The sequence below is a fragment of the Okeania sp. SIO2F4 genome (assembly GCF_010672385.1).
Taxonomy (GTDB): domain Bacteria; phylum Cyanobacteriota; class Cyanobacteriia; order Cyanobacteriales; family Microcoleaceae; genus Trichodesmium.
Genome location: NZ_JAAHGT010000021.1, coordinates 1 through 57,671, shown reverse-complemented (window position 1 = coordinate 57,671; position 57,671 = coordinate 1). Strand labels below are relative to the sequence as shown.

The 57,671-nt window shown below is 36.4% G+C and carries 41 protein-coding genes (1 of these 41 running past the window's edge); 24 read left to right on the top strand and 17 right to left on the bottom strand.

The genetic code is table 11. The annotated features are described in order from the left end of the window. On the top strand, window positions 1-36 hold the 3' end of the coding sequence (locus F6K22_RS02215) for a restriction endonuclease subunit R (RefSeq protein ID WP_293092785.1). 606 nt of this gene lie to the left of the window's left edge; 36 of the gene's 642 nt are visible here — the last part of the coding sequence; its start codon lies beyond the left edge, outside the window; its stop codon occupies window positions 34-36. A 157-nt stretch (window positions 37-193) separates the two neighbouring features. Here F6K22_RS02215 and F6K22_RS02210 read toward each other — a convergent pair whose 3' ends face one another. The 11 genes from F6K22_RS02210 to F6K22_RS02160 form a co-directional block, all read right to left on the bottom strand. After that, window positions 194-1,054: a formylglycine-generating enzyme family protein gene (locus F6K22_RS02210; protein ID WP_293092783.1), complete on the bottom strand. Its 861-nt coding sequence runs from the start codon at window positions 1,052-1,054 to the stop codon at window positions 194-196. A 107-nt stretch (window positions 1,055-1,161) separates the two neighbouring features. Continuing rightward, window positions 1,162-4,695: an SUMF1/EgtB/PvdO family nonheme iron enzyme gene (locus tag F6K22_RS02205; protein WP_293092781.1), complete on the bottom strand. Its 3,534-nt coding sequence runs from the start codon at window positions 4,693-4,695 to the stop codon at window positions 1,162-1,164. Between the two features lie 368 nt (window positions 4,696-5,063). Beyond that, window positions 5,064-6,131: a VWA containing CoxE family protein gene (locus tag F6K22_RS02200; protein ID WP_293092779.1), complete on the bottom strand. Its 1,068-nt coding sequence runs from the start codon at window positions 6,129-6,131 to the stop codon at window positions 5,064-5,066. Window positions 6,132-6,188: 57 nt separating this feature from the next. Next, window positions 6,189-7,169, bottom strand: a complete 981-nt coding sequence (locus F6K22_RS02195; RefSeq protein WP_293092777.1) for an AAA family ATPase — start codon at window positions 7,167-7,169, stop codon at window positions 6,189-6,191. 18 nt (window positions 7,170-7,187) lie between these two features. Further along, window positions 7,188-7,634: a hypothetical protein gene (locus F6K22_RS02190; protein ID WP_293092775.1), complete on the bottom strand. Its 447-nt coding sequence runs from the start codon at window positions 7,632-7,634 to the stop codon at window positions 7,188-7,190. A gap of 41 nt (window positions 7,635-7,675) precedes the next feature. Further along, window positions 7,676-8,257 (bottom strand): hypothetical protein, encoded by a 582-nt coding sequence (locus F6K22_RS02185; protein ID WP_293092773.1) that lies wholly within the window; start codon window positions 8,255-8,257, stop codon window positions 7,676-7,678. 45 nt (window positions 8,258-8,302) lie between these two features. After that, entirely contained in the window at window positions 8,303-9,694 is a 1,392-nt protein-coding gene (locus F6K22_RS02180; protein WP_293092771.1) for a CHAT domain-containing protein, read from the bottom strand. A gap of 60 nt (window positions 9,695-9,754) precedes the next feature. After that, entirely contained in the window at window positions 9,755-9,880 is a 126-nt protein-coding gene (locus F6K22_RS02175; RefSeq protein WP_293092769.1) for a hypothetical protein, read from the bottom strand. A 132-nt stretch (window positions 9,881-10,012) separates the two neighbouring features. Continuing rightward, window positions 10,013-10,684 carry a hypothetical protein gene (locus tag F6K22_RS02170; RefSeq protein ID WP_293092767.1) on the bottom strand — a complete coding sequence of 224 codons (672 nt, stop codon included), beginning with the start codon at window positions 10,682-10,684 and terminating at the stop codon, window positions 10,013-10,015. 265 nt (window positions 10,685-10,949) lie between these two features. Next, window positions 10,950-11,339, bottom strand: a complete 390-nt coding sequence (locus F6K22_RS02165) for a ribbon-helix-helix domain-containing protein (RefSeq protein WP_293092765.1) — start codon at window positions 11,337-11,339, stop codon at window positions 10,950-10,952. A 92-nt stretch (window positions 11,340-11,431) separates the two neighbouring features. Further along, window positions 11,432-11,674 carry a hypothetical protein gene (locus F6K22_RS02160; protein WP_293092763.1) on the bottom strand — a complete coding sequence of 81 codons (243 nt, stop codon included), beginning with the start codon at window positions 11,672-11,674 and terminating at the stop codon, window positions 11,432-11,434. A gap of 377 nt (window positions 11,675-12,051) precedes the next feature. On the opposite strand from F6K22_RS02160, the gene F6K22_RS02155 reads away from it, so the two are divergent. The 4 genes from F6K22_RS02155 (at window position 12,052) to F6K22_RS02140 (ending at window position 13,756) form a co-directional block, all read left to right on the top strand. After that, the gene (locus F6K22_RS02155) at window positions 12,052-12,351 is read left to right on the top strand and encodes a hypothetical protein (protein ID WP_293092761.1); all 300 of its coding nucleotides are present in this window, start codon (window positions 12,052-12,054) and stop codon (window positions 12,349-12,351) included. A gap of 127 nt (window positions 12,352-12,478) precedes the next feature. Next, window positions 12,479-12,706, top strand: coding sequence for a hypothetical protein (locus F6K22_RS02150; RefSeq protein ID WP_293092759.1), 228 nt, complete (start codon window positions 12,479-12,481; stop codon window positions 12,704-12,706). 256 nt (window positions 12,707-12,962) lie between these two features. Beyond that, window positions 12,963-13,238: a hypothetical protein gene (locus F6K22_RS02145; protein WP_293092757.1), complete on the top strand. Its 276-nt coding sequence runs from the start codon at window positions 12,963-12,965 to the stop codon at window positions 13,236-13,238. Between the two features lie 92 nt (window positions 13,239-13,330). Further along, window positions 13,331-13,756: a helix-turn-helix domain-containing protein gene (locus F6K22_RS02140; protein ID WP_293092755.1), complete on the top strand. Its 426-nt coding sequence runs from the start codon at window positions 13,331-13,333 to the stop codon at window positions 13,754-13,756. 1,005 nt (window positions 13,757-14,761) lie between these two features. Here the strand turns inward: F6K22_RS02140 and F6K22_RS02135 are convergent. Further along, window positions 14,762-15,004: a hypothetical protein gene (locus F6K22_RS02135; protein WP_293092753.1), complete on the bottom strand. Its 243-nt coding sequence runs from the start codon at window positions 15,002-15,004 to the stop codon at window positions 14,762-14,764. A gap of 269 nt (window positions 15,005-15,273) precedes the next feature. Here F6K22_RS02135 and F6K22_RS02130 point away from each other — a divergent pair, with 269 nt between their 5' ends. The 7 genes from F6K22_RS02130 to F6K22_RS02100 all read left to right on the top strand — a co-directional run bounded on the left by F6K22_RS02130 (window position 15,274) and on the right by F6K22_RS02100 (window position 29,455). Further along, a complete protein-coding gene (locus F6K22_RS02130) occupies window positions 15,274-15,984 on the top strand; it encodes an SWIM zinc finger family protein (protein ID WP_293092751.1) in 711 nt (236 codons plus the stop codon). Between the two features lie 109 nt (window positions 15,985-16,093). Further along, entirely contained in the window at window positions 16,094-21,985 is a 5,892-nt protein-coding gene (locus F6K22_RS02125) for a DNA N-6-adenine-methyltransferase (RefSeq protein ID WP_293092749.1), read from the top strand. 42 nt (window positions 21,986-22,027) lie between these two features. Then, window positions 22,028-22,264: a four helix bundle protein gene (locus F6K22_RS02120; protein WP_293092747.1), complete on the top strand. Its 237-nt coding sequence runs from the start codon at window positions 22,028-22,030 to the stop codon at window positions 22,262-22,264. After that, complete coding sequence (locus F6K22_RS02115) at window positions 22,210-22,347, top strand: four helix bundle protein (protein ID WP_293092745.1); 138 nt, start codon at window positions 22,210-22,212, stop codon at window positions 22,345-22,347. Before F6K22_RS02120 ends, F6K22_RS02115 begins: the two co-directional genes overlap by 55 nt. 66 nt (window positions 22,348-22,413) lie before the next feature. After that, on the top strand, window positions 22,414-23,496 hold the full coding sequence (locus tag F6K22_RS02110; RefSeq protein WP_293092743.1) for a hypothetical protein: 1,083 nt from the start codon (window positions 22,414-22,416) through the stop codon (window positions 23,494-23,496). Window positions 23,497-23,560: 64 nt separating this feature from the next. Then, a complete protein-coding gene (locus F6K22_RS02105; RefSeq protein ID WP_293092741.1) occupies window positions 23,561-25,309 on the top strand; it encodes a DEAD/DEAH box helicase in 1,749 nt (582 codons plus the stop codon). Between the two features lie 156 nt (window positions 25,310-25,465). After that, the gene (locus tag F6K22_RS02100) at window positions 25,466-29,455 is read left to right on the top strand and encodes a bifunctional DNA primase/polymerase (protein WP_293092739.1); all 3,990 of its coding nucleotides are present in this window, start codon (window positions 25,466-25,468) and stop codon (window positions 29,453-29,455) included. A 269-nt stretch (window positions 29,456-29,724) separates the two neighbouring features. On the opposite strand, the gene F6K22_RS02095 is transcribed toward F6K22_RS02100, so the two are convergent. Beyond that, a complete protein-coding gene (locus tag F6K22_RS02095; protein WP_293092737.1) occupies window positions 29,725-30,177 on the bottom strand; it encodes a hypothetical protein in 453 nt (150 codons plus the stop codon). Window positions 30,178-30,316: 139 nt separating this feature from the next. Then, complete coding sequence (locus tag F6K22_RS02090) at window positions 30,317-30,592, bottom strand: hypothetical protein (protein WP_293092735.1); 276 nt, start codon at window positions 30,590-30,592, stop codon at window positions 30,317-30,319. Between the two features lie 555 nt (window positions 30,593-31,147). Here F6K22_RS02090 and F6K22_RS02085 point away from each other — a divergent pair. From F6K22_RS02085 to F6K22_RS02030, 12 genes are all read left to right on the top strand, one after another. Beyond that, entirely contained in the window at window positions 31,148-31,384 is a 237-nt protein-coding gene (locus tag F6K22_RS02085) for a hypothetical protein (RefSeq protein ID WP_293092733.1), read from the top strand. A 16-nt stretch (window positions 31,385-31,400) separates the two neighbouring features. Beyond that, a complete protein-coding gene (locus tag F6K22_RS02080; protein WP_293092731.1) occupies window positions 31,401-32,024 on the top strand; it encodes a hypothetical protein in 624 nt (207 codons plus the stop codon). A gap of 15 nt (window positions 32,025-32,039) precedes the next feature. Continuing rightward, a complete protein-coding gene (locus F6K22_RS02075) occupies window positions 32,040-32,330 on the top strand; it encodes a hypothetical protein (RefSeq protein ID WP_293092729.1) in 291 nt (96 codons plus the stop codon). A gap of 452 nt (window positions 32,331-32,782) precedes the next feature. Further along, window positions 32,783-33,889, top strand: coding sequence for an RNA-guided endonuclease InsQ/TnpB family protein (locus F6K22_RS02070; RefSeq protein ID WP_293092728.1), 1,107 nt, complete (start codon window positions 32,783-32,785; stop codon window positions 33,887-33,889). Between the two features lie 118 nt (window positions 33,890-34,007). Then, entirely contained in the window at window positions 34,008-36,524 is a 2,517-nt protein-coding gene (locus F6K22_RS02065) for a WD40 repeat domain-containing protein (protein ID WP_293092726.1), read from the top strand. Between the two features lie 29 nt (window positions 36,525-36,553). Then, a complete protein-coding gene (locus tag F6K22_RS02060) occupies window positions 36,554-39,883 on the top strand; it encodes a COG1470 family protein (protein ID WP_293092724.1) in 3,330 nt (1,109 codons plus the stop codon). Between the two features lie 976 nt (window positions 39,884-40,859). Next, window positions 40,860-42,809, top strand: a complete 1,950-nt coding sequence (locus F6K22_RS02055; RefSeq protein ID WP_293092722.1) for a tetratricopeptide repeat protein — start codon at window positions 40,860-40,862, stop codon at window positions 42,807-42,809. 142 nt (window positions 42,810-42,951) lie between these two features. After that, the gene (locus F6K22_RS02050; RefSeq protein WP_293092720.1) at window positions 42,952-45,438 is read left to right on the top strand and encodes a protein kinase family protein; all 2,487 of its coding nucleotides are present in this window, start codon (window positions 42,952-42,954) and stop codon (window positions 45,436-45,438) included. A 23-nt stretch (window positions 45,439-45,461) separates the two neighbouring features. Continuing rightward, entirely contained in the window at window positions 45,462-45,614 is a 153-nt protein-coding gene (locus tag F6K22_RS02045; protein ID WP_293092718.1) for a hypothetical protein, read from the top strand. Further along, window positions 45,614-46,333, top strand: a complete 720-nt coding sequence (locus F6K22_RS02040) for a phage tail protein (protein ID WP_293092716.1) — start codon at window positions 45,614-45,616, stop codon at window positions 46,331-46,333. Before F6K22_RS02045 ends, F6K22_RS02040 begins: the two co-directional genes overlap by 1 nt. Before the next feature lie 90 nt (window positions 46,334-46,423). Beyond that, window positions 46,424-50,899 carry a hypothetical protein gene (locus F6K22_RS02035; RefSeq protein ID WP_293092714.1) on the top strand — a complete coding sequence of 1,492 codons (4,476 nt, stop codon included), beginning with the start codon at window positions 46,424-46,426 and terminating at the stop codon, window positions 50,897-50,899. 134 nt (window positions 50,900-51,033) lie between these two features. Beyond that, window positions 51,034-51,648: a CIS tube protein gene (locus tag F6K22_RS02030; protein ID WP_293092712.1), complete on the top strand. Its 615-nt coding sequence runs from the start codon at window positions 51,034-51,036 to the stop codon at window positions 51,646-51,648. Window positions 51,649-51,743: 95 nt separating this feature from the next. Here the strand turns inward: F6K22_RS02030 and F6K22_RS02025 are convergent, their stop codons facing one another. The 3 genes from F6K22_RS02025 to F6K22_RS02015 all read right to left on the bottom strand — a co-directional run bounded on the left by F6K22_RS02025 (window position 51,744) and on the right by F6K22_RS02015 (window position 57,255). Next, window positions 51,744-52,874: a type III secretion system chaperone family protein gene (locus tag F6K22_RS02025; protein WP_293092710.1), complete on the bottom strand. Its 1,131-nt coding sequence runs from the start codon at window positions 52,872-52,874 to the stop codon at window positions 51,744-51,746. Between the two features lie 85 nt (window positions 52,875-52,959). Next, complete coding sequence (locus F6K22_RS02020; protein WP_293092708.1) at window positions 52,960-53,559, bottom strand: SMI1/KNR4 family protein; 600 nt, start codon at window positions 53,557-53,559, stop codon at window positions 52,960-52,962. Window positions 53,560-53,676: 117 nt separating this feature from the next. Beyond that, entirely contained in the window at window positions 53,677-57,255 is a 3,579-nt protein-coding gene (locus F6K22_RS02015) for an eCIS core domain-containing protein (RefSeq protein ID WP_293092706.1), read from the bottom strand. Between the last annotated feature and the right edge of the window lie 416 nt (window positions 57,256-57,671).

Below are 57,671 nucleotides of genomic sequence, written 5' to 3'. Positions count from 1 at the left end.
TTAAGTCAAATAGCTAATCAACAATCTATTAGCTAAAGTTATACTCACATTAAATTGTTTTTCTAACCAAGTACAAGCTTTAACTTCTAACCGCAAACTTCTTAGTTCTTTCTTGAATTGAAATTTGTTGATTATTCAAATTATTTCCCAACTCTCAAATTTACAACTTCAAAAAAACTTCTGACTTCTGACTTCATTCACTCCCGCCTGAACACACAAGACGAAAACCAAAATTGAGGTAGTGGATGTCGCGCCTATCGTCGTCGTAGCGAAACGCGGAACGGCAGAGATTAGGAAAGTCGGTCCAGGAACCGCCACGCAGCGGTGAACGATTATCATTACCATTTAGCCAAGGTGTGCCATCACTAGGAGCATTTTCATAATTATCATGCCATTCATCTGCACACCATTCCCAAACGTTTCCGTGCATATCACTGAGTCCAAAAGAGTTGACAACATCAAAATAGCCTACAGGTGTAGTTTGCTCACGATATTCTCCTTTTGGTCCTTCTCCATAAGAGCCAGACCATTCTCCGTCGTCCATCCCTCGATAATTGGCTAAATCTGTTGTAATAGTTTCTCCAAAATGAAAGGGAGTTGTGGTTCCAGCACGACAAGCATATTCCCATTCAGCCTCACTTGGTAGTCTATAATTCTTTCCCGTTAGTTTTGAGAGTCGTTGACAAAATTCTACGGCTTCGTACCAATTCACATTCTCCACTGGTCTTTGCCATCTATCTATATCCTGGTATGATTCTTTAAAATTAGATGGATCTTGGTCTAAATCCTCTTTTTCTTTCAAGTCTGTTTGGGAAGCGATCGCTCTCCATTGCTCTTGAGTAACTGGGTAACGCCCCATTAGAAACGCCGAGATAGTTACATTATGCTGGGGTCTTTCTCTGCTCGTACTCCCCTCTTCAGATTCTGGTGCCCCCATCGTAAAGGTTCCACCAGGGATTAATACCATTTCTAGAGGAACCTTTCTATCTTTATCAAGATATTCCTTGTATCCTCGGAACTTTTTGCTTTGACGTTTAATTGGAAGAGTTTTCATTAATTGTTAATTATTAGTTCTTTCTTGAATTGAAATTTGTTGATTACTCAAATTATTTCCCCTATCCCAAAAACTTCAAACTTCATAAAAACTTCTGACTTCTGACTTCATTCACTCCCGCCACCACACACAATACGAAAACCAACAGTGATGATGTGGTTGCCGCGCCTAAGGTTGAAGTAGCGACACGCGGAACGGCAGTCATGAGGATAGCTGACCCAGGAGCCGCCACGCAGCACGGTATACTTTTCTTTTTCATCATTATCATTACTCCTAGGCTCTGGTTCATTTTGATTAAAAATATTTGATACTGTATTTCTCATCCTTTTGAAAAAGTTTTCAGACCTTGGTTCCTGGAGAGGTCTATTATTCATATTTTCCCTTTTATTACTATCAAGCCAAGCTATCCCATCAGTAGGAGCATTTTTATAATTATTATGCCAGTCATCCGCACACCATTCCCATACATTTCCGTGCATATCATATAATCTAAAGGCATTGGGAGGGAATTGACCTACAAGGATAGTTTCTTTTCTATATTGTCTTTTTGGTTCATCAGCATAAATTCTTGACGCATCGTAATTAGCTAAGTCTCCTGTGATAGTTTCTCCAAAGTGAAAGGGTGTAGTCGTTCCAGCACGACACGCATATTCCCATTCGGCCTCGCTTGGTAGTCTATAATTCTTTCGAGTTAGTTTCGAGAGTCTTTCACAAAATTCTACTGCCTCATACCAATTTACATTCTCCACTGGTCTCTTCCATCTATCTATACCTTGATATAGTTCTTTAAAATCAGATGGGTCTGGGTTTAAATCTAGGTCTACTTTTAAGTCTGTTCGAGAGGCGATCGCTCTCCACTGTCCTTGAGTAATGGGATATTTGCCCATAAAGAAGGGAGGAACAGTTACATCATGTTGGGGACGTTCTCTGTCTCTACTATCTTTTTCGCTTTCAGGAGACCCCATTGTAAAAGTACCACCAGGAATAGCTACCATTTCTAGGTTAATGCCATCTGCAAGAATTTCAGTGAAATATTGGGCAAGCTTAGTATTTTGCCTAATAGTTTCTCCCTGTCGATTAACTGTTGGTGTTGTGTGCTGAAAAACCTGCAAATCTGAAGGAAAGGGAACCCATTCTGCCAGGTTGCTAGGAGAAATAAATGTTTGTGGGGTTTGCGTCTGTTGATTATTTTGTTGGTTAAGTTCAGGAACGCGATCAATCAAAAACTTCTCAAGTTGATTTATACTTAAGTTTCCTTGGGTTGACAATAAGGCTTCATATAAAGCATAACTAAAGCTTCCCTGCTGAAGTTGCTCAATTTCATAAGCTGCGGTATTAGGTTCGCAAGCATAGAAAACTATAAGTCCCTGATAATTTTTAATTGGTAAAAGATAACTAGAGGTGGAAGAAGCATCTCCTGATAATCTATCCATATCCAGATACAAGATTACCTTTCCCGCACCTGAAGAAAAAAGTTGTTCTACAAGAGAATTAACAGAAATGGCTGTTTCTGTGATTTCCTCAGTTTTACTATCTACTAACATCAGATAGTCTACACCTTGCCTTAACCGACTGTGGCCACTAAAGAAAAACCACAAATTATCCTCTGTTGATAGAAATGGCTGCTCAAATTTCTCTGCCAAAAATTCCTTGACTTTTACCGAAGTTACATCTGAAAATAAGTCAACTTTACTGAAGTTTTGGAACTCACATCGAGCCTTTATTTCGTCTACATCTGTAACCGCGTATCGGAGGGTTGGTAGATGGTTATATTGGTTAATGCCAATGAGGATACCGTAATTCTTTCCTGGTTGAGAGGATGTATTTTCAAGAGCTTGAGCAAATATTTCTTCGAGATAGTTAACGAACTTTTGATAATCATTATTAAGCAACAATTCTTTCTTATAATAAAAACCATTTGCACCACTTTTAACAAATTCATCAACTAAATTCAGAGGTAAAAACCTTTTAATATTAGAGGAGAAACCAACAATAGGTAAGCTCGGATAAATATCAGAATTAGCCTTCAAAATCCTGATAATTTCAAACCCATTAACTGGTCTGTCTTGATAGCTACTATTAGGTAACCAATAATTAATTAAAATCAAGTCAATTTCACCTGATTCTGCTAATTGAATAACTTCATTGACACTATCTGTTCCTCTGACGGTAATGCCATATTGGGATGATAATTTTTTTGATACTTCTTGGATTACTTCTTGTTCGTCTTCAACTAATAAAATAGTTTTTAATTTAACAATATTACCAACTTTAGCTGTAAATTCAAACGACTCTAAATTGTCTAAGTTAAGAAAATCTAGTATTGAGATGTTAATACTTTCTGGTACACTTAATTCAAGTCCTGCTACCTGATATGAGTCTGCGATTTGTTCTAGTTTAACTTTTTCAGGTTCTCTAAGTAACTCACTACAAAGTTGAGCATAATCTAAAAAATCCTGAAACTGGCCTGATGAAGCTATTTGTTGTTTAAAGTCTTCAGTAATTTTGAGTAAACGAGCCAATTCTGCTCGATCTACACATTCACATATAGCTGTACCTATTTCTCGGACAGTTTGCTCTGTGTCTAAATATAACATTGCTCCCCATTTCTGAGTTTCTAACTCTTTCATTCCCAGAAAAGGATTAGTTTTAGCTAAATGCTGAACATAACTCAGTAATAAACGGGCAATCTCTTTAATTCTTTTCTGACCAAATCTTTTGTCTTGTGCTAGTTTTTGTAGTAAATAAGCTCTCACTCCTTCATCCATTACATAGAGTTCATAACCAACTGGACGACATAGATTAGATAACAATAAATCAGCTTCAGCAATCCAAGGAACTTTTTCACTTTTGAGAAACTCAATTCTAAGATAGTTAACTAATTCTGGAGTTAATACTAGAGGTAAAGCTACATGACAAGCTAACAATTCATAGGAAGACTCAAAGCGACTGACAAATCGCTCTACTTTATTCTGGGCTATAATTTCATCTGTTATTTCAGTCATTTCTATATCTGGATATTTGTTACTCGTAGGAGATGTTAACTTCGGCCCTCCCTCATCACCTTGAGCTTTGACATAAATCCCCTCACCTGCTAAAGCTTCCACAAGACCAATATCTTCTAGTTGACGATATACCTTAGCTATAGTATTGCGATGTAAACCAGTTTGGTTGGCAAGCTGTCTCGTACTGGGTAATCGATGACCAGGAGGAAATTGACGAGAGGCTATGGCAGCTCGAATTTGATTAAATAATTGGTTTGAGGCAGGAATATCGCTATCTGCTTTAATTTGAAATCGCTCTACTTTATTCTGAGCTATAATTTCATCTGTTATTTCAGTCATTTCTATATCTGGATATCTGTTACTCATAGGAGATGTTAACTTCGACCCCTCATCACCTTGAGCTTTGACATAAATCCCCTTACCTGCTAGAGCTTCCACAAGACCAATATCTTCTAGTTGACGATATACCTTAGCTATAGTATTGCGATGCAAACCAGTTTGCATCGCAAGTTGTCTCGTACTGGGTAATCGATAGCCAGGAGGAAACTGACGGGAGGCTATGGCAGCTCGAATTTGATTAAATAATTGGTTTGAGGCAGGAATATCGCTATCTGCTTTAATTTGAAATTGAACCATTATTAAACCTCCAGGATTTATCTCAACACCAGCAAAAAAACTGTTGCCCAGAAAGATATTTATATATTAATTATTTAGGTTATTTCCAGGATTAATACTCACAAAATATTAATATATAACACTTATAAATTGTGACCACTCTGGAATTTTAAAATAGTTTCTTACATCAGTTATAACTAACACTTTTATAGACAAAAAAAATCGCCACTCAAAGTTATAACGTTTCCAAAATTACTGAGGTACAGTTGTTTTTCTTCTTTTTTATTGGAACCAGAATTACTACTTTATCTTCTATATTATCTTAACGTAAAATACTTATCAAGTATACATTATATCTTTTTTTACTATTTTTTTCTAAAGTCTCGATATTATCTTTGCAACGTCATAATAGCTTGTCTTAAACCCTCTTCATTCATAGAAAACATTGGTACTAAATGAGAAATAATACTAGCTGTAGTATTATTCCAACGTAGTTGAGGAACAGGATTGAGCCATGCTATTAGATTAGTCTGTTGTTGAATTTCCCAAATTACTTCAGTTGTTGCTGAAACTCTTTCTCGGTGACGATATCCCCTAGCAGCACCCCCATCACTAACGATTAAAACTCTAGTTTCACTATCACATTGATTTAAAACAGTTTCTAAGGCAATTTTATCGGTTAAGAAACGATCTTGATAAATGTATTCTGCTGGCAAATTATGAAAATAAGCAACATCTACTCTTTCTATAGAGCTTTCATATTGAGCTGTTTCTACTAAGTCTCGACTGAAATGATGAAAGGGAGTCATCGAACCTTCCTGATCTACTAAAATTAGTAAATGAGCATGATTTTTTTCTCGCCGACGGTAAACAGGTTGTAAGAAAAATCCTTGTTTTGTAGCTTTTTCTACGGTCATTTTGATATCCAAAACATCCTTAACTCCGTCAGCAATGGGGCGACGTAAATATCGCCAACTATAAACCATAGAACGGCGAGAAATGGGATAATAAGTATAAAATTCGGCATCATCTTGATATTCTTGTATTAGTTGAGGGTTAGTAACGGGTAATGGCGATAACTTCTCAGTCGCTGGTTTAGTTATTTCTATTGAAGAGGGTTCAATTGGTGTAGTAGGAAAAGTAGGAGTTGATGAATCTGAGTCAAATTGGTCATAATTCCCAGTTTTTTGAATTTTTGGAGGTTGATTTGGTGTTGTTTCTTCAGTTTTTTCCGGTTCAATGACAATAGTATCAAATATTACAGCTAAATGCTGTTGTTGCTCCCAAGAGTTACACCATAGCAAGCGTAAGAGTTTTTTAAAGTCTTCTTTACTTTTAGTTCCCCAACCTCCTTTTATTGCATCTTTTACTGAAAAATATTCCCTAATACTCAAATTAAAACCGCCTTCACGCAAACGGTAAAAAAGAGTAGTTAAATAAGAATTAGGTTCAAACATGAGTGATTGGAAAATTTTATTATAAAATCAAGAAAGTTAGTTCAAACTTGAGAAAATTTATGAATCACTAAGTTGAGGAAAAGTTGTATTTTTTTGCCAATCTTGACGAATTTTAAATATTAACTCTCGATAAGGAATTAATTTTTCTTCTTCTAACTCATTAATAGGATAAGGAGGCTTAGGATTTTGCTTTGTTTGACAACTGCAAAGTGCATCTAACCAATCTAAAAATTCGCTTGTCCCTGGAATTTTAAACAATCCTTTGTTGGCTCGAATTTTAATAAATAGTTTAGCTGCTTGTTGTACTAATTCATTATGTGGAGTATTGATTTTTTCTGGAACTTCTGACTCTTGTTTATATCGATAGTGAATATCAACAATTTTTTGAAGTTGCTCAGGTTGCTCCGGAAATTTCAGATAATAATAAATACAACGACGTAGAAATGGAGCTGGTAAATTTCCTTTCTCTTTATTACTGGTAATAATTACAATAGGTTGACAATTAGTTTCAGCAGTAATTGTTTCTCCAGTTTCTCTAATTTTAAACTCCCAAGGTTCATCTAAAACTGTTAGTAAATCATTAGGAAAATCTATATCAGCTTTATCTATTTCATCAATTAAAACTACTGCCGGACAATCTTTTGAACGAAAAGCATTACCAATTGCTCCAAAACTTCGATAATCTTCAGGATTACTGGGATTTCTGGTATTATTATTTTCTGTTTCTAATTTTTGAGTTTGAACATCGTGAAGTCTAAGAATAGCATCATATTCATATAAACCTTCTTGTGCTTTCGTAGTTGAGCGAATATCCCAACGATAGAATGGTAATCCTAATTCATAAGCAACTGCAACTGGTAATCGAGTTTTACCACAACCTGCTTCTCCTTCTAATAATAGGGGGCGACGCAGAAAAATAGCTAAATTTACTGCATCAATTAACTCATCAGGTGCAATATAAGGTTCAACTTTTGTAGGTGAATCAGGATGAGGTTTAGAAGGACGTTTTTTAGGGTTGTTTTCAAAATGGTAAGTCATGCTTGAATCCATAATTGTTTAACAGGTACGGGTTGGATATATTAAAGTTTGCCATTTTTCTTGTTCTAAAGCTCTACAGATACTTGTAGGCGATCCTTTATTGGTTGCATTATAAATTTTTTTAGCGATGCTGTTTACTTCCGGTGTTTTTAAACTAGAATTAGCACATCTCAAATATCTCGCAATATCTGTCTGTGTCCATTTTTCTAAAGGTATTTTGACTAATTTATCCCTAGAAAAGACCCTCAGAGAACGATTATAATAGCAGGATAATTCCTCTTTTGAAAATCTGGAATTAAGTAATATATCAGAAATTATTACAGCTACAACTTTAATTCCTTTATAATCCTTAGCTACTTCATTTACTTTTTCTCTCAAAGGCTTCCAAAAAAAATTAATAAACTTGGGAATGAATGAGTCGATGTCACTTGGGTCAAGAATATCACAGTTGATTTCTATAAACAAAAACGAATTATTTTGTAAAGAATCACTTATTTTATTAATAACTAATTAGTAATTTCTTCTTTTGTGACGTTTAAAAATTCACCTATTCCTTTGATTAATCCTTCAAAATTACCAGAAGTATATGTTGAATGACAGAGACGAAAATGTTGCCTGTAACTATTAGAAGCTAAATCATTCCTCAGTCTTCTTAAAAATAAATTTCCCTCCTTATCATTATTTTCTTCAATGAGGAATAAAGCAACATCTCCTTCTCCATTTAACTTAGCCATAATTTTTTTAAAAGCATTTAAAGCTTTATCAAAATCGATATAAGGCAAACACTCATCAAATTTTAACTGTTGCTGATTGTTAGGATTGTCTAAATGATCGTTTGGACTCAAGCTTTTGTCATCTAACTGAATTTGATTGATTTTTTTTTCGATGTTATCTATCTCATCATATAGAACCTCAACTTCCTTCGAGTAATTTTTCATTTTGACTCTTAGCTGCTCTCTTTTATCACTATCCCCCTCTCCTTTAAGTTGTTGATGACAATTATTGCGGAGATTTTCCAAAACTGCTATTTGTTCTTCTAATTCTTTTTTTTCCTTTTTCCAACTTTCCAATTTTTGACTATCTGACATCTTAGTAATTAAATTATTAATACATACATATAATTAAAGATTTAACTAAATTTGATTGATTTTTTTTTCGATGTTATCTATCTCATCATATAGAACCTCAATTTCCTTCAAGTAATTTTTCATTTTGACTCTTAGCTGCTCTCTTTTATCACTATCCCCCTCTCCTTTAAGTTGTTGATGACAATTATTGCGGAGATTTTCCAAAACTGCTATTTGCTCTTCCAATTCTTCTTTTTGTCTTCGTAACGAATTTAGTCTAGAATTGCTAGAATTATTGGCTATGAGATCATTATTGGCAACTGGAGAAACTGAATTTACTTCTGAAGTAAATAAATAGCCATCTAAAGCATTAATATATACCACAGGAATCGCAAAATCTCTTCGCTTATACCCATTTTCAATACCTAGTTTAAACCGAGCTTTCTGCAATGCCATCTCAACAGAATTACCTTCAATTATTTTTGAATAAAACTCTTTAACAAAAGTAATTGCTGTTTGATTAGAAACCTTATATTGCATTGCTACAACTATTGAAATTCCTTGCTGCATTAAGCGAGAAGCAACACCACTAAAAGCATTAGTTTCAGATTGCTTTCCTGTTTCACAAGCTTGTAAAATGACAATTTTAGGTGTGTGACCACTAAACAATTGACCAAACATCCTAGCATCTTTCCAATCAGCTTGACCAAACTCATTAACAAAAGCAACCTGCCCTACATCTTCTCCTTCTTTCTCAACTAATTGACCATGACCAATAAAATGAAAAATATCCGGTTTATCTGCTTCTAATTTTTCTACAATACTATAAAAATTCAGAGAATCCATAACAGGCATAAATTTTACTTGCTCTTGTTGACTATCTACAAGTTTTAAGTATTGCTGTACTTCCTGATACTCTACATTACTTAATTGAGAATCACCTGTTGGTTTAGAGACAACTAAAGCAATTTTTAACTGTTCACCTTGATTAATTTTAATAGATAGTTTTGCTGATTCTTCTAATTGATATCGACAGCGGTAAAAGCTTAATTTACGGTCAGTTGCGAAATAAATTTCACCCTGATTATATTTCTGAGGTAAACACATTAACTCCCAAGGATAGGCTACCACTTCTGGCATTGCTTCCTCATTTATTTCCAAAATAACTGCTAATATTTGTTGTTGTTTTTTAACAATTTCTTGATAGTATGCTAAAAAATCTTCTCTTAATTGACCGTCAAACAAAGCCTCAAATAAAGCTTCTCCCACTTTAGTGATTTTTCCAGCTTCTAAGTTAGCAGGAGCTTTAATAATTTCTCTAATCTTATCATTGATTTTAGTGAGATTTAACTTTCCCGTTGTCTGTTCTGGGTCGGTTGATTGAGGAGTTAATTTTCTCACTCTAACCATATTATCATTGGGGACAATAATCTGATAAAAATATTCATTCATTGTCATTAGACTTAAATCTGAAATTGACAGAAATTAATAATAATAAAATATAAAGAACTAAAACATCTACGGTTTAGGCAAGATAATTTGCTTTTCACCAATCCATTCTTCTTTTATCCCAACTGCATAACTCTTAGCTGCTTTCTCTTGACTCCCAAACACATTTTTTAAACGACTTGATAAAGCTGTCATTACATGATTTAATTCGCCATTAAGCCAATCAATCTTTGGTTCAATCCATGCATTACCAATTAAATCAATATACTCCCATGTCTTAGGAACTTTAAAAATAATGTCAAATTCAACTGTAGATTTATCCTGAATTTATGGTTCTTCAATTCGCCAGTAACACTGAGAGTTATCTTCTCCTTGAGCCAAAAGATTAAACTTACCAAATTTATAATTTAAGCTATCTAAAATAATAAATGCTTTAAGTTCATCTTTAGTCTCTATATTAGCTTTTAAGTTGTCATAATCAGGAAGATTAGCTATTTTTGTTAACTCAGAAACATCAACTCCAACTCCCACTTCTAAATTGGCATCTAGTCCTAAATTCAAGTTGACTCCTGTCTTTAATACCGTTTGCCATTTACTATCTGGGATAATACGATGCACTATTGGCTCGTCTTTTCCTTGAGGACCAAAATCAAGCTGACATTCTAATTTTGAAATCAAAACACTTGGTTGAGGTCTTATATCAATGCTCACAACCATAGAATAGAAATCAAACTGCTTCATTAACTGCTTAATTTCGTAATTTAATTCCACTCCTTTTGCTTCAAAACCTTTTTCAGTAAGAGGAATTAATTTACTACGAGGATTGCCAAATGTAACAGTAGTTTCCTTCAATCTTTGAATTGCAGTTGCTCCTCTTTTTAACTCTTGAGCTTCTCCTCCCGCTAATTCACTTTCCTTACTTTTTACTTCTTCAAATAAATCATTAAGCAAATCTTCTGCTTTCTCAAAGTTAGGCAAATTAAATTTATGATTTGTCATTGATTTTTTTTGAAATAATATTTACCTTAGTTTGAGCGATCGCGATTTTTGATTAAGGCGATCGCTTCCTTGACAAAATTCAACCTATGCCACAGGCAACCTCACATCACTAGGAGTAGCTATTGGTTCAGCAAACAGATTCCGGTTGAAACATTACCATTTGCCGTTAACCTCAAATCTCTCAAAACAAAATAAGCTTCCAATTTAGCCCAAGTTTGAGGATTCAAAGCAACTCGTCATCCCAGGTAAAACTACTTTCTTGCCATTAAACTCCATCGCTACAATACTCTTGAGTTAAGTTAGTAGTTGATTTTGTAGCTAAATTCCGGATATCAGTTTCACTGATATCTAAACACATTGCCACTCTTAACAAGTCAATTTCAGAGCAACTCCCACCTCGACGAATGTTGTCAAGATTTTTTGTAGGTATTTGAGTTTGCTCTCTGAGCAAATTGTAGTGTGTGTCTACCAAATCAGCTAAATCTTTGTAATCGTGAACTGGCAAAATACCTAAATCCATCAATTTCTCTCTGCAAGCTTGTTCAATCCAATCGCTCATGGCTACATCCTCATTAGCTGCAACCCGTTTTATCATCTGTTTTGCCCATTGAGACAACACAATGGAGGTCTTAACTTTTCTGTCATCATTGGCCATCCTGCTTAATATTTCTTTTTATCTACATTCTCTAATTCATCACAGTCTTCAAGTTTAACTATGAGGTAATCGCTTGAAATATTTTCTAACATCTATTTTGTCTCTGTCTGCTCTGTCTGGAAAAATTTTTCCAATGCTTCTACATCTAATTTGTCCCAGTCTAGTATTTTTCCCGTTGCTTCCCAGTAAGCAATATCTTTCTTTATCAGAATAGCCATGCGTTTCGACATGGAGGTATCTGCTTCAGCTACAAGCTGCTTGAATTTTTTTCTAAATTTGACGTCCTCTTCTGATAAAAAAATCCTGATAGAGGTTGAGTTAGGCCCTATAGGCATTTTGAACTACTTATATATATTGCTTATATTGCCATACTTGCATACCTACAATATTTATGTCACTTGAATTACTAGCACTACTAACATTTTTGAGCTACTTGAACTACTTGAGCTACTTTGTGATATAATGAACCTATAAGCAAAAGAGGGAACGTAGGAGAAAGCCAGAGCGCTCAAGCACCGTATCTAGTACCTCAACAAACTTACAACAAATCAAAAACAACCGAGACCTACCAAGGCCACAGCTTAACAACTGTATCTTGTCAATTACAAAAAAATCGAGATTCGTGCATTTTGATAATGCCACTCTTAAAGCATCTCAATAGTAACTAAAAGTTACCATATATAGAAAGTCCTGGTAAAACAACCTCTAGACAATGCCTTCAACAAAATGCCATTTAGAAATTAATTCATATATCAAAACTGGCATGAGTCCTGAAGATTATTGTCGAATATGGGTCCCTGTACTTTACAAAACCTTACCTGAACAACGAGGCTACAAAGCTCGTTGTATCGAAGAGCTAGCAAAAGTCACAGGTTTTACCGAACAATCTATAAAAAACTGGGGAGCTGATTTTAAAGGGCATCCAGATTATGTGAAGGTCATACTTAAACAGGCCAACATCATCAATGAATTTCGTCAGTTATTCAAAAAACACTTTGGTGATGATACTTGACTTAATAGTAACATTTAGTTACTATCTAAGCTAGATAAAGTAGAGTTTCTTAGAGGGGCAACTTTAAGATAGCGATACAGCTACCGCACTTGCTCCGCCAACGCCAGAGAATCAAAAAATCAACCCTATGAATGAAACAGAGTCAAAACACAAAACCTGGACAGATACTTCCTACAGCCTGTCGTCTAACGACTTGTTATACATATCAAATGCAACTCATAGCGAGGCTGTGGCCTTAAAATGTCCGGGGTACAGCCGAGATGGAAAGGGTTTTGCGATTGAGTTTCAAATGCAACATTTAGATATTCTGAAAAATTTGGTTGCAGAATTAGAGAACCTCAAAGCTGCAAAATAACTTGTAAAAGTAGTTTTTGAAAGCTAATTTTATCAAGTCGAGTTTTGTAGTGTTGGCGGAGCCTAGCGGCAGCTACATCGGCCAATTCCAAGCAAAATGCACTCTCGTTGCATCAGACGATAATTGTATTTATCACCTACTATTTTTCTCAGTGTGAAATTGTATTGTTATGCAGAGGTAACGACAATTCAAGGCCATTATATATTGGTAGTGATTAGATACTTAGATGAAAGTTACCGCATACCTTAACAAATGGATGCTCACACTGTACGGCTTGAAGCCAGAAGACTGGGGATACAGACAAAAAGCTATCGCAGAAATCAGCCGTGCTACTGGACTTTCCCCTAACTCTATTAAAGGGTGGGGCAAAAATTTTGATACTGATAGCACCTATGTTTTGAAGCTATTAGATTATGCTGATATGGCAAATGAACTAGCTTTATTCGTAAACAAATATAACAATCTCTTGCCAAAAATAGATGTTATAGATACTATTGATGCTGTAGACAATAACCCAGAACACGAAGAGTGAACAAGAGCGTGTAGCTCTGCCTTAAAAAAAATAAAGCTACTAGGAAGGTAACAACTTCCCAATAGCATACAAATTTTTTAAATTTTCAGACTATGAATATAACACATTTCGAGGAGACAAATCCAGTATCCCTCCTGATGCAATACCAATGGTTAACCCAAGCCAAGCTAGCAAAAGCTTTAGGAGTGGGGAGAAGCGCTCTCTCTGACTGGATGTGCGGGCGACGAAACCCATGTCGGACTATCCGCAGACTGGCCTGGGAATTGCAACAGCAAATCAACGTATGGCCTAACCGATATTTCTTTTTTTCTTTCTCCACAGAAAAAATTAATCCCATTCAACTCCTAAAAAAATACCCAGGCTTCTCTAGAGAAGCATTAGCTGAAGCTCTAGGAGTTTCGTTGGTGAGTGTGAATAATTGGGCTTGTGGCAAAAGGAACCCGTCACCTTCAGCCCAACGTTTAGCTTGGGAGTTAGACAAAAAATGGTCGGCTATAGTCCACGTTTCTTGTGCGTAGCGAAGCGGAACGGATGTTCTATCACCTAATCGAGGACTAAGAACCAGAAAAACAAATTGCTTAACTTAAATACTTTTTGAAAAAGTAATACTAATGAGAGAGGATTATTGGTTATTTTCGGTTAATTTGTATAGACAAATACTTAGTTGAAGTTAGTTATTTTCAGTCAATTTGTATAGATAACAATTTGATGCTCATATTGATCGGCAAGACAAAATTTTCAGCAAATTTCCCCAGAGGGAGGATGTAAAAACCTGAAATTCCGGCAATTCTGGTAAATGCGAAATAGAGCAAAAAAAGTTGATTTTTTGATTGAGGTTGACACTCAAAAAATAATTGATTAACATTGTTTACTATGCTTAATATCAAATAATTCTTGTTTAAAGAAGCGGTCAGCAATCAACAATCGTTTTTGCTCATTGTTTCAAGCTTTGTACAGGGATTTGAACCAGAACTGCAAAAAGCTGATAGCTAGTTAACTTTCAAATTTAATACGTAGCCTCAATGCCATTAATTCTCTTTTGTTAACTACCTATCATAGATATAGAGCTAAATGCAGGAGTAAACGAGAGTAGAACAAAGTATTTTCTTGACAGTTTTAAAAAATAATCTAGTTGGGTTGACACTGAAGTTAAAAGCAGGTTCAAGAGTGCTTTAACTCAATTTCAACTTGATATTGTGGGAGTGTTTTTTTCTCTAGAAAAAAAACATTGCTGAAGACTCCCATTTTTAATTTTTGACTTAGTGGGTAGTTGGTTTACAGCAAGTGCATTTGTGAAAAGAAATGCAAATCTTTATCCTTATTGAGGAGAACATTGAACAATGATTAACTTTCAAAAGCAGAAGAGTAAGGAATAAACAATCAATAACTTTTGAGGCCAGAATATCAATTCATATAAATACTCCACCATTTTAAGCATTAGTATCAGCTCTCATACTTTTACGTTTATATGTGGTAGTTTTTCAGCCTGACATCAAAAAAAATATAACAGCCTACAGAACTTCTTAAGCTGATAAGTTTTGAACTTGAAAAGACTTCAGTGCCTCCAAAATTACCTCACTCTTACTGCACCCACGCCTAGCTACCTCTGATTCTACCCATTCATAGAGTGATATGGGAAGCCTAACAGCTATTGCTGGCCCTCTAGGTTCCTTGTAAGGGCTAACAAACTTACCTCCCTCCCTCTCTGCTTTGCACATTACAGTTTCGTAAGGGACTGATTTCTTGCTTTTATTAATCTTTGCCATCTCTACTTATCTAACCCTTATAAATATTCATACTAACTTAGCAACCATGTTAACATTTCATAAAAAAATCTTATACTTTTAGCCAAAAGATAAGAATAATTAAAATAGTTCATTGCTTGCAATACCATGTTAACATGAGTATTATTGTGTTTGTAGAGGTTAATTTTACTCCTACGAACTCAAATGATTGGACACCACCGAGGCCCTGAGAAAGCTTGTGATGTCCTTCAGATATCGTCAACACAAGAAAAAACGAAGGATTTTTTCTCATGCTAACAACAATAATAGACCGACTTGGCCATGATGTCAAGTCGGCACGAGAGACATTTTACGAAAATGTTCTCGGCATCGTCCACATCAAATGCTCAGAAATCCCCGGCTGGCATCAAGAAGTCCAACTCTACTGCCAAGTAGCCCACTACCTAGAGCAAGTATTCAACCAAGCGATCGCTCAAATAGAAAGACTAGAGCGAAGCAAAGGATTAAAAGTCAGGCCAGTCAACACCAACTACGACTTCAAAGCCATAGTCAGTAATCCCAAAAAAAATACAGACTATGTGGTAACTCTAGAATATGGAGAATGGACCTGCACCTGTCCCGACCACAAATATCACAATTATTACGACAATAGCCGGATGCTCTGCAAGCATATCTTAGCAGCAAAGACTGTCTATGAGCGCTCGTTACCTGCTGAAGACAGAACAGTTGCCAACAACCGGAAATTATTTGAGATAGTTAATACGGCGATCGCTAGCACTAGCCTAAAAATAAGTGAAGTTAACCTTAATGATTTCCGAATAGAGCTATCGCAAAACGGAGAAAAAGTAGCAGAAATCTGGCGACACGGTAACATCGGAAAATTTGCCCTGCGTCGCCCGTTTCAACCTGTAGATTACTTTGCAGACATAGAGAACGCCTTAAAAGTAGTGCTGCACGTTCACAACTTTCAAGTCGCTAAATCTTTCCACCTAGTTCAATAACACCTGCTGGAGTTCAGTAACTCAGAAAAAACTGAACTCCTTCAGGGAAATTGATTATTGCTTCAAGCATTTTGATTTTTTTTCAACAACACTTCAAGGAAGAAAAGACATGATGAACACATCTGCTATCAAACAACAAGAAAAAGACCTCATCAGCATTCTCACAAGCCAGTTAGAGAAAGAGAAAAAAGACAGCATCAGCATTCTCACAACTCTGTTAGAACAAAAGAAATCTCAACTAAAAGAACTACAGTCAATACCAACCAAAATCTCCAGAGCATTAGATACCCTACTACCAATACTTGCTGAGTATCCAGAGTACAAAAAGGCGATAGCCTCTCAACTAGGACTAGCATTACCCCCACCATCAAAATCAAGAGTAATTGAAATTACTGACGGACAAAAAAAACACAACCACCAAACCATAGAAAAACCACAACCCGAAAACAACCCAACTCCCACAATAACAATCAAAGAAATCATCACTGAACTAACCTCAACCTTCCCAAAAGGTTGGAAATACAACGAAACAGACTCCACTTGGGAAATGGCACTAACAGAGACAGAAGTCACCAGAATCACACAATTAACTAACAACTTTACAGGAACAATTGAATTAAAAGAAAAATTATATCAATGGAGTTTACAGGAAACAGATGGAGACCTTGGAATAATAATTCTAACCTTACAAGAAGAAAACAACAACGACACTACTTCCGACAACAACGCCGAAACCGACTCTACACATATAGAAAAATCTGGAGACGTACCGACACCCCCTACCTCAGACATGGTTGAAATTTCCGATACTGCTCCCTCTACCTTAAACATAAGTAAGATTTCCAGTGCAGGTAATAACAACAACCCTACTATAACCTGGTACGACTCATCCAGTGGCGAAGTAATTCTAGATAACGAACACAGATATTTTAAAGTGTTCTATGATGTCAAAGAAGATGATTATGAAATCAGACTCAAAAAATCAGAAACCGCCAAAAAATGGAGTAAAAACACTAATTCCACCACTCAAAAATTCATAGATGCAGTGTGGAAAAATACTAAAAATAATCCATCAAACAAAGAAAATGGTGGTCTCAAGCAAGAACTCCATAATGCTGCAACTGAAATAGGAGGTAAATTCTGTCAATACCCCAGTGACAATATTACCAGTTTTGGTTTCTTCTATATCAAAGACCAAAAAATAGCAGAAGTAGGTTATCAAAACAATAGTTGGTGGTTTATCGCCCCTGGCAAAAATCAAGTCTACTGTTCCGGTGATGCTGCCACCTTTACCCAAGTATTGAAAGGTTTAGCAACAGAAGAATCACCATATTCTAACGAAGAAGAAATAGACAAAATAGCAACTACCTTTGACACTAGGATAGAAAATGCTAGTGAGTCTAACCCTACTCAAACCACCTCCAAATCATCCGACTGTTGGTACACACCACCACAAATAGTTGAATTAATAGAAGAAGTCCTCGGAACAATTGACTTAGATCCCTGTGCCGACGACAAAAAACACATACCAGCAAAATACCACAAAACCATAACAGAAGACGGACTCAGTTGTGTATGGCACGGGAAAGTATTCCTCAACCCACCCTATAGCTGTCCTGGTAAATGGATAGAGAAACTAATTTCAGAAATTGATAGTAGTAACGTCACAGAAGCGATCGCCTTACTAACAGCATCAACAGACACCAAATGGTTTGAGCCACTGTGGAGTCAACCCATCTGTTTCTGGAAAGGGCGCATTAAATTCCTAGACAGCAACTACAAACCAAAATCACCAGCAAGACAGTCACATTGTCTAGTTTATTGGGGAGAAAACGTAGATAAATTTAGCCAAGTCTTCAATAAATATGGAGAAGTAACGCACAAAAAAAAGACTCAAGAAACATTAACATTCTTCAAGAAAATTGAACAATACTTACCCCCAACATGGATACTTGAAGAACATTTATTTAACCAAGTAATTATTAAAGAAAAAAACCACCAAAACAATCATGTCGAATTATGTAATTCTACAATTGGAGACATTTATATTAGACATAACCAAGAATTACTCTATACCATACACTACCAAGACATTGAGACAGCCATAGATTTAATTTACTGTTGGTTTGAACAACGAAAAAGTGTAACAAAACCATCCATAAATCCTCCTAATCCTAACAAAAATAGCAGTAATAAAATTGAATCAGGCGTAGAATCTGAACCAGTAGAAGTAGAAAAAACATTAACACTCACAGAAAAAATTACCCCCTTACTATTAGAAAATTGGGTAATAGAAACCGTAGGTGATAGTCAAGTATTAATCTACTCTTCAGACAATAACAACAGTGATTGGGTTAAAATCACTGAACTGCATAATTACAGTAACACTCCCTTCATAATCAGTCACGGAACCGAATTTTCCAATAATGCCAAAGACATAAAATCTGCCCTAGAAAGAGCAAAATGGTGGTTTGAATCAACTAATACAACTGATTATTTTGAAATATTTATCGAAATTATTAATAGTTACAAAACTGACTTAACCATAGTCAGAAATGACTCATCTACAGCATATATTCAAAGAGGTAAAGAACTATTTGGCACAGTTTTTTATAAAGATAACGAAATATTAGAACTACCAGAAAGAGAAAAACAACTACTCAAAGAAGCATACAGTATCAATATAGATGAATTGATACAAGATATCAACAATAAAGAAATAATAGATGAAGGATTAATTAATAACTACCTCTTGGGGATAGGCAGTTTAGATGAAGAATTCGACCATCTAGACACTCTTCATAACGCACTTCATTCTCTCTCTAATAAATTTAAAAATAAATTTCGATTAGTCATCATCCGTCAAGGAAGAATTTTTAAAATATACAACGGCATAGAATGGCTAGAAAACTACTTAGGCTCCGTTACAGTCAATAATCCAGATTCAGAACCCGAAATCATATTAGATGAAAATTTGGTTGATAAATTCTTGAATCAATACTCAATCCTCCTCAATCAATTAACCACTGATATTGTCAAAGGTGAAACCGAAATTGAAACAGACAACTACATTATTACAAACCAAACTATCAAAGAATTACTGACCAAAGAAAACTGGGATAACTGGAATGAAGAAGACTTTAAAACTGCAAATAATCTACTCAATGAATTAGTAGACTTTAGTCCAGCCTGGAATCAATTGCTAGAAACTCTACGCCAACAACGTAAAGAATTAATTGAACAAACAATAGAAAATGATGAAGATAATCCAGATAATAATGGAGGTTCTAAAACACCACCATCTACTCCCAATAACCCCAACAATAATAGTGGAATTGAGGCTGAGTTAAACACAAAACATTTAGACACCTTAGAAACAGCAATAAACTCTTACAAAACTGACTTGCAACTAGATAAAAATTGCTCTCAAATAGCTTTTTACCAAGGTCATTTTCAACTTGGTTTTGTGACAATAAATCAAGGTAAATTATCAGCAGAATCAAAATTAGTTTCTCACCTAATAACATCCTACGGAATAGACATCAAAGGATTAATAAAATCTATACATTATAACTCAAAACATCCAAGCTGTGATGTAGATCCATTCGCATATATTGGCAGCAATAATAACGCTCTCAAACCACGAGGATGTGTTGTTGCACCCATTTGGGAAAAAGGACGTGAACGCCGAGGCATTTTGCAGTCAGTCTCAGGAGAAATAGCGACTATTCAATGGCTAGACTCTGGAGTACTTGGGGATAACGGTATCGAACACATAAACATCAACTTACTAAGGTATGTTTCAGCTCAACCCTTAACCAAGTTAGGGAGTAGTCAAGTATCAGCAATCAGTTCAGACAACTTAGACAGTGATGAACCAACCGCTGAAAGTATGACATCACTTGACTTTAGTAGTTTGATAGTAGCTGCAAGCACTCAAAGGTTATCCACAGTCGCAAATACTCAGTTAAACACAGAGGAACTAGCAGATACAGAGAGGATAATTGATACAGTAAACAATGCTAATGACACTACTGATAACCAAACTGAAAGCAATGGTGATGAACCTACTGTTGAAAGTAGAACTGTACTAAAAGTTGACCAAATCCCATCACAGGAGCAGGAAACAGGAACAACTCTAAGTATCAATGAACAAAACCTAACCATCAATGGCAAAGCAATAAGTTTTGGCAAAACCCTAACTGAACTACTTTCAGGCAACAAAACAGTCACACGACGGTTTTGGAAAGATAACTACGCCCAACGCTTCATTGATGACTGGAATGCCAGACCAGGAAAATTTCTTTATCCTGCACTGACAAAAGGTTATCACGTTGGTGGTAAGCGAGTTGGTTACATCCGCCTCACCCATAAACCTTACCAAGAGAAATTGGTAGATATGCCATCTTCAGAATTAGCAGCAGAAGGTTTTCCCGAACTATCAAAACAACAATTTATTGGGAAATTTTTTGAGGGCGATAACCAACAAATAGTATGGGTAATTCGGTTTGAATTTATTCCTGATAAGGAATACCAAAAATCATCATTATCACAACATAAAAAGACTCAAACCAGCTTAGAAGAACAGCTAATTAACAAAGTAAAAAAACAATTATCCATGATAGATAAATTTCAATTTGAACGAAGTTTAGGCATACCTAAAATAACCCTGCATATATCTTTAAAAGATGAAATTTTAGGTCGTATATTTACAGACCCCCATAAAGGTTTAGTGAGCGATATTAGCTTAGAAAAATTACTCATGGAACGATACGAGTTAGATATAAAAGCACTTATTCTAGATGTAGTCAATGGTAAACAACTTCAGATAGAAAATTATCGTAAACAGCCTGAAAATAATACCACTACTAAAGGTGACACAGAAATAATTGAAAATATTGCTTCATACTTTTTTGATGAGTACGATGACCAAACATGGCTTAATTTAATTAAAACTGAAATTGAGTTATTAGAAGACTTTAAGGCAAGCCACGATGAGGTAGATTTAACTGTAACTCATTACGGAACAAATGTAGGAAGCATACATCACAACCAAGACGATGAACTAGAAATAGAACAGAAATTAATTGGCGAATTAGCTAAATATGACTGCGACTTAGAAGCATTTTTAGTAGCAGAGAATATTCCTTATCAACTCTATCACCCTAAACCAGTTGTAACAAATACTCAAACTTCAGAACACACAAAAAAGTCTATTCCTGGCAAGAGCAATGGAAAACTGCCAGACTCAAATCAATTAAACAACGACGCAGACACAAAGAGCACTGAACATTCCCCAGTAGACTTGTTAGACAAACTGGCTGCTGTATTTAATGCTTTTGACAACATCCGTACTAAACGCTCTGGAACCACACTTTGGTTTTACCGTGGAGATAAAAACCTCTACCCATGTTTGATGCAAACTAGAGATGGCAAAACTTTCACACTGTTCCCTACTGTCAAGTTGAAGTCAAACATGAAAGAACTATTTGGTATCGACGTAGATCAACTCTGTTCTGACTTGGAAGCTGGTCAAGGCGTTGATATCAATGATTATGTTGACCATAGCGTTTGGGAGCAGACAATTAAAGACAGCCACAAAAACAATGACACTATCACTTGGCAAGACATATTGAATAATGCTGCTATCAATGATACTACTGATAGTCAAACTTCTGATGAGTTTAAGGCATCCACAACTACAGAAGAGTCAAACACTGATAGTTACGAACATTCCGAAGGACTACATTGGGTCAAAGATAGCTCTATTTATAACCGGAGTGAGACTTATATAGTCTGGAACGGAACACAAAAATGTGGAAAAATCCATATTTGCAATAAAAGCAAGAACAAAGCTGGTTTTGGTAAATGGTACGTCAGTACCAACGTTTTCGGACCATACTACGACACCATTGAAAAAGCAGCAACAGCGTGTTGGGAAGACTTTATTTCCCAACACGCTGAACAGACAGAAACAGAAGAGGAGTTAATACCCTTCTGAAACAATTAATAATTAATAATTAATAATTAGGAATTTAAAATCATGGAAAAAAATAATGTAATTAAAAACAAATCCTTCACTTTTGCATTACAAATAGTTAAGTTATCACAATATCAAAACCAGGATAAAAAAGAGTATGTTTTATCAAAACAAATACTTCGGAGTGGTACAGCAATTGGTGCTTTAATCCGTGATCTGAATATGCGGAAAGCCTTGCTGACTTTGTGCATAAACTGCGTATCGCTATCAAAGAAGCTAACGAAACGCAATATTGGCTAGAGCTATTACATGAAGCCGATTACATTAATAAAAAAGGTTTTGAATCAATTAATCAAGACTGTATTGAAATCATAAAAATCTAGACTGCAATAATTAAATCAACAACCAACAATTAATTATTAATTGTTAATTATTAACAGGAGTGCAAAATGAATCCACATTTTATTAATACTACCAACGTAGACAACAATTCTAACAACACAAAAGACACACAATCACAGCAATGTATGAGTGATAGCGTCACCAAATCTTATAACACCTTTTTCGATGACGAGCATCTACCGGAAGGCCACATAACAACCCATCCCTTTAGCCTTACTCTAGAGGAACTTTCAGACTTGCTTAAAGGGGGCCAGGAAAATCATCAAAACTCTCAAGTCATTCAACCAAAACCTCATAAGGACTATAGCGGTTCGACTGATTACTCAGACGAAAAAAATCAGTCCAAACCAGCAGAAGACATTGAATGCCTCAATCAATCAAAAATCCCTGGCTTTATTCAAGAAGGCCAACAAAACCAGATCAAATCTGAAACTCCACAAACCATACTCAATCAGGAGTCCAGGGTTTCTACAGACTACTCAGTAGAAAAATTTCCACACAAATCAGCAGAAGACAGTAGAAAAAACAACAAATCCACATCTGTTGGCCAATTATCTGATAGTCCAATTAATTGTGAAAAAGCTCAACCTATAGAAACCAAACCCCATCAAGAGTATAGGGTTTCTACTGAGTACTCAGTAGAAAAATTTTCAAACAAACCAGTAGAAGACAGTAGAAAAAACAACAAATCCACATCTGTTGGCCAATTATCTGATAGTCCAATTAATTGTGAAAAAACTCAACCTCCACAAACTATACTCAATCAGGAGTCTAGGGTTTCTACAGACTACTCAATAGAAAAATTTTCAAACAAACCAGTTGGAGGGAGTGGCTGGCTTCATAAATACACAAAATTGACCGAAACAAAGACTGGACTTGTTGAATATCCCCGTGTCAAAGAAAGCCAACGTTCGGCTAACGATCATAAACATTGGTATTGGAACTACTGCTGGCATAAGAAGGGGAAAAACGGTAAACCTTTGTACAAAAAGGGTAAAGCAGTAGTTTCCTCAGTCGGATGTCCTCAGAAAAAAGTCTGTGTAGTAGAACGTGCGATCGCCGCTAAACTTCCACACCGCCAAATATTAGAAATAATCAAAGGGGAAAACTCCACACGACCCCCTACATAGTGTTTTCGTCGCGCCCCAACCCTAATCACTGCAAACAATACAATTTTTTTACCACTTAAAACTTATGACTTGTGCAAAAATAGCATCCAAAACAAAGAGAAAACTGCTGCAACAACCATTGCCACAGCAGCAGAGCGAAAGAGTAGAAAAAGATAAACAATTATCTTTACCCCTCATTATAGAACCTGCTAACATCCCTAACCTCAGAGACTACCAAATTCAAGTCATCTCTGAGCTGTACAAACGCATCAACAAAAACCACCGCCGGATACTAATTGTCGCCCCCACAGGAGCTGGTAAAACAGTCATTGCTGGTGACTTCATCTATAGAGAATATTCAAGTGGCAAAACCATATTATTCATAGTTCATAGAGACGTTTTAATCAAACAAACCATCAAAAAATTCAATGACTTCGGTATCGAATGCGGAGTCATCGCCGGAGGTTACTCTGAAAACCGTAACGCTCCAGTTCAAATTGCCAGCGCACAAACTCTCAGTCGTCGGAAAATCAACTGGTTTACTCCAGACATCATATTTATAGACGAAGCACATCAAACTGCCTGGAACAAAGTTATACAGAAGCAACTTGAAGAATGCAGAATGCAGAATGCAGAATGCAGAAGGAATGGAGATATTTTACCCTCACCTTTCATACCCACAATAGCTCAAACACCTAGCCCACTAGAGGAAGGCCAACAGCAGAAGGCAGACAGTCCTATATTCATCGGTCTCACCGCCACCCCCTGGAGACTATCAAAAAGGGAAGCAATGTCTGATTTATTCGACACCCTCATAGCAGCTCCCACTCCAGGAGAACTAATTCTCAAAGGATACTTAGCACCCCCAGTCTACTACAGCGTTGACGGTATTGACCTCAAAGGAGTACGAACAGTAGCAGGAGACTTTAACAACTCTGACTTAGGTATACGCTGTAACACCCCCGAAGTTATCAACACTATAGTCAAAGAATGGAAACGACTAGCTAATAACCGTTTAACTATCGCATTTGCCGTAAACATAGCTCATGCAAAAGCTATTGCCACTGCATTTAACCAAGCAGGAGTCCAAGCTGCAAGTGTAGATGGCACAATGCCTACACTCGCAAGGGAGATTATCTACTCCCAACTACAGTCAGGACAAATCAAAGTAGTTGCCAGTTGTGAAGCATTGGGAGAAGGGTTTGACATTCCTGCCATTTCATGCGTACTCCTCTGTCGCCCCTCCAAGTCTAAAGCTAAGGCATGGCAACAAATAGGACGTGGTTTAAGAATTTCCCCAGGCAAATACGACTGCTTAATTTTAGACCAAGCAGGGATAGTAAGAAGATTTGGTTTTGTTGAAGATTTAAAATCATTTACCCTGGGCAAGTCAGACAAAACACCCCTTGGTCAAGCTCCTACTAAAATTTGTCCAAAGTGTAGTGCAATTAATCGCAATTTTGACGCATTGTGTGGTTGTTGCGGTTACGAGTATCCAGTCACACCTAAACTTTTACCTACCAAAGAATTTAAACTCCTACGTTGCACAGCAGATAAAGTTAAGCAATATCAACATTACCACGAACTTCTCAAAGAAGCTTATCATCGCGGTTTAAAGCCTGTTTGGGCAGATAATCAATACTACAGTCAATACAAACAATGGCCTCCCTACAAATGGATGCGCGATGCCATATTTGGTCAGAAACCTACCCTAGCAGACAAGATTGCATATCGACAATATTTAATTCGTCTGATGGTAGCCGACAGACAGGCTATAGGATGGGTTAACCACCACATGAGAATGATTTTTGGCGAGGAATATTCAATGGAATAGCTCTCAAGTAACCCCAAAAAAAGTAAACCTACGGAGCCAAAACCCCGTAGATACAAAATTTTCAACACCATGATTATAGCACTATTAACAACTGATTGCCAACCCCAACCCTCAAATATTCTGACCACCCTAGCAACAACAAAGGAGGTGGTATAAATGGATTGGAAAATATTTAACCGCCACCCACGCTCCGCCGAAATAGCCAAAGGATTAAAAACCATCCCCGACCACTTGGCCTTAACACCAGTGCGCGACAAACGTCCCTACCGCTCAAACTGGCAACATGAACAACCAGTTAGTAGAGAAGCGATCGCCACTTATATCACCAAAGGCCAACAGTTAATCAGTCAAAAAACCGGAAAACCATACACAGCTTATGATTCTGGCTTTGGAGTGAGATGTGGAGAAATATCCGGCGGTTTATTAGCAATAGATGTAGATGGACCCTCAGCAGAACCCATCCTGAAAGCTATTTGTCCCGAACTACCTAAGACTGTAAGTTGGTCATCCGGTAAAACTGGAAGATATCAAATAGCATTTCAAATACCACCAGAGTATAGGGAAAATTTAAAATCTTTCACCCGTTCCGTAATTAGAAATTGGGGAGATTTAAAAGCAAGCCCAGACGAGCTTTTAGAACTTCGTTATAACTATTGCCAGTCTGTTTTACCTCCTAGTTATCACCCCACAACTGGTAAATATGTTTGGGTAAATTCTCCAGAAGATACAGAAATAGCATACGCCCCGCCGGAAATATTAGATTTACTCTTAGAGTTGGCAGACAAGGAGGCCAAAGCTGCTAGAGAAGCTGAAGCGAAAAAAGCCGAGAGGGCACAGTATTTAGAGGAAAGGAGAGCAGATAGACAAGCTTACCCATCCCTATCAACTGCTGAGAGTCTAGCAGATATTTTAGAACTGGATATTTTACCAAAGTTAGATACTGAAGATATCTATAATTGGAACGGCCACAACTTCAAACGGCATGGTAAGAAAATAGTAGGTTTCTGTCCTCAGCACGGCGGTACATCTGGTACATCATTCCAGGTTAACCCGGCTGATAACTCTTGGTATTGTCATGGTTGTCAAGAAGGTGGCCACGCGGTACAATATCGTCATTTTGTTAATGGCGGTCACGGTACACCTAAAGGAAAAGACTTTATAGCGCTCGTCAAAGAGTTAGCTGCTGATGCTGGTGTGAATTTACCAGAGTGGCAACAGCAGTATGAGCAATATAAGTCAAAGTTAATATCTGAAAAAGAGTACAACCAATTACACAAATTCCCACGACAGCTAAAAAATACAGTCATCAGTCTAGCCAAAACTCTTGAGAAAAAAGTGGCCCGTCCTGCGTATAAGTATTTGCGTAAACACGGGGTACTGCCTGAAAAATATGAACTACACCCATTAGAAAAACAACGTATTGCTAAACTTAAAGAAACTGAAACACAGAGGTTAGCAGAAACTACTACAACAATAGTTAAATTGGAACCGCCTCTAATATTGGGTAAAAAACAAATCGTATTAGGAGATGATGTTAATTCCTGGAATTTACCATCCAACTTTGAAGATTGGATATTTCAAGGTAGACCTGCTTATGTAGTTCCTCCAGGAAAGAGAAATATTTTTGAAGCTGTTATGGTCAAACGTGGTATCAAAAATTTGTTAGACCTTAGTGGTACTGGCACTGGTAAAAGCCATGATACAGGTAATTTACCACCTTATTTGGGAATCAATCCCCATGCACAAAAATCAGAAGACGACCCTACTCTCTACTACATCTGTGACGACCCTCGTAACCCTACTACAGAAAGTATTGAAAGTAATTCAGTTGTTTTACCCGCCCGTCACAGTGGTTTAGTTGAAGATACTGCCAAGCAAACACCTTTGGGATATCCCCATATCCGCCGACCTAAAGGTAAGGAGGAGCCTACTATAGAAGCATCCTGTATTAGAGAAGAAATATTTAGATATTTCCCCGAATTTAAAAACATGACTCTATTTGGGGGTCTTGTTGCTGCAGGATGCCAAGGTTGTCCAAACTTGTTAAACTCAGAAGGTAAATTAGCTTGCCCCCTACTTATTGGGCGATGGAAAACCAAGGAAAACGAATCATTTATCCGCTCTCATCCTCAACAGCTATCTACCCTATCTCAAAAAGATATTGCGGTAATAGACGAAGCGGGTTCAATTCTTAAATCTACAAAGGATATATTTGTAGGTAGTAAATCATTAAATGAAGCTTTCTATGAATTAGGAACTAAGCTGATAGAACATCAAGTAGATGGTCTACATTATGGTGATGCAATTAAACGCGCTCTATCTCCTTTAATTCAAGTAATGAAGGAAATGATGTTATTCATAGATAATTCGACTAAATTTAAGAAAAATGGATTGAATCATTATGAATTTGTTGATTTTATCTTTGATAAATTAGCTAATTTATATTGTCATCACGGCATAATTACAGAGCATGAAAAAGCATTATTTTTAGAGGCTAAATCAGGCATAGTTAATTCCAGTGATGTACTTCAATTAAAAATTATTAAAGGGTCATGGATAGAAAAATTAATTAACCATGCTTTGTGGAATTTAACCGCTGTAGAATTTTCAACCAAAACTGATACTAATGTTTGGGGAGAAGTTCGGCAAATTGAGGATAAGGATATCAGAATTGTTAATGTAAGTCCTACTCTAAAAGATGTGGTCAAAATCCTCAAAGAAGTATATAAACCTGATTTAGAAAATTTGATTGAGGATGATAATTTGCCTTGGGAAGTTCAACAGAAACGGGTTGATGAAAAGTGTAAATTAAACTTTTTGTCTCCACTATTGGAGATTTTGACTGGAGATAGGGGATATATCCAAGCTAAAAGCTATGGGTTTTATATAACTCAGTCAAATAATCACATTAAGCGAAGTCTTTCCAATGCTCAAAGTATTATCTATAAGGATGCTACAGCACGGACTGAAGATATAGCAATGAGAATGGGTATTGATGCAGAAGATATCTTGGAATATAAGGTCGCTACACCCGCTGCTACTAATTTAATAGTTAATCTAGTAGATGGTTTTGGCATTTGTGGGGCGCAACGAGATAGTAAGGAACAAAGAGAAAAGGGATTGAGTGAAGCTAGCTTACCAAAACGATTAATCAAAGGTGTAGAAAAAATTATAGCGGATTCAAGAGCTTTTGCAGCACAGCTTGGTAAAAAGGCCAAAATAGCTTTGATTGATTTTATGGGACAACTGTCTAATTATAAGGATATCCCTGGTATTGATTATTTTGGTTATTGGTGGGTACATAATCGAGGGACTAATGAACTTCAGGACTATGATGTAATCATTGCTATAGGCAACCCTACGGCTAATCTAGGTGCTATGGCTGCTGAATTTAGAACTTTGACAGGATTATATGCTAATCCTGCTAATCCTACTGAGAAGTTTAAAGACTATATTCAGCATTCTGTGGATAGTGAAAAATTACAGTTAGTCGGTCGTCTCAGAGCGCATTTACAACCTCATAAGCAGAAGGCAGTTTATCTGCTGGGGGATTACTCGGAAAAACTTACACATCAGCTTAAAGATAAGTTTCCTGGGTGTCAAATCAATAAAATGATGTCTTATGATTTATGTCCTGAAGCTGCAACCCGACGGGACCTTGATACTAAGATGGCCATTGAGCTTGGTATGAAGTTAGTACGTTTTGGACAGAAAGTAACTCAGGATAAAATAGCTCAGGAGATGGAGTGTACCCAAGGATGGGTTAGTAAGATATTCAAGAATTTAGGAGGTTATAAACGCGCTGTGAAATTATTCCAGTTCCTAAATAATATATTTTATAGGAAGTGGAATAATTCTAAAACTGCTATTGATGCGTTACCAGAGGATTTTAGGTGGGCAGTAGAGACTTATTTTCCTATAGAGGTGCAGGAACTTCTCAACTCTGAGTCTATCCCTGCCGAAGTCATCTCAACTCTGGACATTTTTAAGGATGAATATAATCTGAATCTCTTGAATTATGTATCACTTGATACTATTTTGGGATTTATCCTGGGGTTGATACCGTATTTGCCTCTGGAGTATCAGGAAATTTTTGAGCAGGCGTTGGCACCACCGGAACCGATACCGATACCAACGCCGACTTAATCAGACACGCACTGCCCAAATTTTTTCAAGCTACCTATGGTGGTAGCTAGCTTTGCTGTGCTTTCACTGTACGATGCCGTACATTAATCATCTCAACTAGCTATTAGCTTTTCAGTCCGGAATGCGGAGCATTCCGTAGGATAGCTCCTCTGTTAGCGTAGCTACGACGCAGGAGGCAAGCTGAGTGCTGACTGCTACTTCAATGTTGGTAGGAGACCCGCGCTCTCCGGTCACAGTCGCGTCGGGAGGATGTCAATAGAAGCAGTTGGTCAACTTTTATTCTTGACTTCTGTAAATTTAAAAAAAATGTTGTGGATGGAAATCCTATCTATTTCAGGTAATTTTTCTATATCGCTATAAATAGCTTTATACAAAAGTGAATCATATTTTTTCATACCTAATTCAACCAACATTTTATATTTAGTTTGATCTTTCTTCATATGATTAGGCCAAAATATAACAGCTTGGTATTCATATTTATCAATAGTATCTTTAAACCCAAAAAACATTAATCCTGTACTTTTAGTATTTGTTGGAAATACTACATGACACATAAAAAAAATATGAGGTTCCCAGTCTAGAGTTAAGGAATTAAAACTTACATTTGAATATTTATTGTTGACGTATTCTAGGGTTTCTACATCAAAATTTAAAAACGGGGTAAAATTAGTAAAATTATTCTCTACCCGCCTACCCGCTCTCAACTTTGCTTGTTTGCCCATAATTTATCCTCCTTAAAATCTTGTTTTTGCACTATCCAAACCCAACTAATCTTGATGAAAAATATTGTTGTTAATTTATAGAAAATTAATCAAAAAAAACAGGAAAAATGACCCCACTTTAAGAGTGTGGAGGGCGTAGCTATGCCATAACTAAAGATGACGATGGGTCTAAATTCCAGGCCGAATAGTCAGGTTGGGAATATCCATATATATTGTGTTTCGTAGGTAATGTTTCAGCAGTTTCCCTTTTTTTAGGTAATGGTGCTATTTCTACTAATTTATCATCATCATTATCATCAGTTATTCTTTCCAATAATTCTATACAAGATTTAGTCTTGGTTTGTATTTCTGGATTTATTATTTTGTGATACCCATTTTTTCTCAGGTTGTTGGCCAGTTCAATTGCTTTGTGCAAATATGCCACACAAATTAAACTATTAAAAGCACTATCTTCAGATTCAAGATTGTTGACTTCTTCTTTTAACAGTTGTTCAATTTGTGATAATGATTGTTGAATTGATACTATCTGTTAGTGAGCTTCAATGCTGGATATCCTCTTATTGATACCAGATGTTTTATTTTTCTCCCGCCTTTTATTCTTTTTTTGAATGCGATTTGCTTTATTACCCATTTGTCAAAATTTTCCTTTTCTACATATATTAGATATTGTACTATAAATACCTGAATTATCAACAGTAAATACCTGAAATTAATAATCAAAATAACCATGAAAAAAAGCAGATTATTGCAGATAATTATTAATGCTTTAATTGTTAATAATTTAGCTGTGTATATCTGCCAATTTATGATACAATTAAAAAATCAATCTTCAATCTAAAAACTTTCTAATGCTTGATGCCCTCACAACCAGAATTTTACGCTCCTCTATGCAGATGGAACCCCACTTGACAAAAGCGCTCGACCCTCCAGAATTTCAGGACCAGACACCAACGCAATAGGTCCTCATTCAGTGCTGCGGTGGGATACAATTAATAACAGAATTTATCAAAGACGGGAATATGATGCAAGCAACCATCCGGTGCGCGACATTGACTTCACCACTCCCACCTTTCCCCGTACTGGCAGGATGCGCCCCGGACATCCCAGACCTCCACATCAACACCGTTTCTACATCAACGACCCCAAGATAGGTACTACTTCTGGCTTTGTCAGAGGCGCAGCCGAACTCTTAGAACAACCAGACTAGAATCAAAGGAGAAAATATGCGCGGAATCACCATAAGCGATCGCAAACCGAATAACAACACCCTAGCAGTTAATCTCGCCGATATTCTCCAATTACTCGGCCACAAACTTGCCAGCACAGAATGGGAAATATCAGATATTGAATGTCTGGGAACCGATAGCGATAGCCTCCACCAACTAGCTGATACCCAAACTCGAGTCTCTGGAGAAACCCTGTTACAAATAGCCAGCAACATCACCCAAGTCATCGACGGCACATTCGTAGGCTACCCATACAACGCACCGGAGCCAAATATAATCGTTCGCGCCGTAGATAGCAGTGCTTACGATGTAGAAAGCAGCGATGAAACTATATTAACGGTGTTGCGACAACGTTTCCAACAAGTCGAAGATTTACCAGAAGTAGAAATTCAGGCAAATAAGGCTCTCAATTTACAGTTTACCGAACTGTGGATAGACCGCACTGCTTTCCCCCCTCAAGTGTTAATTTTAATCACCAATACTTCAGGTCAAAGCTATGTTTATAATCCCTCTGAAAATTACCAACTATCTTTTGCTGGCGATACCTACGAAGCTAGTCAAACTTGGCTGTTAACTAGGCAATATCAGAGGGTTGAAGGTCGTTTGCCTGCACTAACTTAATTAGATAATAACAAAATGCACAGCAGTGAAACTCTTGTGGATCTTTGGTTTGAGGATGCTGTGACTATTTTAGAGATTGGGATACCTGCTCTGTTGCAGGATTTTAAGGATAGTTTGATTACGGTGGAGGAATTAGCAAGTGAAGTGGTGGTGGTAGTTAAGATTTTTGGACGGAAAATTCTGGATTTTTTGTTTGTTGATACGCTTATTGGTTTGTTGAGTGGGTTGTTGGGGGTTATGCCTGTGGAGTTTTTTGAGGAGTTGCGGTTGGCTTTAGGGCCGCCACCTGATGGGGTAGCAGGTTAGGTTAAGAATAGGGCCAGTGTTTGGCCCCACTTTGGGAGTGGGGAGGGCGGAGCTTTGGAGTTTTACTTGAAATTGGGCAGAGGAATTAGCCAAGGTACAGAATTGGGCTTTTTTGTTTTCTCAAATGTTAAGTAATATTTCGCCACCAGTATCTAAAAGATGAAAATAGGCTAGAAATAGCAGGGTATGGCACAAAAAATCCGCACAAGTTAGAGATGAGTAAGTCCAACTCCAAGCCTAAGTACAAGGTAAAAATTTGTTTTGAATACAATACCTCTTTTAAGAACAGAGGTAGTCTGACATCATTTGAGATGGTAAACAGATGGTAAACCAGAAAGCTACAAAGTAGAAATCTAGTCAACGCTTTCAGTAGAGAGAATTGACTTAATCAAAGAAAAACGATATAATACGCAAAAAAAGCATACTTTTAGACAGGTTGCACTCACCCATAGATGAAATCCATTAGAACAAAGCTGAAACTTAATAATAAGCAGAAAACTCTGATGGCTCAACACGCTGGCTATTCACGCTGGTGTTATAACTGGGGTTTAAGTTTATGGAATGCTACATATATTGATGGTTATAAGCCCAATGTCCGTAAGCTTAGAGAAGTTTTTACCAACCACACAAAACCACTTTATCCTTGGATGAAAAACTTGTCGTCTAGAGTTTATCAGTACGCTTTCCGAAACTTGGGTGAAGCATTTAAGAGGTTTTTTCAAGGGTTAGGTAAACATCCAAAGTTTAAGAAGAAAGGTAGGTCTGATTCTTTCACAATAGATAATTGTGGAAAACCAATAGAACTAAATGGTTGGTGTCATAAATTACCTCTTATTGGTATTGTAAAAACTTATGAACCGATTGAGGCAACTACTCAAAAAATAACCATTAGTAGACACGCAGGCGATTGGTACTTAAGTTGCAGCTATGAATTTACTCCGGCTTCAACTCCAAAGACTACTGAAGTCGTAGGTGTTGATTTAGGTGTGAAAAATTTAGCCACCATTAGCACAGAAGTGGTTTTTGAAGGTGCTAAATCTTACAAGAAATTTGAAAACAAGCTCTCTAATTTACAATACCTTAACCGAAATAAAAAGATTGGTTCTACTAACTGGAAAAAGGCGCAGCTTAAAATTGCCAAGGTACACATAAAGGTAGCTAATATCCGTAAAGACGTGCTTCATAAATTGACAACTTATCTAGCTAAAAACCACAGCATTGTGTCAATTGAAGATTTGAATGTTCGGGGTATGTTGGCTAACCATAAGCTAGCTAAGTCTATAGCCGATCAAGGATTTTATGAGTTCAGGCGACAACTTGAGTACAAGTGTGAGTGGTACGGCTCTAACCTAGTAGTTGTGGATAGATTTTTTCCATCATCAAAGACTTGCTCAAACTGCGGTCATGTTCAGGATATGCCATTAAATGTGAGAACTTTTGATTGCCCTGAATGTGGCATATCCATAGACCGCGATCTGAATGCCAGTCTTAATTTGAGGGATGCGGTCGGCTTGACCGTCAATGCCTGTGGACGGAGTGCTGCCGACAGTTCCGATTGAAGCAGGAAGTAAACATTAAAATATCACCCTATGTGACGTTTTATATCAGTTTTATGAAGCAGTTATCATAATTGCTCTTAGTGCGAAAAAGTTTTAAATCAACCTTATTTACAATAATATGATAGATTTTGTTAGATTAGAACTTGAATCGGAATATATTAAATTTCAGCCTGGTTCACCTGGTTATTTCAAAGCTTCTGTCACAAACTACAGCCAAGATTTTTATAGTTTTTATCTAGATATAATGATACCTGGACTCGATCCAGAATCCCAGATAAAATGGTACAGCACAAAGCCTGAAGTTGCTACCAAGAAACCTCCTGGTGCAACAACTGAATTTACAGTCAATATTCATCGTTCTCCTCGTTCTGGTTATGAAAATGAATTAAAATTAACCGTTAGAGCAATTGCCGTAGAAAATCCACAACTTTTCGCTACAGAAACACTGACTTTAAAGCTGGAAGCACCCATAAAACCTCTAGAATTAGAGATTCTCCATCCTAAAGTTCAAGGATATCCTGGCGAAATTATTGAAATTCCTGTTAAGGTCTCAAATTATAGTCACGATGTAATGGCAGTAAATTTGACGTTTCAAGGAGAAGAGAAGCTCGATCCAAACTGGATAATTGATGGAACCAAAAAACAAATTACAGAACTTAATCCAGGTGAACCCCAATTTGTGACTTTTGAGTGTAAACCACCTGAAGAAGGGAAAGCCTTGAGTGGAATTTACAGCTTTAAAATCATGGCTCAAACGGATAGAATGATTCAACCTGAACCCGAAGTTTCGGGAAAGCTTGAAGTTTTACCGAAGGGAATTATCAATTGGGAATGCGATCCTACTGAGCAGGTTTTATCGGGAATTCGATGGAACAACAGCGTCAATTATGAAATTCAACTCGATAATTATAGTAACATGATTCAAGATATTAATTTTGATATCTTTGAAAGAACTAAACAACCTCATCATCTTACTATTTTGTCTGAGCAAGGACAAGAACAAGAACTCTTTGTCGAATATGACGAGCAGCAATCTCGCTATCTTTATACTGGGTTTAATTTTTATACAATCTATCCAGAAGAATCAGCTATACAAAAATTGAAAGTGAGTCAAGTTCGGTCTTGGTTGGGGATGGGAAATAAACTTCAATTCAACCTGAAACCTTATTTATTAAATCAAGATAGTGAAAGTAATACCTCAGTATTTATCAAGCCTGAAGCTCAAACAATTACTCTAGATGTTAAGCCTATTATTCCATTTTGGTTGCAATTATTAGCCTTACTGCTAATGCTTTTGTTTGGAGCATTGTGGTGGTTACTCACACCAAAAAATCATCATACCGAGCCAGTGAATTCTGTTGCTTTTGACGGTAAAGCTAATACCGTAATTAGTGGTTCGAGCGATCGGAGTATTCGCTATTGGCAAGTGGAGGGAAATCAACTTGAACCTCCACAAGTCATTACTGATAACAATGAAAAAGCAGTGCGTGTTGTTCGTTTTTTGCCGGAAGATAATCAACAAGTTGCAGCCGGTTTAGAGACTGGAGAAATTAATCTTTGGAATGTTACGAATCAACAAATTCAAGGAACCCTTTATCTTAAAGAAAATAAAAATGACCGTGTTTTTGGCTTAGAGTTTACTAAAGATTCTCGTTATTTATTAAGTGCACATGGCAGTGGAATGGTACGAGTCTGGGATTTAGAGGCAATTGATTCTGGCTTGAATTCATCAAATATACCAACTCGTAAGCAAAAAAAACAGTCTGGACTTGAACCTCTTGCCGAAACCTATGAACTCTATGAAGATAACCAGAGAATTGGTCGAGAATTAATTTTTAAACAACCCTTTGCATTACTAACTCTAGCCATCAGCGAACGCCGAAATCAACCTCGATTAGTCTTTTTTGCAGGTCAGTATAACAAGTTAGCAATTTGGGAAAATTGGGAAACATGGGAAAATTGGAATCCACTTTATAAAGATAAAAATGAGATGGAATACTACTGTTATTATTATTATTACTATTATTCTGAATACGGTAGTGAGGATACTTGTTTAAAAGCAGAAGGGAGTAAAAATAAGAATCGTAATAAGTTGTATTACTTTCCCTACAATTGGGAAGATAAAAGCAATAAATTGATTAACCAATATAATTATATTACCAATCTAGCAACTCATGAAGAAATTAATAATACTAGCTTCCCAAATCTATTAGCTAGTGCAGACACAGAGGGATATATTACGTTGTGGAACCTTGATAAAATTCGTCAATGTATTGAACAGTCGCCAGGAAGAGGTGAGACTCTGAATTGTTCAGCAGCTCGTCTAGAACAGTGGAATGATGGCCATAAAGGTCAACCCGTTCGGACAGTTGCATTAAGTCAAAATGGCTGCTATCTTGCGAGTACTGGAGATGATGGACGAGTTATGTTATGGTCACTCAATCCCAATGGAGAACTACTTACCACAAAGGGAAAAGTTGTAGCTCAATTTCCAGACACCAGACTCAATAGCGTCGATATTAAAACTTTTAAGGAAGAAATTCGCCTGACATTTGATGGAGAAAATCATTATGTAAATATCAAAAAAATTAAGATTAAAAATGAAGACTGTATGAATGAACGAAAACCTCGGTAGTGAGTCTAATTTAACTGGAGATATTCAGGATGCAATCAACCCGAACACCCATTTTTATACAGGAAGAGTCTCAAAAAAGCCTCAAGATTTTACGAGGTTTAACCGAGAAATATCGCTTAAAAGTTACCAATTCTGATAGCCAAGAATTAAATATTGTTCTTTGGATCAAAGCAAACGATTCTCGTTCAAAGCCGATAGAAAGATGGTGTACAATTATAGACGAGCGATCGTCGATTAATAATCGTCTCCGACTGAAACCAGAGGAGTCTCAATCAATTGAGATTCAATTTGAAGTTCCCCAGCAAGCGTCACCAGGAACTTACCACTACACCGTATTTGCTGAAGCACCCGAACAATATCCCGATCAAGTTTTTCGTCGTCCTCAACAACTTCGAGTTCGTTTAGAACGGGAAACAGAGTCAGACTATGAACCTGAATTTATCCTTCCTTCTACTAATCCAAATAAACCCCATGAACTTCAAGCTGGAGAAAAAGTAGAAATTCCAATTCAAATAAAAAATCGCTCTAAATTAGTGGATCGATTTTATATTATTTGTCCCGATCTAGACGAAGATTGGTATGATGTTCGTTATCCTGAAGTTAATACAAATCTACCCGGATTAATTCGCGAGACAGACGGACTTGAACTCAATCCAGAAGACCCCCCAGGAGAGATTCAGTTAATATTGCATCCACCTAAATATACTCCTGCTGGAAATTACTTTCCCACTATTCAACTTATTTCAAAAAATAATGAGTCTCAGCTTATTATTCGAGTCTTTTATTTATTAATTTTACCAGAATATAATTTGCAATGTACACTTCAACCAACTAAAAATAAAGTCAAAGAAGGTAAAGCTGATTTTGATATTAAATTAACTAACGAAGGGAATACGAGACGCGATCTGATTTTAGCGACAAACTTTATACAGCAAGAAAAGCTTTGGAATTATGTTCTCTCACCGCAGTCAGATGTGCGAATTTTTCCGAGTAAAAGTAAGACCATTAATTTACAAGTTGAACGGAAAGGTTGGCGATGGCGACGTTTAATTCCCAGACCACCTTTGGAACTTCCCTTTGATGTTGAGTTAGAGGATGTTCAAAACTTACCGTTAGAGGAACCCTCGCTAGAAGGAATTTTAGTTTGGGATAAAAGTCCTTGGTGGCATTTATGGCTATTGATTTTATTGGTATTAAGTCTTTTAGCGGGAACAGCATTAGCAATTTGGTGGAATTTCTTCAAAATGCCACCTCTACCTAAGATTAACCAGTTTAGCACAATTAATAAATTATCAAAATATCAAGAAGGTGTACCGATTAAAATTAATTGGGAAATTCGTCATCCTCAAGAGTTAGAAAAAATTGTTTTTACTAGGATTGATAGTCAAGGAAGTAGTGACTTGAAAAGCTATTTATTTGACAATGAAAAACTTAATTTACCAGAATTAGTTAATAAAAATCATGAATGTAAATTGATTGAAGATAGCCATAGTAATCTGTTTAAAAAAACTATTGATAAGCTATTTAGAAAGCCTTCATCAAATACTGAAAATGATAGCCAGAATCAAAAAGAATGCAAAATTGAAGCTCAGAACAAGAGTCAATGCGCTCTTGAGTGTACTCTGACTCTTACTCCTCTTCCTCCTGATAAATATATTTTTGAGATAGAAGCTTTTCCCAAATCTATCGATCAATTATTTAGAAAACGTTCATCAAAAAAGTCTTCTGATTCTAGTAAAACTGATACAATTGAAGTCACTCCTAAACCTCAACCTATATTATCTCAAATTAATAAGATAGCTTCTTCTAAATCAACTTATTCAAGAATTCAACAAGAAGAAATCATTCTGCAATTTGATATTACAAATCAGAGTCAATTAAATCAAATTGAAATTATTACTCAAGATGGCGATCGAGTTACCAGAGCTGCTTCTTATATTCTAAAAAATGGTCAAATTCAACCGAAAGATACCAAAAATCTTTGGGGTGACTTGGTTTGTGAGGTTGGAGATAAATCAGAAAATTTAAGTTGTAAGTGGAGCTTAAATACTGGCTTGATTGAACCTGGAAATTATACATTCAAAGTAGCAGTTTACTCTTTATCAAACCTGAAAGAAGCTTCAGATTCTCAAGCATTACAGAATACTATTGTTGTGCAGCCGGCACCTTTACCTGAAATTGAACAATTTACAGCATCAAAAGCGGTTTATGAAGAAGCCAAAAAAGAACCAATTATTCTGCAATTTGATATTAAAAATCGGAGTCAATTAACTCAATTTGAAATTATTACTCAGGATAGTAATCAAGTTACAAAAGCTGCTTCTTATTCTTATATTCAAGATTTAGAAAACGCTCAAATTCTGCAAAAAGATACCAGAAATCTTTTGGGTAAGTTAGATTGTAAAGTTGCAAATAACCCGGAAAATTTAAGCTGTCAGTGGAGCTTAAATACTAGCTTGATTGAACCCGGTAATCATACATTCAAAGTAGCGGTTTACTCTTTATCAAACCAGAAAGAACCCTCAGACTCTCAAGCATTACAGAATACTATCGTTGTTCAACCAGAACCTTTACCTGAAATTAAGCAATTTACAGTATCAAAAGAGGTTTATGAAGAAGCTCAAAAAGAGCCGATAAAATTAAATTGGGTAATTCAAAATCCTAACCAAATTAAATTATTCATTATCACAGCTCAAGATCAAAATGGTTCTAGTCAAGAGGTTCAAAGATATCAATATCCCAGTCAAGTTAGCTCATTTTGTTCAATTTCTCAAGCGGTTGACTATCTACTAATTTGTAGAGATGTGCCAATAAAAAACTTTCCCCCTGGAGAACATACATTTCAGCTTGAAGTTATTTCTAAAAAAGCAGAAGAAAATGTCAAATTTACCAAAATTTCACCCCCAGTTAAAGTAACGCCAACACCAATAAAGATTGAATTTAAAGTTAACGATCAATTGATTACTCAACCTGTTGTAAATTATCCACCTATTGCCATTAGTTCACCCGTATTTATTCAATTAGGATGGAAAGTAGAAGGTGGAGAAGGAATTCAAGTTGAATTACAACCTCTTGCTGATGTTGTAGAAAAGGAAGGTTCAATGACTTATATGATTAGCCAAGCTCCATTTTCTGAAACAATTACTTTGCAAGTTACTAATAGTTTAGGAGAACAAGAAAGTCGCTCTATTATGATTCAAACTTATCAGTCTAGTAGTTCGAGTGAGTCTAGTAGTCCGAGTCAATTTTCCTTTCCACAAACGGGAGAATTGGAAACACCTGAATCAGACGTTGTTCAACCTGTACCAACTCGACCTGGTTCTTTAGAACCCATAGAAATTCCGCCGAAATCAGATTAAATATGGGCATTCTATTCACTTATCAGTAGATATCTCCAATAATAAAACAGGACTTACGCATGGGTACTACATATAGCGCAAAAAACTATAACGTTTTAGTTTTTTAACTCTATATATATGGTCTATGCGTAAGTCCTAGAAAAAATAAAATCAATTATCCTACAGAAATTATCAATCCTCTCTCCCTGCTCTCTGCTCCCTGCTCCCTGTTTTCTGGAGATGTCTAGTTATCAGTACCTCTAGCTGTTTGCGCAGCATGACGGGGGTTGAGTAGCAATTGTGCAAAAAACCCCGTTAAGGTATTTACGATCGCTGTACCAATTAAACCTCTCTGAGAAAAGAAGTCTGAAACCCTTGATTTATGGTTCTAAATTTCTGTACCAAATAAACTACAGTTTAACTGGTACACCCATTCATATACAAAACTTCACAAATTCTGATGGCTATAACTAATTAATAGCAAGCATTTCAGCCTTAGCGTGGTTTTCTGTACGATTGCTACTTTTCCCCCATGACCTAGGAAAGCTTTGGGATTGACATCAGGAATATTTTTTCTTCTCTTGGTGGATTGGATATGGCAGAGCGCGGAGTGGCTCTGCACTCTTCGGGAGACCTCGCCATCCCATCCTACGGAAAGCTGCCTCTTGCCTCCTTCGGAGGAGCTACGCTAACAGAGGAGCTGCCTCTTGCAGAGGATCTCCGCTAACGCTAACGCAAACTACCGCTTTTTATCCCCTTAAAAGGGGAGGCTTTAAACTTTAATTATATCATTTCCGGTTGAATAGTTATAATTAAAGTTTGTAGTAGGGCAAGAGCCCGATACATACTTAGGGCTCTTGCCCTACTACAAACAAAAACTTTTTTTTATCACTGATTATTAGGTAATTTTAAAAATATAAAAATTTATTAAGCAAACCATTAAATTCAATTAAATGAATTACTTTTAATATACTTTAGCAAAATACAAACATAACAGATGAAATTAGTATTATCGTGGATTAGTATTATTAATGTTGGACTTGGGTTCTTTATTCAAATCACAGTTCCAGCGATGGGTGAATCGAAGCTGACAGAAAGCTCAGTCTCAAAAGCTCACCAGGATGCAGTTTCTCAGCTTCCAGACTTTGATTATAATGATGTGGAATTTTGGCAAGAACTCTGTACTACTCTCGAACAAGGTCAACAATATTCCGAAGCTGTAACGGCTTGTCAAAGGGTAATTGAACTAAAGCCGAAGCGAAAAAATTTAGAGACTTGGATGAGTTTAGGTAATTCATTACAACAGTTAAAACAGTATCCCCAAGCCTTAGTTTCCTATAATTATCTGTTGCAGCGAGAACCCAAATATTCTCAAGTTTTAGTGCATCAATGTCAAATATTTTTAGCATTAGAGCAATACGAAAAAGCGATTGATTCTTGTGAACAGGCAATTCAAATTGATGGAATTTGGGGTCGTAGTAGTCCTGCTGAAGCGTGGAAACATCGAGGAATTGCTTTGGGAAAATTGGGAAAATTAGAAGTAGCTGAACTGGAAGGGTTAGGAAAACAGGATGTGGCAAGAGCGCGTGAAATTAAACGTGTTGAAGATGTAATGGATTCTTACAGTCAAGCCTTAAAAATCACCCCTAATTCTTCCTTTTTTCTAACTAAAAAATGTGGTTTATTGATTGAACTAGAACGCTATACAGAAGCTCTTGAAAATTGTGAATTAGCGATCGCTGTGAACGAAAATTGGGAAACTACTACTCCAGCTCAAGCCTTAGAACATTTGCTGGTGGTGCGTCAAGAAGTAACTACATCCGATCCCCTTCTGGTTAGTAATCCAGTAAAAGAAGCAGAAGAAATAGTCAAACAACTTCAAAATTTAGTCCGTTTTTATGAAAAAATTTTAGCTGATAATCCTGAGAATGCCAAAGCTTGGACAAAACAAGGTATTGCTCTACAAACTTTGGGACAGACTGAGCGAGCTTTAACTTCCTATAGTCGCGCTGTTCAGGTTCAGCCTAACTATTCTCTCGCTTTGGTTAACCAGTGTGAAGTGCTTAATCAACTAGAACAATATGAACCCGCATTAAAGGCTTGTGAAGCAGCTCTGGAGGGCGATCGAGATTGGGGGGATACTCGTCCTGCCAAGGCTTGGAAGGAGAAAAGTACCGCTTCGGCTGGCTTAGAACGGTATAATGATGCTTTAGGCTCTGTAAACCGCGCTATTGCCTTGGAGGAAGACTACGCCGAAGCATGGAACAACCGAGGGGTGATATTATGGCATTTGGGTCAACTTCAGCAGGCACAACAACAGTATGAACTGGCGGAACTTAACTACAAGCAGGGGCTTCAGTCTACTCATCGAGCTGTTAAAATTAATCCTAGTTATGCTCGGGGTTGGTATAACCACGGTCGCATTCTCAGCGAGTACGGTCAGCTATTGAGTTTACAGCGACAGAATGGATATACAACTGAGAAAACCATGAATGTATTGGTATATAAAGCCTCAGTAGAAGCCTATCACCAGGCATTAGCAGGTAATTTTACACCCAATGATAATCTGTTCAAAGCCGGTATTTTGGCAAATCAGGCTGTTGTCTTATGGCGGTTGCGAGATCCTCAATTGTTGACACTTGCTCTAGAAGCAACTCAGGAAGCTGTTCAATTGAACCCCAAGTCTTTTGAGGGTTGGTATAACCGAGGGTTAATTTTACTTGAACTCAGGCAATATCAAGCTGCTTTGAATGCTTACATTCAAGCTGACGCTCTGAGTCCCGAAAACGTTGGTGTGATTACGGGAAAAGGAATTGCCCTCTCTCGGTTGGGTCGCTATCAGGATGCTTTGGCGAATTTTGAACAAGCATTGAAACTCAATCCTGAGTATAACATAGCTCGCAAAGAACGAGAAATTGTCTTACGAAATTTAATCAAAAAGAGCTAACAAAAATTGAGTTAAATTCTAGGACTTACGCAGTACAATGTATTTTCGTCATTGTGACCGATAGGGAAGCAATCTCAAATCCTAGTTTTTCGTACCTTATGCATAAGTCCTAATTACATTATTATGAACAGGAGTGATCGCTATGAGATTATCAGATTTAGTAAACATAGTAAAACTCAGAGGACGAGAAATTTTTACCTTTATTAACTATCCTGTTGATAGTATTCGTCGGGTTTTTGTGCGTCGAGCACAGCAAATGTATGAACGAGCGGAATTTGGAGAAAGCGAACGCAAGAATTCCCAAAAGCAAGATAGGCAAATTTTTCCACCTTTACCTAATTTTTCTCAAGATAAAAGCCAATTCGAATCTCCAAGTCAAGCTAGACTAAAACCCATAATTCCCGCAGAAACAGGAGGAGTAAAAACTTCCATTCAACCTACAAGTTTAGACCAACCCATTTTTAGGGAACGTTCTCGACGACGACGCAAAGACCAGAAAACTCAAAAAGTTCTCCTTCCAGATTATGAAATTCGAGATAACTTTGGTCGCAGGTATAAAATTGGTCAGTGTCTGAGTCATTCAGCTCAAACTCGTCAATATGAAGCCACTCCTACTGCACAGCAAAAGCAACAAGTATTGATTCAAGAATTTTTAACTCGAAGTTCATCCGATCGTTTACCTGAAGTTACCTATCAAAATGTAAAAGTTAAAGAATTTCGTTTACTACTTCCCATTGATATTGTTCAAGATTTTTATGAGGATAACGAACAAGATATCCGTTGGTATTTGATTCTTGAAAAAATTCCCAATAGTCTGACTTTAGGAGAATATCTCAATCAACGGCATGAACCTTTAACGCCAATTCAATTTAGTAAAATTCTGCAACAAATATTGCAAAGCTTGCAGTTCTTACACAACTGTTATGAAATTCGTTTTTTTGAAAATAACTCTAAAGGAATAGGTCATGGAAACCTCAATTTAGACAGTCTATTAGTTGTTACTTATGGTCAACAATTTGCTTCTAATGAAGAAGATGAAGAATTTAAAATTTATGTAAGTCGTCTAGCACTATGGGAACAATTAATAGATAATTTAGACTCAAAATTAGAAAATCAATATCTATCCAAAAAAGTCTTTGAAAAAGACCTTAAAGATTTAGGTAAAGTTAGCTATTTTTTATCTGGTGGAACCCAGGAATATCCAGCTCAAGATTTGGAATGGCATCAACATTGTCATCCTGAAATCAAAAATTTCACCGTACAATTATATTCGGGTTCTTTTCAGAGTGCAGCTCAAGCTCATCGAGAATTATTAAAATTACCTTTAGATTCTAAAGTAGATTCCTCCCAGAGTGTTTTTGATGATAATAAAGATGTTGAAACTTCTCAACGTTCTTGGATTATTCCGATTATTCTTATGTTGATAGCCTTAGTGGCTTTTGGTAGTTTTTTTGGGGGAGTATGGTATTTTTTCTCTCGTTTAAAAACACAAAAAATAGAGCCAAAGACTATTCCAGAAGAACCAAAAAGCAAGTCAATTAAACAAGTGAATATTCCCATAAATTTCAGCAATAAAAGAATTAGATATGCAGCGGATAAAAGATGGAATATTGCGTTAAAAACTCCCGTTGCTTATGGTAGAAGTCAACAGTTTTATAAGCATTTGAATATTCTCTCTCAAAATTCATTTAATTCACATTCTCCAGATTCATTTGATTTTAGCCATACCGAAAGCAACGAAGGGACAAAAGAAGCAAAAAAAGAACGTTTAGAAAATACAATTATATCTAATTTAGAAAAATATAAATTTATAGTAACTTCTCTCTTTGATGACGAAGTTCAGCTTTTAAAAAATAACAAACAGTTAGAAATACAAATTATTGCATACGATGGTTTATTCGCTTATGTAGCTTTCAGTGATGTTCAGCGAAAAGGAAATTTGCCTAAATTACTTTCTGGTAAAATTTCCCTCAAATCCCTCAAAAAACTCTACTCTAATCAATCCTTAACATTAAAAGAGTTAGGGATTTCTGATTCTGCTAATAATCAAGAAGCTGATTCTGTTAATAATCAAAAAAATGTCAAAAGAGGCCCTATTTGTTATAAAACTACAGAAGAAGTTTTTCTGGTGACTTCATTATTTGAAAACTTAGTTTTAAAAAATACCCAGGAAAGAAACAACTTTGTCAATCTTATTAATGAAGATAAAAAGACTTGCATAAAAACAGGATATAGTAAAGGTACTGCAAGGGCTTTAGCAGAATTTGAACAAGACGGTCAAGCTGTGATTGGGATTGATTTATTTAGTAAAGTATTTAATCAGTGTTCAGTCTATCCTTTAGCAATTGTTGGAGAAGGGAAACTTACAGCAGTTCAACCAATTATACATAACAATGGCAAACCAATCACACCAGCAACAGATTTATGTATGGACAAAGGAAGTTACAAACCAAACCCTAAGATATTTAAACAAGGAAATTATCCGTTAGGATATTCGATTGCTGTGATTTATTTAAAAGAAGGAAGTAAAGATTCACCAGGTCGAGTATTTTCTGATATAATGAAAACTAATGAAGGACAACATCTATTACATTCGGCTGGATTAATTCCCATTCAATTGTTAAAATAAAGTCAGGATAAACCTTAATCAAAATGTCAGAAAAAGATTTAGAAGGTAAATTAATTGAAAAGATAATTAAAGATCCAATTTTACTACGAAAACTCTGCGATAGAGTTTATAAGCTAATGGAAGAAGATATTCGTAATCAACAGGAACGTGTTTGTAACCATCGGAGGATTTTATAATGAAAAAAAATCGTCAAGAACCTTCAGCTTATGAACTAAATTATGTTACAGCGAATAAGTTTTATTTAGAAATTGATAGTCAAATTTCAGCCTGTTTTAGTGAATGTTCTGGCTTAGGCGTTAACATTAAGCGAGAAACTTTTCATGAAGGCGGTGTTAACGATCAACAAAGAATTATTTTAGGACCAGCGGAATTCACAGATGTCACATTAAAACGAGGAATAACTGATGATTTAACTTTCTTAAATTGGATTGAAAAAATTTTGCGAGACTCTCAAAAAATTCGTTTGAATGTTACTCTGCTTCTATTTAATCAAGCTGGAGAAACGATGCAGTCTTGGACACTAATTGGTTCAGTTCCAGTTAGTTGGAAAGTATCGCCTTTTCAAGCAGATTCTAATAATGTTGCTATAGAGGAATTAACTTTAGCTTATGAAGGTTTAACCATTTATAAAAAAGATACTTTAGAATCATACAAACGAGAATTCGAGCCAGCAAACCCACTTAATCGCAGTAGTTTAGGCTATTTTGCTAGTGATTTAGCAGATGTTGGCAGACAACACCTAAATCAAGCTAGTAGAACCCTTTCTAATGCTAGGAATTCATTGGGACAAGAAGTTAGAAATACGATGAACGATCTGGAAACTGAATACGATCAATTAAAACAACAAGGAATGGATTATGCTAAAGGAAAAGCTGCGCGTGAAATTGATAATTAAAAGCGAAAAGCATCAAGAGAACGAGATAATTTTAACCGCTTTTTATAAAGGCTTTTTATAAAATTTAATTAATTAAGAGGCTGATTAATTATGTCTACATCTTCCCTAGGTTTAAAAAAATCTTTGTGTTCCCCGGAAAACCTGGGACGAAAGCGGATGTTGAAAGTTCGATCGCCTCTGATTCAAGCTTCTCAATTAATGTTACCCCAAACTTTAGAAGAATCTGATAATTTTTTCACTTTTGCACAGGATTTTTCTCGTTCAAATTATCCTGAAAAACCAACTTCTATAACCAGTCAATTTATTGAAGACAATTTTGACTCAGAATCTTCTTCAGAAAATCAGATTAACCAGAGTATAGCTGAAATAAAAAAAGAAGAATTTCAAACACATCCTTTAGTAGAAAAAAACATCCAAAATAATCCGCTTTCGGAACTTCATCCTCGCTTCGGTAAACAAATTATTCAAACTCAGTCGCGCATTTTAACAACTGCTGCTGATAAAATGCTTTTTCCTCAGAGTCATCAACTCTCAGACGATAAATTAAAAAAAAATAAATCAGATAATTTACCTATTGTTCAAGCGAAATGGGAAGGCGATATTTATAAACCTGTTTCCGATCTTCCAGGTACAGAAAAAAATTTAGAAGAAACGAATATAGGTAATGATGAAAATCTTGAGGTTCAAGATTTAATTCCAGAGAAATATACTGACTTAGTTCCAGAAAATTCCACAGTAAAATTCCCAGGAACAGAACAAACCGCTTCCGATGAGACGGTTGAATCCCAAGAGTTAATCCCAGAGATACCTATTAATTTAATTCCCGGAACTTCAACTATTCCAGGTACACAAAAAAATTTAGAAGAAACGAATATAGGTAATGATGAAAATCTTGAACCTCCAGAGTTAATTCCAGAGAAATATACTGACTTAGTTCCAGAAAATTTCACAGTAAAATTCCCAGGAACACCAAAAACCGCTTCAGGTGAGACGGTTGAATCCCAAGAGTTAATCCCAGAGATACCTATTAATTTAATTCCCGGAACTTCAACTATTCCAGGTTCTCAAAAAAATTTAGAAGAAACGAATATAGGTAATGATGAAAATATTGAACCTCAAGATTTAATTCCAGAGAAATATACTGACTTAGTTCCAGAAAATTTCACAGTAAAATTCCCAGGAACACCAAAAACCGCTTCAGATGAAAATATTGAAAATCAAGAGTTAATCCCAGAGATACCTATTAATTTAATTCCCGGAACTTCAACTATTCCAGGTTCTCAAAAAAATTTAGAAGAAACGAATATAGGTAATGATGAAAATATTGAACCTCAAGATTTAATTCCAGAGAAATATACTGACTTAGTTCCAGAAAATTTCACAGTAAAATTCCCAGGAACACCAAAAACCGCTTCCGATGAGACTGTTGAATCCCAAGAGTTAATTCCAGAGATACCTATTAATTTAATTCCCGGAACTTCAACTATTCCAGGTACACAAAAAAATTTAGAAGAAACGAATATAGGTAATGATGAAAATATTGAACCTCAAGATTTAATTCCAGAGAAATATACTGACTTAGTTCCAGAAAATTTCACAGTAAAATTCCCAGAAACACCAAAAACCGCTTCAGATGAAAATATTGAAAATCAAGAGTTAATCCCAGAGATACCTATTAATTTAATTCCCGGAACTTCAACTATTCCAGGTTCTCAAAAAAATTTAGAAGAAACGAATATAGGTAATGATGAAAATATTGAACCTCAAGAGTTAATTCCAGAGAAATATACTGACTTAGTTCCAGAAAATTTCACAGTAAAATTCTCAGGAACACAAAAAACCGCTTCCGATGAAAATATTGAAAATCAAGAGTTAATCCCAGAAAAAGCTATTGATTTAGTTCAAGAAAAATCAACAGTTCAATCACCAGAAATAGAAAAAACAGCTTCAGATGAAACTATTGAGACTCAACAGTTAATACAAGAACGATCTATTGACTTAGTTCAAGAAAATTTGACAGTTCAATCACCAGAAAGAAGACCCAAAGTTTTAGATGAAACTGTTAAAAATCAAGAGTTAACCCCAAAATCTACTGACTTAGTTCAAGAAAAATCAACAGTTCAATCACCAGAAACAGAAAAAACAGCTTCAGATGAGACTATTGAACCCCAACAGTTAATAGAAAAACAACCTATTAATTTAGTTCCGAAAACTTCAACCATTCCTGCTTCTGAAAAAATTGTAGAAGAAACAAATATAGCTTCAGACGAAACTGTTAAACCTCAACAGTTAATCCCAGAGCAATCTAGTGACTTAGTTCAAGAAAAATCCACAGTTCAATCACCAGAAATAACATCAAAAGTTTCAGGCGAAACTCTTGAAAATCAAGAGTTAATTCCAGATAAATCTAGTGACTTAGTTGAAGAAAATTCGACATTTAAATCACCAGAAACTACGCCAAAAGCTTCAGATGAAACTCTTTACATTCAAGAATTATTCCCAGAATTACCTATTGATTTACTTCAAGAAAAATCTCTAGTTCAATCCCTAGAAACAACACCCAAAGTTTCAGATGAAATTATTGAAACCCAAGAGTTAATTCCAGAAGAAAATATGGATTTAATTCAAGAAAAATTCATAGATAAATCACCAGAAATCACACCCAAAGCTTCAGATGAAACTGTTGAAACCCAAGAGTTAATCCCAGAACAACCTACTGATTTATTTCAAGGAACATCCACAGTAAAATTCCCAGAAATCACACCCAAAGTTTCAGATGAAACTGTTAAAACCCAAGAGTTAATCCCAGAAGAAAGTATAGATTTAATTCAAGAAAAATTCATAGCTCAATCGCCAGGAACAGCTCCAAAAGTTTTAGATAAAACTATTGAACCTCAAGAGTTAATCCCAGAATCACCTATTGATTCACTTCAAGAAAAATCTATAGCTCAATTGCCAGAAACAACCCCCAAGACTTCAGATAAAATTGTTGAAACCCAAGAATTAATTCCAGAAGAAAATATGGATTTACTTCAAGAAAAATTCATAGCTAAATCGCCAGAAACAGCTCCAAAAGTTTTAGATGAAACTACTGAAAATAAACAGTTAATCCCAGAGCTACCTATTGATTTAGTTCAAGAAAAATCCATAGTTAAAATCCCAGAAATTACCCCCAAAGCTTTAGATGAAACTATTGAAGCCCAAGAGTTAATCCCAGAGATACCTATTGATTTAGTTCAAGAAAAATCTACAGTAAAATCACCAGAAATAGAAAAAAAAGCTTCAGATGAAACTATTGAAACCCAACAATTAATACAAGAAAAACCTATTAATTTAGTTCCTAAAATTTCAACTGTTCCTGCTTATGAAAAAAATTTAGAAGAAACGAATATAGCTTTAGATGAAATTATTGAAACCCAAGAGTTAATCCCAGAAGAAAATATGGATTCACTTCAAGAAAAATCCATAGCTCAATCGCCAGAAACAACTCCAAAACTTTTAGATAAAATTATTGAAACTCAACAGTTAATCCCAGAATTACCTATGGATTCACTTCAAGAAAAATCCATAGTAAAATCACCAGAAATAAGCCCCAAAGCTTTAGATGAAACTATTGGAATCCAACAGTTAACACAAGAAAAAACTATTGATTTATTTCAACAAAAATCAACAGTTAAATTACCAGAAAAAGCCCAAACTACTACAGAATATTTACCTTTATTACAATCAGAAGTTACTGATACTATTCCTCAAGAAACAACAGAAAATCAAGTCTCTCAAATTCAACCTCGCTTAAATCCTGAAAATTTAACTAACCTAAATCGTATTCAATCTCATTCTCCTTTAGCTCAACAATCAGATTTTATTCAATCCCAACTAATGAGTGAATTTTTTGAGAGTTTATCAAATTCTGAAACATCAACTGACATAGGTTCTTTTCAACCTTCTAAAAACCAAGCAAATTCTCAAATTAAAGAAGTTTGGTCGAATCAATTTAAACTAATAGATGAAAGTGTTCCAGTAATAGATAACATACAAGAATCCTGGTCAAATATAACAGAAATTCTGGATTACGATCGCTTTAATCCATCATCTAATTCTCAGTTGCCTCTGGAAACTTCTGAATTAATTACAATAGGAAAAGAACAATCTCTTCCCGAACTTCCAACATCTATTTCAAGTTCTTCAGCAAAAGTGGAAAAAGTGATTGGAGAAGATAGAGAAATTACTGTAATTGATGAGGAACAGTTGGAAATGTTGGCGCGAAAAGTTTATAATTTATTAAGACAACAACTTGAATTAGAACGAGAACGTCATGACTTCAAAACAGGTGGCTCTTTGCCGTGGTTCGATACTATTAGTCAAACCGCTCCTATCAAAACACCAGGGTTGTCTTCAAGTCTAAATCGTCCTGGACAACTTCGATCGCAAACTGGAGCAACAGTTTCTTTAGTTAATTATAAATTACAAACTCTTACTCGAAAAATTTATCAATTATTACAATTAAAAATAGAGATAGAAAGAGAACGTTTAGGACCTTACTATAGAGGTAATATACCTTGGTAAATATATTAGGACTTACGCAGTACAACGTATTTTCGTCATTGCGACCGACAGGGAAGCAATCTCAAATCCTAGTTTTTCCTACCTCATGCGTAAGTCCTGTATATATTATAATTAAATTTTTTAAGGAGAATATTATGGCACAACTTGTTAAAGCTATTTTAAAATGTCAGGATAATGCGCCGGATATTATATTTATGTTTAATCCCAAAGAATTAGTATTTGAAAGAGTCGTCCAAATTGCAGATAATCCTGGTTCAAGAGATAATAATACTGGAGTTCCTAAAGTTAGCTTTTCTCATACTAAACCCTACCAAGTAACAATTAATAATATTTTATTTGATACTTATGAATCTGGATTGAATGTTGTGACAACTTTTATCGATCCGTTTCGGAAAGCTGTAGAATTTGCCCAGGGAAAAGAATCTCCACCTATTTATAAGTTTATTTGGGGAGACCAAATTTATCTTCGGAGTTGTTTTATTGAACGACTCAATTATAAGTTGACAATGTTTCTGAGTGATGGAACACCTGTTAGAGCTGTAATTGATAGTTTAATACTTAAAGAAACAGAGCATAGTAAACCTTCAAAATCACTTGGTTATGATGGTACAAAAAATCAAGTTTCTGATACCCTTTCTCAAGTTCGTCGTGAAATTGATAGTTTAGATAACCGCAAAAAAACTAGAAATAATCGTAAACTTCCCACAGGAATTAATCCTGATAGAAATAGGATAAATAATTATTTTTAATATTAGTTTTGTTGCAAAAACAAGAATAATTAGTGTTAATTAAAACTTTATTTTTTGACTCCTTTTTCTATTCTGCTTAATGAATTATCAATACTTTAGCTAGCTTCTATCTTGGTAATTGCTTCGAGGGGCGAGAGGTTTTCAGAGAGAACAGCTTGAATTCCTGGTAAATATTCGTCCATCATCATCACATTGGCGTAAACCATCTGTTTGATTAATGCAAAACTCAGTCTATCCCCTTGTACGTCAATTCCAGTTTTGTAGCGAATTTCTCCATCTGTGAAATCAAATTCAAAGTTTCCTATAATCATGTCATAGTTGGCACGGGTGATGAATTCTCCAATCGCCTGTCGTTTATTTTCTGGTGTATTAACCGAACAAACAGAATAGAAAACGAACTGTTGTTGTGGTTCCCTAACTTTGGCGTAACAGTCCCAAGTACCATTTTTTCCTTGAAAGGCCAAACGTAAAGCAAAATCACCTTGAATTTTAGTAAATGGCCAGTCATCTTCGGTAAAAAAGTTGAGAACTGTCTGAAACATAGAAGGATTTGGAGAAGATTTTAAGGTAAGTTCTTGAAAAAAGTTAGAAATTTTTCCGACGGTTTCATCGGCAAATTCTTGCATCGCACTATCCAAACTTCCACCAAGGACATCAGTAAAAAAGCGGGTGATATTTTCAGATAATTCTTCACTGGAAATAGAATTACGATTTAAAGTCTGAGGATTGACATAAGACCAAAACGTGCGGTAGCCTATTTCTCCTGAATTTTGATGTTGTACCACAGACAAGGCCAACCAATTTTCAGTTTCTAACAAAGTGTAAGGATGGTCAGTCTCAGGGAGTGTATAGCTGTCTGGTGAGGATGCTTGCTTTTGACTGAGGTTAGAAATATAAAAAGCCGCTTCTTCGGCGTTGATCGCCTGTTGTAGAAGCAGAGGAAGTAAATCAGGTTTGAGAGTGGCTTCAATATGGATATCGAGTTGAGGTTGGAAGTGGCCATTAGTTAACATAGTCCGAACTTCAGGCTTGAGGTTGAACAGTGCTTCAGTGTCAATACTATGGTAGAGTTCAGGAGTAACCCCAAAAGTCAGGCGACACTCGATGATTTCCTCATCCTGTTGAATTAGGGTAACAGTTGCGGTCTGAAGATAAACGGGGGAGTTAGAATTAGGCCAAAGTTGGAAGTGATCGAGGGAAGCAACAGACTGAATTAGCGTACCCATGATAGTTTAGTATTGAATAACCTATGAAGATTCGCGATCGCAATAACTAAAGTATCTCAAAAATGTGGAATACTGTGAAATATTTTCATTGTTCTAGCCGTTGAAAGTCTGATTGATTAAAGTCTGGAAAAAGCTGTGGAATAATTTCTCGAAAGTTTCTTTCTTCTCTGGACATAGTTGCAGAAGGGTCAATGTCTTCAGGGCCAGCAATAGCTAGTTGCCAATACCAAAAACCACGAGATTTAAGTAACAGTTGAAGATAGCCCTCGAAATCTACACCTAATGGTCTAATTCTTCGACCCCGATAGTAATAATAGATTTCGGGATTATCTGAGCCATCTAAATAAAGTCCTGCACAAGCATTGCCAATAAAATAGTCTATGGGATGTAATGCTTTACAAGGATCATTTTCATCAAAATAAATATTATCTTTCCAATCCCTAAATACTTCCTGAATTGGCAATAAATCAATCAATCCAGCGATTAATCCTCCTTCCGGAACTTCCTTTTTCCCTAGCTTTTCCCATTCAATAGTGATACCATTTGCTTCACTATAAAAATCAATCATTGCCGAGGTAAGGTTAAATTTGCTTTGCGCTTCATTTAATTCCTCTTTTGTTGCTGGAGGATTAAAATTATATAGATAAACATCAATAGCAGAGTTATTTTTAAGACTAGCTACCATTGAATGAAATTGCTATATATAACTTGTATTTTTCATAAGTTTTACTCACTGTTATATTGAATTATCTTCATTTGTGAAAAAATTATTGGTTTCTGTGTTTCTGAATCATCCATCACATCAACCAACAACCTGATCAAATAAACCTTTATCCATACTACACCCATTACATTCGCCGGTGGGATCGAGCATATTTTCAATTTCATTATCAGGTGGATTAACATTCTTAGGTATATCTAGTTCGTTTTCATTATTAGGTGTATCTAGTTCGTTTTCATTATTAGGTGTATCTAGTTCGTTTTCATTATTAGGTGTATCTAGTTCGTTTTCATTGTTAGGTGTATCTAGTTCGTTTTCATTATTAGGTGTATCTAGTTCGTTTTCATTATTAGGTGTATCTAGTTCGTTTTCATTATTAGGTGTATCTAGTTCGTTTTCATTATTAGGTGTATCTAGTTCGTTTTCATTATTAGGTGTATCTAGTTCGTTTATACATTCTTCATTTGACAATGATCTTGCTTGACCTAGAGAATTTTGAGCATAACAACCATTATTTCCTGAACTACTAATATTCAATCTTGACTCAATCCTTCTTCCATGGATCTGAGTACCATCCCATACCTCCCTTCCATCAGTATCCAATTTATATGCATAACAAATAAAATCAGCATTAATCACGTTGTTAGTGATATCTCCCTGAGCGAGATAAACTTCTTTTTCATCAACTTCTACTATGTAATGAACCCAAGAATTTTCTGTATCAACCCATCTTTTTACATGTTTTTCTACTTGATTAAGATGCCGTGCATTTGCTGTAGCAGTGATGGGATAAAGATTTTCGTTGTATCCGTTTCCTCCAAGGTGATGATTAAGAAGATGACCTCTTATATAACGCTTGTCACCATCCATGTTTTGATCTGTCGGTAAATAAGCAGTTAGTAATCCGAGATCCTGTGGCCCACTTCCTATTATGTGATAAGGCCCTATTCTCCCTTCCATTTTCTTTCCAACTTCCTGGTCTCCCTCAGGAGTGTTGATCCAACCCGGTGTATATTCCACAGGCTGGGGTGGTAGACCAAAAAGTATATTTAAATCAACTATGATTCGATTTGGTGTCAAGTCAAGTCGGTCCAGAGGATTAATTTCTATGACCAAGGCAGAATCAGGCGTGAGTAGGTTTTCCCACCTAATATCCTTGAGTTGAAATTCTTCTTTAACAGCAGGAAAATGCTTTTCGACTTCTGTTGTCTTTTTAGATTTGTCAAGAATTTCTTGTAATTTGTTCTTAGCAGATTCTAAATCTTCCTCTTTCTCCTCTTCAGATCGATCATTTTCTTCCTCCTGTTCTTCCATTTCATTTTGAGAATTCTCATGATCCCCATGACCATCTGCACCACCACCACCAACACCCACAGCACCACCACCACCACCACCACCACCACCAACACCAACACCAACACCAACACCAACACCAACACCAACACCAACACCAACACCAACACCAACACCAACACCAACACCAACACCAACACCACCACCACCACCACCACCACCACCACCACCGCTACCACCATCATCAGTTTCTTCGCTTTCTGGTGTTTCTTCGCTTTCTGGTGTTTCTTCGCTTTCTGGTGTTTCTTCGCTTTCTGGTGTTTCTTCGCTTTCTGGTGTTTCTTCGCTTTCTGGTGTTTCTTCGTTTTGTGTTGTTTCTTCGTTTTGTGTTGTTTCTTCGTTTTGTGTTGTTTCTTCGTTTTGTGTTGTTTCTTCGTTTTGTGTTGTTTCTTCGTTTTGTGGTGTTTCTTCGTTTTGTGTTGTTTCTTCGTTTTGTGTTGTTTCTTCGTTTTCTGGTGTTTCTTCGCTTTCTGGTGTTTCTTCGTTTAATAAACTTAGGAATGCTGAGAAGAATTGGTAGAAATCTTGTATTTCTTCCTCCGTCAAGGGAGTCATGCTCGGCTTCGTTTGGACTTTGTTGGCTTTGGAGGACTTTTGAACGTTTGATTTTGAGGTTTTCCCTCCCGTCTGCTGAATTGTATGGGTCAACTCATGGGCCAACAACTCCTTCCCACTACTCGACCCCGGATTAAACTTCCCTGAATTAAAGTAAACATCATTCCCATGAGTAAACGCCTGTGCCCCCAACTCCTTATTCATCTGCACCGCCTGGGAGCCCGTATGTACCCGCACATTACCAAAGTCCGCCCCAAACCGCGACTCCATAAAGTTGCGCGTTTCATCCGGTAGAGGACTTCCCTGACCCTGCTGACTAGCTAAACGACTTTCCAGACCGGGTTTGTTTGAAGATTGGCCTTCCTTATTTTGAACAACAGACTGTGGCTCACCAGTCAATTGTCCATGACCAACAGAGGTAACAGAATCGGCCAGCGATCGCATCTGAACTTCAGATTCCTCTTGCTTGGGAGCTAATTCAGTTTTCTGAGATATTTTCTGCTCTGTCTCTGGCATGGCCATAACTTTAGCCGCCACTTTGTCCGCTTCTTGTTCGTATTTGTCCCCCGGTTTCCCGACCGTTAGCTTAGTCTGTAACTTATTCTGGAGCTTAGTCTGAAAAGATTTTGGCCGAACCGACTGAGTTTTGGCTGGAGGTGCTTTAAGAATATCCTCGTCCTCACGGGCTTTCTGTTTCTGAATAGCGCGATTAATCCGACGCTGAAGTTGCGTTTCCTCCTGTTGTTTTTCAAGTTCCTGATGTTGAACAGCATGATTAATTTGCTGTTGCAAATGACCTTGGTCTCGATCTTTATTGAGTTTTTGCCTTTGAATAGAGCGATCGATGCGAGTTTGTAGCTGGGCATCCTTGTTCTGTTCGTCCAGTTTCTGCTGTTGAATTGCTTGATTAACCTTTTGTTGCAGTTCAACCTCTTCTTCTTGCTGTGACGGCTGAGATTGAACATTCAGTTCCTGTTTTTCCTCAAGTTTTGTCTCTTCTTCTAACGTTTCAGTTGGCTCTGCCTTTGTCTGAACTGGAGTTGAATCTTCTTCTTCTAAATCTTCCGGTTGAGAGTCTGCTTTTGCTTGAAGGTCTTCTGGCTTCTCCTTGTCTAGATCATCTTGGGCTTGAACAGTTGAGTTAAGTTTAGGCTGAATATCTTCTGGCTTCTTCTCTAAATCTTCGGGTTCAGATTCTGCTGTAGCCTGAACTGGAGGAATATCTTCTTCTTTTTCTAAATCTTCCGGTTGAGGTTCTGTTTTTGCTTGAATATCTTCAGGTTTCTTTTTCTCTTGTTCCTCTGGCATCGCCTCCCGTTGAACTGAAGACTCCTGACGCATCTGGATATCTTCCTTATCCCGATCCAAGCCCTGATATTCAGCCATTTGAACTTTCATCATCCGTTGTAGCGGTGTATAGGCTCGTGCAGCTCTTTGCCTAATCAATGTTTGGAGGTCAGGCTGTTCTGGCTTTCGTTGAACAGACTCATTGGCCTTCATCTGGAGGCTTTCTTCTTCTGTCTCTGAGGCTTGTCTTTGAACTGTTTGAAGTTGAGCTGAAGTGCCATATAGATGAGGATTTGCAGCTTGGTATCGTGCCGCCCGTTCTCGCATCGTTTGTATATCTTGGGGCTGTGGCTGACTTCTAGGAGTTGCTAAAAAAGGACGACCAGCAAATGGACTTCTTTGTCCAGCATGGGTGTTGGTATCAAGTCCACCTATTTTCTTAGGCTTGACAAAATCATGAGTCATGGTTGATACGTCGCGATTAAGCTGCAATAGTTATCTGTACTATACCATAATTCAACCCAATTGCCACATAATATTTACAAAAGTTAGTTGAATTCACTTCACTACTATGGTTAATTTAAAATAAATACGACTTACGCAGTACAATGTATTTCCGTCATTGCGACCGACAGGGAAGCAATCTCAAATCCTAGTTTTTCGTACCTCATGCGTAAGTCCTGATAAATTTTTTCACTCCTGCTTTTGGCGTCCTTATGAACTCTCAAGAACCTTTCAAATAGTCGATATTAGACATCTCCAATAATAAAAAAGAAAATTAATTATCGTACAGAAATCATCAATTATTTCTCCCTACTCCCTCTTTTATGGAGATGCGTTACATTTCATTAACACACCCTACTGGACTGACACTTTTGCAA

What these genes read in the sequence shown, in the direction of transcription:
- F6K22_RS02210 (WP_293092783.1), bottom strand. Translation starts at nt 1,054, where the DNA reads ATGAAAACTCTTCCAATTAAACGTCAAAGCAAAAAGTTCCGAGGATAC.
- F6K22_RS02205 (WP_293092781.1), bottom strand. Translation starts at nt 4,695, where the DNA reads ATGGTTCAATTTCAAATTAAAGCAGATAGCGATATTCCTGCCTCAAAC.
- F6K22_RS02200 (WP_293092779.1), bottom strand. Translation starts at nt 6,131, where the DNA reads ATGTTTGAACCTAATTCTTATTTAACTACTCTTTTTTACCGTTTGCGT.
- F6K22_RS02195 (WP_293092777.1), bottom strand. Translation starts at nt 7,169, where the DNA reads ATGACTTACCATTTTGAAAACAACCCTAAAAAACGTCCTTCTAAACCT.
- F6K22_RS02185 (WP_293092773.1), bottom strand. Translation starts at nt 8,257, where the DNA reads ATGTCAGATAGTCAAAAATTGGAAAGTTGGAAAAAGGAAAAAAAAGAA.
- F6K22_RS02180 (WP_293092771.1), bottom strand. Translation starts at nt 9,694, where the DNA reads ATGACAATGAATGAATATTTTTATCAGATTATTGTCCCCAATGATAAT.
- F6K22_RS02175 (WP_293092769.1), bottom strand. Translation starts at nt 9,880, where the DNA reads ATGACAGCTTTATCAAGTCGTTTAAAAAATGTGTTTGGGAGTCAAGAG.
- F6K22_RS02170 (WP_293092767.1), bottom strand. Translation starts at nt 10,684, where the DNA reads ATGACAAATCATAAATTTAATTTGCCTAACTTTGAGAAAGCAGAAGAT.
- F6K22_RS02165 (WP_293092765.1), bottom strand. Translation starts at nt 11,339, where the DNA reads ATGGCCAATGATGACAGAAAAGTTAAGACCTCCATTGTGTTGTCTCAA.
- F6K22_RS02160 (WP_293092763.1), bottom strand. Translation starts at nt 11,674, where the DNA reads ATGCCTATAGGGCCTAACTCAACCTCTATCAGGATTTTTTTATCAGAA.
- F6K22_RS02155 (WP_293092761.1), top strand. Translation starts at nt 12,052, where the DNA reads ATGCCTTCAACAAAATGCCATTTAGAAATTAATTCATATATCAAAACT.
- F6K22_RS02150 (WP_293092759.1), top strand. Translation starts at nt 12,479, where the DNA reads ATGAATGAAACAGAGTCAAAACACAAAACCTGGACAGATACTTCCTAC.
- F6K22_RS02145 (WP_293092757.1), top strand. Translation starts at nt 12,963, where the DNA reads ATGCTCACACTGTACGGCTTGAAGCCAGAAGACTGGGGATACAGACAA.
- F6K22_RS02140 (WP_293092755.1), top strand. Translation starts at nt 13,331, where the DNA reads ATGAATATAACACATTTCGAGGAGACAAATCCAGTATCCCTCCTGATG.
- F6K22_RS02135 (WP_293092753.1), bottom strand. Translation starts at nt 15,004, where the DNA reads ATGGCAAAGATTAATAAAAGCAAGAAATCAGTCCCTTACGAAACTGTA.
- F6K22_RS02130 (WP_293092751.1), top strand. Translation starts at nt 15,274, where the DNA reads ATGCTAACAACAATAATAGACCGACTTGGCCATGATGTCAAGTCGGCA.
- F6K22_RS02125 (WP_293092749.1), top strand. Translation starts at nt 16,094, where the DNA reads ATGATGAACACATCTGCTATCAAACAACAAGAAAAAGACCTCATCAGC.
- F6K22_RS02120 (WP_293092747.1), top strand. Translation starts at nt 22,028, where the DNA reads ATGGAAAAAAATAATGTAATTAAAAACAAATCCTTCACTTTTGCATTA.
- F6K22_RS02110 (WP_293092743.1), top strand. Translation starts at nt 22,414, where the DNA reads ATGAATCCACATTTTATTAATACTACCAACGTAGACAACAATTCTAAC.
- F6K22_RS02105 (WP_293092741.1), top strand. Translation starts at nt 23,561, where the DNA reads ATGACTTGTGCAAAAATAGCATCCAAAACAAAGAGAAAACTGCTGCAA.
- F6K22_RS02100 (WP_293092739.1), top strand. Translation starts at nt 25,466, where the DNA reads ATGGATTGGAAAATATTTAACCGCCACCCACGCTCCGCCGAAATAGCC.
- F6K22_RS02095 (WP_293092737.1), bottom strand. Translation starts at nt 30,177, where the DNA reads ATGGGCAAACAAGCAAAGTTGAGAGCGGGTAGGCGGGTAGAGAATAAT.
- F6K22_RS02080 (WP_293092731.1), top strand. Translation starts at nt 31,401, where the DNA reads ATGCGCGGAATCACCATAAGCGATCGCAAACCGAATAACAACACCCTA.
- F6K22_RS02075 (WP_293092729.1), top strand. Translation starts at nt 32,040, where the DNA reads ATGCACAGCAGTGAAACTCTTGTGGATCTTTGGTTTGAGGATGCTGTG.
- F6K22_RS02070 (WP_293092728.1), top strand. Translation starts at nt 32,783, where the DNA reads ATGAAATCCATTAGAACAAAGCTGAAACTTAATAATAAGCAGAAAACT.
- F6K22_RS02065 (WP_293092726.1), top strand. Translation starts at nt 34,008, where the DNA reads ATGATAGATTTTGTTAGATTAGAACTTGAATCGGAATATATTAAATTT.
- F6K22_RS02060 (WP_293092724.1), top strand. Translation starts at nt 36,554, where the DNA reads ATGCAATCAACCCGAACACCCATTTTTATACAGGAAGAGTCTCAAAAA.
- F6K22_RS02055 (WP_293092722.1), top strand. Translation starts at nt 40,860, where the DNA reads ATGAAATTAGTATTATCGTGGATTAGTATTATTAATGTTGGACTTGGG.
- F6K22_RS02050 (WP_293092720.1), top strand. Translation starts at nt 42,952, where the DNA reads ATGAGATTATCAGATTTAGTAAACATAGTAAAACTCAGAGGACGAGAA.
- F6K22_RS02045 (WP_293092718.1), top strand. Translation starts at nt 45,462, where the DNA reads ATGTCAGAAAAAGATTTAGAAGGTAAATTAATTGAAAAGATAATTAAA.
- F6K22_RS02040 (WP_293092716.1), top strand. Translation starts at nt 45,614, where the DNA reads ATGAAAAAAAATCGTCAAGAACCTTCAGCTTATGAACTAAATTATGTT.
- F6K22_RS02035 (WP_293092714.1), top strand. Translation starts at nt 46,424, where the DNA reads ATGTCTACATCTTCCCTAGGTTTAAAAAAATCTTTGTGTTCCCCGGAA.
- F6K22_RS02030 (WP_293092712.1), top strand. Translation starts at nt 51,034, where the DNA reads ATGGCACAACTTGTTAAAGCTATTTTAAAATGTCAGGATAATGCGCCG.
- F6K22_RS02025 (WP_293092710.1), bottom strand. Translation starts at nt 52,874, where the DNA reads ATGGGTACGCTAATTCAGTCTGTTGCTTCCCTCGATCACTTCCAACTT.
- F6K22_RS02020 (WP_293092708.1), bottom strand. Translation starts at nt 53,559, where the DNA reads ATGGTAGCTAGTCTTAAAAATAACTCTGCTATTGATGTTTATCTATAT.
- F6K22_RS02015 (WP_293092706.1), bottom strand. Translation starts at nt 57,255, where the DNA reads ATGACTCATGATTTTGTCAAGCCTAAGAAAATAGGTGGACTTGATACC.